This is a genomic window from Pseudomonas sivasensis (assembly GCF_052938085.1).
In genome coordinates, this window is sequence record NZ_CP176442.1 from 3982088 (window position 1) to 4037505 (window position 55418).

Below are 55418 nucleotides of genomic sequence, written 5' to 3' on the forward strand. Positions count from 1 at the left end.
CGGTCTCCAGGTTCATGATGCCGTGGAACGCCGGGTTCACCACGGTGAAGCCGCCGTAGAACACGTTCTTGACGTTACGCAGGGTGATCAGCGAGGAGCGCATTTGCCCATACGCGTCCTTCACATTCATGCCGCGAGCGACGGCTTGCTCCACCTGGGCCTTGGCAAGCAGGCCGTCCTGGGCATAGCGGGTGTTGTCGCTGGGCAGGTAAAACGGCAGTGCCTGGCCACGCTCATCGACGACATCGGCGTTGCGCTTCCAGCCATTGCCGTCGAGGATGCCCTTGCCGACGATGCGGATGTTTTCAAATGACTGATGCTGGCGCGGATCGCGGGGCAACGCGTTGATCAACGAGGCCGGGCGTACGGTGGTGGAATACGGGTATTGGATGTAACCAGCCAACGGGTAATCTTCGGCGCGCTCTGAGCCGAGCAGGGTCGCCCCTTCGGCGATCTCCAGGGTCATGTTGCTCTTGAGGTAGAGCGCACCGCTTTTGTAGGTGCCTTTGGGCAGCAGGACTTTGCAGCCCGGGGTGCAGGCATCAATGGCGCTCTGGATTGCCAGGGTATCGAGTTGATTGCCATCGCCCTTGGCGCCGTACTTTTTCACGTCAAACAGGGCCGCGACCTTCGTGGTGCGTTGCTGCACGGGGGCACTGTCTGCCGACTCCTTGCCGTTGCCATCCACCGAACGCACGGTGAAACGGTAGGCCGTGTCGGGCTTCAGGCCTTGGGCGGTGTAGCTGTGAATGCCGATGCGATGGTGGAAATTGGCCGTGTCCTGGCGGTAAAACTGGTCGATGTAGGGCTTGGCCGGTGACACCTGATCGTTGTTGGCGTTGGCACTGCCCAGCAAGGTGCCGTTGGCGTACACCCGGTAATCCTTGATGCCGGCATGATCAGCGGGTTTTTCCCAGACCAGGATGATGTGCTGGTCGTCATAAGCCAGGGTCGGGACTTGCACTTTCGACGGTGCCTGCAGCGCCCAGGACAGCGAGCTGCAACCCAGGGCGATGAAGGCCAGTGCGCAACGCGCTGAGGATTTTTGCGAGGGTTGATACGGCATGTTGTTCTCCTTGTTTTTGCCGGTATTAACGTTGAGGGCTACATCGGTCGCCCGGACTCTTCGAGGTATTGGCTGCGGTTGATGAAGCTTTCGCGGGGCATTTCGCGCACGTCCATGGACAGTGCTTCGACCTGTGGCAGCAGTTCAACCAGGGCGGCGAGTGTCGCCGAGGCGAGGCTGCGTTGTTGTTCGGCCGTGCGCCCGGCGAAGAGATACAGGGCCACGTGCACGAAGTCGTCTTGAGTGGTACCGCAGCGATAATGGGTGAAGCCGTTGAGGCGCACTTTAATGTCGCCGGGTTTGAACACGCCGAACCCGTCGAGGGCGTCATGCACGGTGGCGAGCAGACGTTGTTCGCCGACGCGCTGGGCCAAGGTCGCGGGGCAGTCGATGATGCAATGGGGCATGGTGGACTCCTTGCAGGCAGACCGGACAGCGGCGCCATCAGGGCGCCGCCGACCAACGTTTTATTGAGCGCCGAGGGACTTGATCAGCACCGCCAGTTGTTCCACTTCATCGGGCAGCAGATCGGTCAGTGGCGCGCGTACCGGGCCGGCGTCGTGGCCAACCAGGCGAGCACCGGCCTTGACGATGCTCACGCCATAGCCTTCACAGCGGTTACGAATCGCCAGGTACGGCAGGAAGAAATCATCGATCAAACGGCCTACGGTGGCGTGGTCGTCGGCGGCCACGGCGCGGTAGAAGTCCATCGCGGTTTTCGGGATGAAGTTGAACACCGCCGAGGAGTACACCGGCACGCCGAGGGCTTTGTAGGCGGCGGCATAGACTTCGGCAGTCGGCAGACCACCGAGGTAGGTCAGGCGGTCGCCCAGGCGACGGCGGATGCTGACCATGGATTCGACTTCACCAATGCCGTCCTTGAAACCAATCAGGTTCGGGCAGCGCTCGGCCAATTGTTCCAGGCTGTCGGCGTTGAGGCGGCACAGGTTGCGGTTGTACACCACCACACCGAAATCCACCGAGTTGCACACCTGCTCAACATGGGCCACCAACCCTTTCTGGCTGGCTTCGGTGAGGTAATGAGGCATCAGCAAGATGCCGGCAGCGCCCAGGCGCTCAGCTTCTTGGGCGTAGGCAATCGCTTGGCGCGTAGGGCCACCGGCACCGGCGAGGATCGGCACCTGGCCTTTGCAAGTGTCCACGGCGGTCTTGATGATCTGCGTGTACTCCTTGGGCTCCAGAGAGAAGAACTCCCCGGTCCCCCCTGCCGCGAACAGCGCACTGGCGCCGTAAGGTGCCAGCCATTCCAGGCGGCGTGCGTAGGTGTCGGCGCGGAAGTCGCCAGCGGCATCAAAGTCGGTAACCGGGAAGGAGAGCAAGCCGGAAGACAGGACTGTTTTTAGTTCTTGTGGCGTCATGTTCACAAACCTTTGTTCGAAATTTGGATGGAATACCTTAAGAGGTAAGTCATCGTACAACTACAAAAATAGTAAAGCTACCCTATAAGTGCCCACCTTGAGAAAATTGCCATTTAACCCCATGAAATAGACACTTATCTGAAAAATCACATCAATCGAGAAAAGCCATGTTGTACGATGACTAAGCGTTTATCCCACACGCCGCCGCTCAGACTCCTGACTGAAGTCGCGGCTGGCCTGCACCAGCATGCGCGTGTAATCGTGCGCCGCTTGATCCTGGCTCAGGGCCTGGCAGTCGAGCAATTCCACGATCTTGCCGTGCTGCATCACCGCCACCCGATCGCACAAGTGAGTGACTACACCCAGGTCATGGGTGACCAGTAGGTAGGTGAGTTTCTCGCGCTGGCGCAGGTCCGCCAGCAGGTTGAGGATCTCGGCCTGGACCGAGACATCCAGCGCCGAGGTCGGCTCATCCAGCAGCAGTACCCGCGGCTCCAGAATCAAAGCGCGCGCGATCGCCACACGCTGGCGCTGGCCGCCGGAGAGCTGGTGCGGATAGCGAAAGCGAAAACTGTCGTTCAGGCCGACCTTGAGCAGGATCTCGTTGATGCGGTCGTCCTTGTCCCCTACCCCATGGATAATCAGCGGCTCGCGCAACGCCGTGTCGATGGTGTGCCGGGGATGCAGGGAGCCGTAGGGGTCCTGGAAGACCATCTGCACTTTGCGAAAATGCTCCTTGGGAATCTTGTGCTGCAGCGGCGCGCCGGCAATGCTCAGCTCGCCGCTCCAATGCCGGTATTGCCCGGCCAGGCAGCGCAGCACGGTGGTCTTGCCCGAGCCGGACTCCCCCACCAGACCGAACGATTCACCGTCGGCGACACTCAGGCTCACATCGTGCAGCACTTGGTTGATGGCAGCGCCTGTGCCGAAGCTCAGGTTCAAGGCGTGCGCTTGGATCATGGGCATGGTCAGGTTCCTTATTGAGTCAGCCAGAGAGGATCGCGCTTGAGCACCGGCAGGTGCACGCGGCGGTTGTCCATGCTCGGCAGCGCGGCCAGCAAGCCACGGGTATAGGGATGTTCGGCGTACTGCAGGTCGCAGGCGGCAAGGGATTCGACGACGCGCCCGGCGTACATCACCAGCACGCGGTCGCAGTAGTTGCGCACCAGGTTGAGGTCGTGACTGACGAAGATCAGCCCCATCTGCTGCTGGTCCACCAACTCTTCCAGCACGTTGAGCACTTGCTGGCGCACCGAGACATCCAGCGCCGAGGTGGGCTCGTCGGCGATGATCACTTCCGGACGGGTGATCACCATCATCGCGATCATGATGCGCTGCCCCATGCCGCCGGAGACTTCATGGGGATACAGGTTATAGACGCGCTGCGGGTCGCGGATATGCACCTGCTCCAGCATTTGCAACACGCGCTCTCGCGCATCGCTGCGGCTGGCCTTGTGGTGGGCCAGGTAGGCTTCGGCGATCTGATCGCCGACCTTGACCACCGGGTTCAGCGAGTACTTGGGGTCTTGCATGATCATCGAGATGCGCTGGCCGCGGATCTTCTGCATGGCTTTTTCACTGGCCGACAACAGGTCGACCTCGCCAAACGCCATGGCCTTGGCGGTGATTTTGGCGCTGGGCGGATGCAGCTTCAGCAGGCTGCGGCCCACGGTGGATTTGCCGGAGCCGGACTCACCGACAATCGCGAGTTTTTCCCGGCCCAAGGTAAAGGACACATCGCGCACGGCGTGGGTTTCTTTCTGGCCACTGACGAAGCGCACGTTAAGCCCTTCGACATTCAGTTTGATGGCGGACATCAGGTGTTCCTCCGATTATTCGCTGCGTGGATCAAGGATGTCCCGCAGGCCATCGCCCAACAGGTTGAAGGCCAGACTGACCAGCATGATCGCTGCCCCTGGAACCGCCACCAGCCACCAGCATTCGAGCATGTAGCGGCGGCCGGTCGAAATCATGGCGCCCCACTCCGGCAGCGGCGCCTGGGCACCCAGGCCGAGAAAGCCCAAAGCGGCAGCGGTGAGGATGATCCCGGCCATGTTCATGGTCAGGCGGATGATCACCGAGGACAGGCACATCGGCACGATATGGCGCAGGATAATCCGCGCCGGCGACGCGCCTTGCAGCTCCACTGCGACGACGAAATCAGCGTTGCGCAGGGACAAGGTTTCGGCCCGCGCCAGCCGCGCAATCGGCGGCCAGGAGGTCAATGCAATCGCCACCACCGCGTGCTCCAGGCCAGGGCCGAGGGCCGCGATAAACGCCAGTGCCAGGACCAGGCTGGGGAAGGAGATGAAGATATCGGTCAGGCGCATGAACACGGTATCGACCGCACCGCCGAAGTAGCCCGACACGGTGCCGATAAACAGCCCGATAGGCCCGACGATCACTGTGACCAGGGCGATGATGTACAGCGTGATCCGCGAGCCGTAGACCAGCCGGCTGAAAATATCCCGGCCATATTCATCGGTGCCGAACCAATGCGCCGAACCCGGTGCCTGCAACGCGCCGGCGAGGTTCTGCACCACCGGATCATGGGTAGCGATCCACGGTGCAAAGGCCGCGACCACCACCAACAGCAGCGCCACCAGCAGGCCCGCCAGGGTCATAGGGTTACGCAGCAGGTGACGCAGCACCCGCAGGCCACTCTTGCAAAAGGCATCAAAGCTGGAGCCTGGCGAGCGGTCCACCGGGCGCTTCGTCGCCGATTCGATGGAAGACAGATTGGCATTCATAAGCATCTTCTCTGTGTGAATTCTGGAAGCACTCAACGCTGCTTGTAGACACCCAGGTAACGGGTGGCCTCAGCATCGTCACCGGTGAAGCCCTTGACGTCGGCAGCGCTGACCACGGTGTCGGTCATCTGCGAAATCATCAGGATCGGCCCCACTTGCTGGTCGTAGAAGGTTTGCGCCTGGTGATACAGGCTGACCCGCTGCGCCGAATCACGCGTCACGCCGGCCTGGTCGATCAGGCTGTTGATCTGCGGGCTGAAGAACGAGGCGCGCCAGCCCTGGAAGTTCGGTAGGCCGGCGTCGTCGCTGTTGTTGGGGTTGTAGGCAAAGGTGCGCAGGCTGAAATACGGGTGCGGGTAACGCTCGGCGCCCCTGGCCACGATGATCTCGAAATTGCGCGCGCGCATCGCGCCGTACACCTGGTTACCCGTGCCGGTGACGATGCTGGCCTTGATCCCGCCTTCGGCCAGGGTCGCTTGCAGGCGCGCAGCGATATCAATGAACGGCGGTTCCGACAGCGTGCGGATGGTGGTGTTGAACCCCTCGGGGTAACCCGCCTCAGTCAGCAGGGCTTTCGCCTTGGCCACGTCCATGTGATAGCCCGGATCCGGCAGGCGTGCTTCCAGACCCAGTTGCATCGGCTGCTGGTTGAGCGTTCCGTAATACGGCATCACTTGTTGGTCCAGGCCCTTGTAGTCGATCAGGTTGCGCACCGCTTCACGCACCTTGGGCTTGGCGAATTCCGGTTGTTTCATGCTCATGGCGACGTAGTACATGGTGCCGCGCGGCAGCGACTGCACTTGGATCTTGTCCGAGCCGTCGATGGCGCGAATGTCCGGCGCGGCCATGCCGTAGGCCAGGTCGAGGTCACCGCGTTCGAGCATCAAGCGCAGGGACTGGGATTCGGTCATGTGCCGCACCACCACGCGCTTAAGCTTCGCCGCGCCGCCCCAGTAGCCGTCGAAACGGGTCAGTAACAGGGAATCGTTGGCGCTCCATTTGGTCAGCACGAAGGGGCCACTGCCCGCCTCGTTCGTGACCAGCCAACCGGCGCCGAGGTCGCCGTTTTTTTCATGGGCCAGGGCGGTCTTGCGGTCCACTACCACAGCGCTCGGGGAGATCGCCAGAGAGTCCACCAGCAGCAGCGGGTCCATGGTCTGCGGCAGGTCGATGACCAGGGTGTGGGCGTCCGTGGCGCGGATCAGCGATTGGATATTCTCAACGCTGTAGCCGTAGGCCTTCCAGGTGGTGGCCAGGCCGAAGTTGAGCTTCATCACGCGGTACAGCGACCACGCCACGTCTTCGGCGGTCAGCGGGTTGCCCGAATGGAATTTCACGTCCTGGCGCAGATGAAACGTTACCTGCTTGCCGTCCTCGCTGATGTCCCAACGTTCGGCCAACTGTGGCAGGTGTTTTTCCGGGTTACCCTGGTCACGCTTGATCAGTGTGTCGTAAAGATTGGCGTTGACGCCGGACGCATCCAGGCCGGGCGCGTTGGCCGGGTCGATGGAAAACAGGTTGACCATGCTCATGCCGACGATCAGTTGATCGGCCGGGGTCTTGGCGTTGGCCAGGGTCATCGGGCCAAGCGCGAGCACAGCGGTCAGCAGGCCAAGGTGCAGTTTCGAAAATGTCATGAAAAATTCCTTCTTCTTATAGTTTTATCGGTACTGCGCGACGCATTAACGGGTGCGCGGATCAAACACCTTGTACAAGGCATCGCTGATCAGGTTGAGCGCGACAAAAATCAAGCCGATCACCAGCACGCAGCCCATCACCGCATTCATGTCGCCAAGCATCAGGCTGCTGGTGAGGTATTGGCCGAACCCCGGCCAGGCGAATACGGTTTCGATCAGCACTGCGCCTTCCAGCAGCGAGCCATAGGCCAGTGCAACGACGGTGAGCAACTGCACGAGGATGTTGCGAAACGCATGCCCCCACACCACTTGGCGACGGGACAAACCCTTGACCCGCGCGGTGATGATGTACTCCTGGGACAACTGCTCAAGCATGAAGCTGCGGGTCATGCGGCTGATGTACGCCACCGAGTTCAGGCCCAAAATCAGCGCCGGCAACACGATATGCCGCAGGGCGCTGGCGAAGGCTTCCCAGTCGCGGGCGAGCGATGTGTCGATCAGCAACAGGCCGGTGACTTCGGGCACCATGCCGTCGTAGGCCAGGTCGATGCGCCCCGCGCCGCCCGCCCAGCCGAGCCAGGCGTAGAACACGAGCAGGCCCATCATGCCCAGCCAGAAAATCGGCGTGGAGTAACCGAACAAGGTGATTACCCGCGCCACATGATCGCCGAGCCGCCCTTGGTTGCTCGCCGCACACACGCCCAGCGGCAAGCCGATCAACACGCCGAACAGAATCGCCAGAGTGGCCAGTTCGATGGTCGCCGGGAACACGCGCAGGATGTCATCCAGCACCGGGTGACCCGTCAGCAACGCGTTGCCGAAATCACCGTGGAGCAGGTCATTGAGGTAAAGGCCGAATTGGGTCCAGATCGGCTTGTCCAGGCCCATCGACCGGTACACCTGGTCGTAGGTGGAGCTGTCGGCATCCGGCCCGACTACCGCCAGCACGGGGTCAAGCGGCATGACCCGGCCGATGATAAAGGTCAGCGCCAACAGGCCGAGCAACGTCACCAACACGGTGCTGGCGCGCCGCAGGGTATTGGAAGCGCGAGCGCCCATGACAGAGGCAGTCATAACAAACATAGTGAGCTCCTGGTAAATCGATCAGCGCTTTTTGTAGACGTCTTTGTAGCGCGTGGTCGCAGCGGTATGGCCCTGGAAGTCGGCCACGTCGGTGTACACCACCACGGTGTCGGTCATCTGCGAGACCGGCAAAATGGCTCCGACCTGTTGATCGACCTGCTCCTGAATCTCGCGGTACTGAGTCAGTTGCTTACCGGCATCCGGCTCGACTTCCGCGCTCTCAATCAACTGGTTCAACTCAGGGCTGTAGAACGACGTGCGCCAGCCCTGGAAGTTGGTGAGCTTGGCTTCATCGCGGTTATCCGGGTTGTACACCAGGGTGCGCAGGCTGGAATGGGGGTGACGCTCCGCCCCGCCACCGCCGCGACCGACGATGATGTCGAACGTGCGCTCGCGCATGGCGCCGTAGATCTGGTTACCGGTGCCGGTGATGATGCTGGCTTCGATGCCGGCCTGGGCCAGGGTCGATTGCAGGTTGGAGGCGATGTTGATAAACGGCGGTTCGGCCAGCACGCGGATGGTGGTCTTGAAGCCGTTCGGGTAACCGGCTTCAGCCAGTAAGGCTTTGGCCTGCTCGACGTTGAGCTTGTAGCCCGGGTCCGGCAGGCGCGCGGCCAGGCCCAATGGCAGCGGCCGCTGGTTGATCACGCCGTAATGGGGCATGACCGTCTGGTTGATCCCCTGGTAATCGATCAGCGAGCGCACGGCCTTGCGCACACGGGCGTCGGCGAACATTGGCTGCTTCACACTCAGGGCCACGTAATACAAGGTGCCGCGTTGCAGGGTCTGGGTGCGTACTTTGTCGCTTTTCTGCAGGGCTTCGATGTCCGGCGCGGACATGCCTTTGGCGATATCCAGGTCACCGCGCTCGATCATCAGTCGCAATGACTGCGACTCGGTCATGTTGCGCATCACGATGCGCTTGAGCTTGGCCGGGCCGCCCCAGTAACCATCGAAGCGCGTCATCAGGATCACGTCGTTGGCACGCCAGTCATTGAGCACGAATGCGCCACTGCCGGCCGCGTGAGTCACCAGCCAGGCGGCGCCCATGTCACTGCCCTTCTGGTGTTCGAGGACTTTTTTGCGGTCGAGGATGAACGCACTGGGCGAGGTCGCCAGGGTGTTGAGCACCAGCAGCGGGTCGGTCGGCCTTGGCAGTTCGATCACGAAAGTGGTGGGGTCCGTGGCGCGCATGTAGCGCTCGACGTTTTCGGCGGTGAAGCCGTAGGCCTTCCAGGTGGAAGCGAGTGCGAGGTTGAGCTTGAGCACCCGGTGCAGCGACCAGGCAACGTCTTCGGCGCTCAAGTCATTGCCGGACTGGAACTTCACCCCGGTGCGCAGGTTAAAGGTCAGGGTCTTGCGGTCCTCACTGACCTGCCAGCGCTCGGCCAGCGCTGGCACCAGTCGGTCTGGTTGGGCGACGTCCTGCACCAGCAACATGTCATACAGGTTGGCGTTGATTTCCGACACATCCAGACCCGTGGCGGCAGCTGGGTCGAGGGACAACAGGTTGATCATGCTCATGCCGACGATCAGTTGATCGGCCGGCGTTTTGGCAAAGCTTGCCGGTACGGCGGTAACGGCCAGCGCGGCGACGAACACCCGCGCCCACAGCGAAGGGAAAATGCTCATAACAAGAGTGCCTTTTTTATATTTATAGGGCTCTTGATCAGCCCGACGCATGCCGGACTGACCGTGTAAACGTCAGAAGCTTTTAAGCGTATTGGTCTCGATGTAGTTGAAATCGATGTCTTCGCCCAGGCCCGGCAAGTCGGACAGGTGCACAAAACCGTCGTTGTCCATCGGGTCCACCAAGCGATTGAGGTAGGCCGGTACTTCGTCGTAATCCAGGTACGGGTGGAGCAGGCCACGCTCGTACCAGGTGCAGTTCTTGATCGCACCGACCACCGCCAGGTTAGCGGCGCCGTTGCCGTGAATTTCGCAGTCCATGCCAAACGATTCGGCCAGGTGCGCGACCTTCAGGCACGGCGCAATACCACCGACGCCCGCGACACCGGCACGCAAGATATCGCACACATCGTGCTTGACCCAACTGGCGCGGGCGAGGTGTTTGCCGGACAGGGTTTCCGGGCCGAGCACCGGAATATCCAGTTGCCCCGCGAGCCAGGCATAGGACTCGGCTGACTCCTCCATCATCGGTTCTTCGAACCAGGCGAAGTCGAGTTTCTCCAGCTCGCGACCGATGTACAGCGCCTCGGTGCGGCTGTACCAGTGGTAACCGTCGAGCATCAACGCGATGTCCGGGCCCACCGCCTCACGCACAGCAGCGCAAGCCTTGACGTCGATGCGCGGGCTTGGCGCGAAGGACACCGGCGGCATCCAGGTGTGCAGCTTGATTGCCTTGTAGCCACGCTGCACCAGGGTCTCGGCAAAGCGGCCGTAGTCTTCGGGGGTTGCGAGGCCGCCGGGCAGTTCGTCGCCACACATGGTCGAGCCGTAGGCCGGCACCTTGTCGCGGAAACCACCGATCAACTTGTGCACTGGCACGCCGAGTTTGCGTCCTGCCCAATCCCACAGAGCCTGCTCAACCAAGGCCAAGGCGCGGTCGGTCAGTTGGCTGGCACTGCCACGCTGCCAATGGGCGAGGTCTTGCCAGATCTTTTCGCGATCAAAGGCGTTCTGCCCCACCAGCACTTTGCGCACAAACCCATCCAACACATAAGGGCGGATCAATTCAGGGGCGCCGAATGCAAAACCCTCATGGCCGTCTTCAGTCTGGATGCGCAGCAAAGCCATCTGCGCCTGGGTGACATCACCGGGGTGAGCATGGCCGGCGCTGTCCACTGCGCGGCGGGTCGGGTAGGAAAATACCTGGACGTTGACTGCTGTGATTCTCATGGACGTCTTAAGCCTTCTTATTGGATTTGAGACAGGAATGTCGTCTGTTGCGACCGATCATAGGTCATCGTACAACGCTTGAAAAGACCCAATAAACTGCCCCGCCATCCACTGCTTTTCACGTAAAACGCCGTAAAACCCCTATTTTTAAAGACAACTAAGGAATAACGAAGATTGCTTTAAAGCCCTATTCGCCGGGGACATATGTTTCAAAGTGTTTCAAAACGATCGATGGGCGGTAGACGAGTCATCTTGTCGTACGATAACGTATATCGGCACCTTAGATGAGAGCCACACGCAACAACGTATTGCCGTAGCAACCGTCAAACGACCCTAACAAAAACAAAAAAGAAGACCGTATGAACACCACCCTACGCACGCTCGTTACTGCCCTGACCTTCAGCCTGCCGCTCTACGTCAGCGCTGACTCTGCCAGCATCAACTACCGCCACCAGTTCACCGAGGAAGACAGCGCCCACGCTGATCGAATCAAGCTCAACTACCGTCTGGACAGTGGCCTGGGATTTGAAGCGGAGATGAAATACCGCACAGCCGGGGACCGTGAAGATGTCGCGTACGACAACATGGTCAACAACGGGCATGAGTTCACCGTCAGCTACAACTACAAGCTCAGCCCGCAATCGACGTTGACCCCCGCGTTCCAGATGGACAGCTCGAAGGACTCGACCACCTACAAGCTGGGCCTCAAGTACAACTACAAGATCAACGACGCCTTCTACGCCGCCACGCGCTATCGCCTGGACACCAAGAAGCTGGACCGCGATCAGGTCAACGAGGATTTGCCCGATCACATCAAGGATGACCAGACCACCCATCGTTTCGAGGGCTGGCTCGGCTACACACCGGCCAGTAAGTGGGCGTACGAATATCAGTTCATCTATTTCAAGACTGACTACATCCGCTACGACAACAAGAAGAGCGATTACGAACAGAACCTGATCGTCAAATACAAGCTCACCAAGGAATGGGCCCCGTTCATGGAGATTGGTGATGTGAAGGTCAACTCCACCTCAGAAGACCGTCAGGCGCGGTGGCGCTTGGGCGTTCAATACAACTTCATGTAAAGCCCCCTCCCCGCGACTTGCCTGGCGAACGCGCATCGCTCGCCAGGCAATCGCTTTGCATTCAGCGCTCAATGGAAGACCTGACCATGACCACACAACCCAAACCCTTCACCCGCATTTTGCTCACCGGCGCCGCCGGCGGCCTGGGGCAGATCCTGCGGGAAACCTTGCAGGCCCATGCCCACATCGTGCGCGCCTCGGACATCAGCGCGATGGCGCCCAGCGCGGGTGAACACGACGAAGTGATCCAGTGCAACCTGGCCGACAAGGCTGCCGTGGCGGCGCTGGTCGACGGCGTTGACGCGATCGTGCATTTGGGCGGGATTTCAGTGGAGCGGCCGTTCGAAGAAATTCTCGACGCCAATATTCGCGGCACCTTCCACATTTACGAGGCGGCGCGACAACAGGGCGTCAAACGGGTTGTGTTCGCCAGCTCCAATCACGTCACCGGTTTTTACCCTCAAGACGTTGAACTGGATGTGCACGCACAGCGCCGCCCGGATGGTTACTACGCGCTTTCCAAGGCGTACGGCGAAGACCTGGCGGCGTTCTACTTTCATCGATACGGGATTGAAACCGTGAGCTTGCGCATCGGCTCGTCATTCCCCGAACCGCGCAACCGGCGGATGCTGCACACCTGGCTGAGTTACGCGGACCTCGATCACCTGGTGGCCCGCGCCCTGCTGGCCAAGGATGTGGGGCACAGTGTGGTGTATGGCGTTTCGGACAATAAGGAGCGCTGGTGGAGCAATCGGCACGCCGAGCACCTGGGCTTTGCGCCGCAGGACAGCTCGGAACCCTTTCGCGCCAAGGTCGAGCAGCAACCGCAACCGTCGGCGGATGAGCCCGGTGGCCGACTTCAGGGCGGCGCGTTCACCGCAGCGGGGCCGTTCGACAATTCAGCGGCGGCGGCTTCATAGGCCCGGCGCATACGCTCGCGACTGTTGGACAAGTGCAGGCGCATCGCGGCGCGAGCGGCGTCTGCGTCACGGCGCAGGATGGCTTTGTAGATATCCTCGTGCTCGCGGCTCAGGCGCTCCAGGTAAGGTTCCTTGTTGGCGTTGGCCAAGCGTTTTGAGTGCAGGCGCGTACGCGGCAGGATGTTGACCCCCAGGTGCAACATGATGTCGGTGAAGTAGCGATTGCCGGTGGCCAGCGCGATCTGCTGGTGAAACTGGAAGTCCGCCGATACCGCGTAGTCGGCACTCACCGCCCGCGAATTCAGCGCGTCCAGCGAGTCGCGCATCACCTGCAATTGCTGGTCGGTGCGACCCAGGCAGGCCAGACCGGCAGCTTCTACTTCCAGACAGATGCGCAACTCCAGCACTGCCAGCACGTCCTGCAAGGTGACGATGGTGTCAGGGTCAATTCGAAATCCGCTGGGGCTGGGAATATCCTTCACAAACGTGCCGACGCCGTGCCGCGTTTCCACCAGGCCAGACGCTTGCAGACGCGAAATGGCCTCGCGCACCACGGTGCGACTCACACCGTGCTCGGCCATCACTTCAGATTCGGTAGGCAGCTTGGTTGCTCGCGGGAGCTCCCCGCTGCAAATGCGCCGGGAAAGCTCGGTGACCAATTCTTCAGCCAGACTGCGGTGCCGGCGGCGAACGGTGGGCTGGACGTTCGGGTTGTCCATCAAGAACAGGTATCTCGGTTGGCGAATGAATGCCCATCATAGCGCATTCAGTTGTACGACAACCTTCCCTTTAGCCCGCCCCGCGTCCCCATAGGCCAAAGCCTGCGCCGTGGACTCAAACACGCACCCGTTACTGTGGGCGATAGCGCTCAGCAGCGCGAGCCTGACGCAGCTCCGACAACAAGCCCTGACGCGCGGACTGAAGACCGTCCCAGCGCGCGGCGTCATGCAGTGGCGGGATGGTCACGAGTTCACGCCGGTCAAAACCGACCAGTGCGGCATCCACCAGTTCACCCACATCCATGACCTCTGGCAGCGTGTTGATGTCGATGCCCGAGCGCTCCCAGATTTCCGTACGGGTGGCTGCCGGCAACACCGCTTGCACATAAACGCCTTTGCCAGAGAGCTCCATGCTCATGCCCTGGGAAAGGAATTGCACGAACGCTTTAGTCGCGCCATACAGAGTCATTCCCAACTCCGGCGCCAGACCAACCACCGAGCCAATATTCACGATTGCCCCCTCGCCGGCCTGCACCAACCTCGGTGCGACTGCGCGAGCGAGTCGCGTCAGCGAGGTGACGTTCAGCGCGATCAGTTGCTCAATGCTCTCGCCCGTCTGCGCCAGGAAATCTCCCGTCTGGGCCGCGCCGGCGTTGTTGATCAGCACACCGATGCGCGTGTCATCGCGCAGGCGCGCTTCGACCACAGCCAAGTCCGCCTCCTGGGTAAGGTCGGCCTGTAGCACGTCGACATCAACACCGTGCTCCTGGCGCAAGCGCGCCGCCAGCGCTTCCAGCCGCGCCTTGTCGCGGGCGACCAGTATCAGGTTGTGGCCGCGCTGGGCGAAGCGATCGGCATAGGTGGCGCCAATGCCGCTGGACGCGCCGGTAATCAGGATAGAAGAAGCGTTCGTCATGACTGTGCTCTCTGGATTAACGATGATTGAGTGTGGCGGGACTTATGATGTCGATCATAATCTTATCCGTCAATGGTTTTGATGTTGATTGACATCAATGTATAGTGAGCACCGAAAACAGTCGTCACCAGCGAGGGTAAAGGTATGAGGGTCAGCAAGGCACAAGTGCAGTTAAACCGCGCGCACATCGTCGAAACGGCCTCCAGATTGTTCCGTGAGCGCGGCTATGACGGTGTCGGCGTGGCAGACCTCATGGCAGAAGCCGGGTTCACCCATGGCGGGTTCTACAAGCATTTCGGGTCCAAAGCCGACTTAATGGCTGAAGCCGCCGCAAACGGGCTGTCCCAATCGCTGACCAACAGCGCCGGGCTGGGCGCCGATGAGTTCTTCAATCGCTACGTATCCAGAGAGCACCGTGATGCCCCCGGCCAGGGTTGCACGATGTCGGCCCTGTGCGGGGACGCGGCGCGTCAATCGCAAACGGTAAAGGCAACGTTCGCCGAAGGCATTGAAAACGCATTGGCCGCCCTTCAGCAGGACGCTGCCGAGCTGGATAAGGACGCTCGGGAACAGATGATCAACCGATTCGCCCATGCGGTCGGCGCCGTGGTGTTATCCCGGGCCTGTCCCGATGACTCGCCATTGGCGGATGAAATTTTGGATGTGTGCCGCAAGGCAATGACCGTGTGAGATGAAAAGCCGCAGAGGGCACTGAAAATTAGCAGAATTGCTCGCCGCCGCCCTTCATGATCGGGCTATGATCGGCAGATATGAACCGGATACCCGATGCATCATGCCCGTAGACCTGCAAGCTCTCTATCCCAAACTTATCCACCTGATGCTGGATACGGTGTTTGTCGTCGACAGTGAAAACCAGATTGTGTTTGTGAGCGATGCCTGCGAGGCATTGCTCGGCTACCGTGCAGAAGAACTGACCGGCACTCTGATCACCCATTACATGCACCCTGAAGACCTGCCACGCACGCGGGCCTCGATTGTCCGGGTGATGAATGGCAAACCCCATGTCGACTTCCGCAACCGCTATATCCGCAAGGACGGCAGTATCGTGCACATCCTGTGGGCAGCTTTCTGGTCCAAGGAGGTGGGCGCACGGATCGGGGTCGCCAGGGACGTGACAGCCCTTACCAAAGCCGAAGAGGAACTACGCTTCCTCGCCCATCATGACCCACTGACAGCGCTGACCAACCGGTCGTTGTTCAATGATCAACTGAACCAGGCCCTGCACGCCGCACAGACTCACAACAGCACCCTGGCGCTGCTGTTTCTGGATATCAATGACTTCAAGGGCATCAACGATGTGCATGGCCATGCCATGGGCGATCGCGTGCTGTGTGTGATTGCTCGACGGTTGGAACGTTGCGTACGCGAGAGTGACTTGGTGGCACGGATGGGCGGTGATGAATTCACCGTACTGCTGACCGATGTGCCGTCGAAGGACGCTATCGCGGAGAGGGTGGCGCAAATCCTCGCGGTCATGGCCGAGCCGTTGAGCGCTGAATTTGACGGGGTACAAATGCCGTCCTGCAGTGTCGGCGTGGCGTGCTATCCGGCGGACGGAGAGGACGCCGATACGCTGCTTAGCCATGCAGACGGTGATATGTACCGGATAAAAAGGCAGCGGTTTGCCACTGAGTGACATCGGTAGTTAGGGTCGTTGTCGCACGCCCTGGCGTGCCCCCGTCGAGTACATCAGTCCGCGGGTATCGTTATCCCCGCTTATTGGCTCACCTCACGCGCAGCTTTGACCCACCCATGCGACCTGTTCTGGTGCCCATCAACCGGAAGGACGAATTCGTTGCACTGAGCCTCAACCGGGAAACCAGGGTTCCAAAGTAAAGCGCATTCCCTCTTTGAATGCCTCCAAGCGCACATTCGCCGAGTTGGCGCAGTCGCTCGGCCATTGCAACGCATTGCTCAACAGCGGCGGCTCCATACAAGCGTCGACGCTGGTAAGACAGAGACGGGATGAAGCTGCGGGTACTCAGCACGTCGCTAACATTGACCCCACATAAAAAAGACACCGAAGCGTCCACTCCCTAAATCACAGGCAAAAAAAGCCACTCACTTGAGTGGCTTTTTAATGCTTGGAGCGGGAAGCGAGACCTGCACTTTGTGATTTAGCCACTGATTTATAAGTATTTTTTATTACGCCAGTGAAAGAGCACTTGGTGTATCGACTTGTTTTTTGTCGATTTAAAACGCGAACGGACGAGCGGTTAAACCGCACCAGAGCAAGGGTTTTTCTCCTACCTAACCGGGCAATCAGGCTGAATCGGCAGGATCAGTTGCAGCGCAATATTATTGCGCTCACCAACACCGAAAGTAATGTCTTGACACCAACTGTAGTGGTCACTATAGAATGCACGCAATATGTAGCGATCGCTAATTAAATGGCTTTCAGTGATGCGCTGGACGGGAAGCATTCCCACAAACTGAATGAGTCGGATAGGCAACGTGATAGACCTGGCCGTACACAGCGTCGTGCAGTGGACCGAGATTATTCGCTCGCTCGGAGTCGTCGGGACTGCGCTGTATGCCGCGATATTTGTGGTGGGCACTGTAGCCTTCGTACCCGCCTCGATGCTCACGGCGCTCGCAGGTTTTTTGTACGGCCCGATGGGCGGAACGCTGCTCATCTCGCCCGCTGGCTTGCTCTCTGCAGCGGTCGCGTTTGCCTTGGGCAGATCGCTTCTGCGCCCTTGGGTCAAACGACGCCTGGCGAACAGCCCCACATCAGCGGCGGTCGACCACGCAATCGAGTCAGGAGGTTTTCGAATTGTTTTCCTCTTGCGCCTGGCGTCCATCGTGCCGTTCGCTCCGCTGAGCTACGGACTCGGAGCCAGCCGAATCGCCCGTCGAGATTTCCTGCTGGCGACTTGGATCGGCCTGCTTCCTGGAACATTTCTGTATGCGTACCTGGGCTCTCTGGCGGCTGATGTCGCACAGATAATCAGTGGCGAGGTAACGACCCATCGATCGACTCAAATGATGACTTGGACGGGTCTGGTCGTTGCATTGATCGCCTTACTGACCATCGCTGGTTATGCACGCAAAGCGATCAACCAAGCCCTTCTTCCACCCTCTTCAAACTAGGAGTTACACCATGAGCAACCCAACTTACGTCGAAGACTACAACGCCATCGTCACGGTGCTGAACCACTACAACGAAGGTGGCAAGCAGGCCAAAAGCAGCCTCATGAAACCTGCCTTCAGCGAGCAGGCCACCATCTTTGGTGTAGATGGCGAAGGCAAGCTGACCGGAGGCCCGATCCAGGGTCTGTTCGACATCATCGACAGCGCCTTCCGTCCCTCACCGGAAGCCAAAGGCGCCATCGTCAACGTCGATATCGTAGGCACCGCTGCCAGCGCACGTATCGATACCAATGACATCTCCGGCTTCTGCTTCACCGATTTCTTCAACCTGCTGAAGGTTGACGGAAAGTGGACCGTCATCAGCAAGATCTACCACACCCACGTTGCTCCTTAACCCAGCCGTTTGAACCGCGCCCTATTGGCGCCAAAACCATGCGAAGGCGTTTGACCATGAGCAAAAACATCAAAGCTGTACCCACCCAGGACTACAACGCCGTTGTCGCCGTGGCCCAGCAATACGCTGACGGCCTGCGTGCCGGCAGCCCGGAAGTGCTGGAGCAGGCCTTCCACAAGGAAGCAGTGATGTACGGCTTCACCAACGGCAAACTGTTGGGCGGCCCGATCAGCAACCTGTTCGACTTCGTCCGTACCAATGGCACGGCCCCGGATATCAGTACCCGCCTGGACGTGCTGGCGATCACCCCAACCACCGCCGTGGTAAGGGTGGATATGGAAAAGGACGCGATCGGTGCCGACTACAACGATTACCTGACACTGATCAAAATCGACGGCACCTGGAAGGTGATCGCCAAGGTTTATCACCAGTTCGAAGGCTGACCCGAGCGGCCTGAACGCAATGCTGTTTCTTAAGGTGATGAATCATGGCAAAAGTTGAATACAACGCCGTTGTAGACGGCGGCGCCGAGCGCGTTTGGGATGTACTCAAGCGCTTCGGCAAGATCAGCCAGTGGCACCCGGCGATCCCGCAGAGCGTCATCGAAGACGGTCAGCCTGACGGACTGGTTGGCTGCATCCGTCGGCTGACGTTGCAGGACGGCGCCATTCTGCGCGAGCAGTTGTTGTCGGTAGACGCGGTGAATCTGCAGTTCTCCTACCGCTTCGTTGAAGCACCACTGCCCGTCGACAACTACGTGTTGACCGTGCGACTGATTCCGCTGACCGGCGAACAGAAAACCGTGATTCTGTGGTCTGCGACCTTCGACACACGCGAGCCTGATCCCCAGGGGCAATGGACCTCGACCATCGAGTCGCTCATTGTCGGCGGTCATGAAAGCCTCCAGGTATACCTGAACCAAACCGCTACAGCGTGAATGTGCCCTACCCCGCTCCAGCAATGGATGCGGGGTTTCATTTTTCTGGAGTGACGATGCACGACCACATTGCCGAAGTGCCGCTTGAAAAGGCCTACCGGCTGATCAACCACGGCCCCACCGTGCTGGTATCTGCTCAACACGAGGAGACTCGAAATGTGATGGCCGCGGCATGGGCCTGTGCATTGGATTTCTCACCCCCCAAAGTCACTGTGGTGCTGGACAAGATCGCCCAAACCCGCGAACTCGTAGAGCTTAGCGGCGTGTTTGTGATTCAGGTTCCGACGGTGGCACAGCTGCAATTGACCTGCGATGTGGGCAGCGTCAGCCTCCAGGAAGATCCACAGAAGCTGGCTCATAGCGGCGTCGAGCGGTTCAGTATCAGCGGCCATGACGTGCCATTCGTGGCCGGCTGCTCGGCCTGGCTTGCGTGCAAACTATTGCCCGAACCTCACAACCAGTCGACCTACGACCTGTTTATCGGTGAAGTCGTCGCTGCCTGGGCCGACACACGGGTATTCAGCGACGGCCATTGGCACTTTGAGCGTGCGCACCCGGACTTTCGTAGCCTGCACTACATCGCAGGCGGCCACTTTTATGCGATCGGAGAAGCGCTAACCCCATCAGTGATCTAGTGCAGTTTCAACCGAGGCACGGTGCCTGGCCCCAACAAGTGGTTACCCAACATCAGTAATCCCGAGGGTACCAGGCCATAGCGCGCGACTTGGGGCATGCGGTACAGCGATGCATAGAACGCCCGCGCCAACCATCCTTCCAGCGTCACACTGCCCGTGAGTTTACCCATCAGGTAACCCACCGCCGAATAGCGTGACAGCGAGACCAGCAAGCCATAGTCCCTGTAGACATAGGTCGGCAGGGCTTTGCCTTCAAACCGGGCTCGCAGGCTCTTCGCCAGCGCCACCGTCAACAATCAAAATGCGAGTGTTATTGAAGGGACTCATTGCTTTTACTTGGGCGGACAGGACGGATCCTGTAGCGCCCAGGCACACGGCGTTGCGGCGGTGCCTGGGCTGGGTGATTTCAACGCTTATGACTTACCAATCCTGGCGGGTCGGCGAAATGATCAGGTCGTTGACGGTGACGTTTTCAGGCTGATTCAGTGCATACACCACTGCGCGCCCAATATCGTCCGGCGAGATAGCGATTTTATTCAGCTCTTGCGCCGCTTTACGGCCTGCCGGGTCGGTGACTTTATCGGCCCAACCGGTGTTGATCACACCCGGGCTGACCGTGTTGACACGGATGCCGTGCTGAACGCCCAGCTCTTTGCGCATCGACTCAGTCATGGCCTGCACGAAGAACTTGGTGGCGCTGTAGATACCCGCAGCAGGCCCGACCTGGTGACCGGCGACCGAATCCATATTCAGGATCTGGCCCGACTTCTGTTTCAGCATGAACGGCAACACCGCTGCGATAGCATGCAGGTAGCCTTTGATGTTCACGTTGATCATCTTTTCCCAATCATCGGTGGCCAGGTCGACCCAGTTGGAAAACAGCATCAAGCCTGCGTTGTTGATCAGGATATCCACCGAACCGAAAGAGTCCTGGGCGAATTGCGCGAGCGCTTTCATATCCTCAGGGTTGGTAACGTCGCTGACGCGACCTACCGCGTCCCCGCCCTTGCCTTTCAACTCGCTGACCATGGCGTCCAGGCCTTGCTGGTCCAGGGCTGCCGCGACGATTCGAACGCCTTTCTCAGCTAAGGCACGTGCCGATGCAGCACCCAGCCCGGACGATGCGCCAGTGATGATCGCGGTTTTATTCTGCAGATAGTTCATGGGCGTTACTCTCGTTGGTGACTGCCCGTCTGTGCGGACAGTTTTTGGGGTTATCGCGGATATAACGGGATCAGTAGTTGCCGACGGGCCAGTCGGTGTAGGCCTTCGCGCCGCCGCCGTAGTACGACTCGCGCGGTGCGATGGTCAGTTCGGCCCCACGACGCAAGCGCTCAACCAGATCCGGGTTGGAGATAAACAGGCGGCCAAACGCTACGGCGTCGATCTTGCCTTGGGCGCGGCGCTCGATAGCCATGTCCAGGTCGTAGTTGTTGTTGCCGATGAATGGCCCGTTGAACTGCGCGCTCAATGCGTCCATGTCCACGCCTTCCGGTACATCACGCGAGGTGGCGGTAGCGCCTTCAACGAAGTGCAGGTAAGCCAGGTCGAATGCGTTCAGTTGCTGGATCAGGTAGCCATACATCGCCATCACGTTGCTGTCGGGCGGCGTGTTGCCGGCGTCAGGCGTGACCGGCGACAGGCGGATGCCAACCCGGTCGTTGCCCCAGATCTTGACGATTGCTTCGGTCACTTCCAGGGTCAGACGCGCACGGTTCTCGATGGAGCCGCCGTACTGGTCGGTGCGATGGTTGGTCGAGTCCCGCAGGAACTGGTCCAGCAGGTAGCTGTTGGCCGAATGAACCTCTACACCATCAAAACCAGCGCGCTTGGCATTCTCGGCAGCACGTTTGTACTGCTCGATGATCCCCGGGATCTCATCGGTTTCAAGCGCCCGTGGCATCGACACCGGAACGAAGCCGTTGGTGGTATAGGTGTCGCCTTCAGCCTTGATCGCGGAAGGCGCGACCGGTGCGGCACCGTCAGGTTGCAGCTCAACACTGGAGAACCGCCCCACATGCCATAGCTGGCTGACGATCTTCCCGCCGGCGGCATGCACGGCGTCCGTGACTTTCTTCCAGCCCGCAACTTGCTCCTCACTCCAGATGCCTGGAGTGGCCGCGTAACCGCGGCCTTGCGCGGAAATATTGGTGGCCTCGGCGACGATCAAGCCCGCGGTGGCGCGTTGAGCGTAATACTCAGCGTGCAGCTCGTTGGGGATGCCATCTTCGGCATAGCGGCTACGGGTCACGGGCGCCATCAAAATACGGTTGGCGAGTTTCATTGCGCCCAGGTTGATGGGGGTGAATAAGTCGGTACGAGTGGCGTTGTCTGTCATGATGGACCTCAGCTAAATAGACCGGTCGTCTAGTAAATTGATAAAAAAATAGCTACGACAAAAGTCGCTTTGCCAGCGTCAGGGATGTTTCAAAGGCGTCGTCGCGCTTGCCGATCTTCATCATCAACGAAGCACCGAGCCAAACCTGATAGAGCGATTGCGCAAGCGTCGCGCTTGGCGCTGTGGACGTGATCGAACCATCTACAAGCCCCTGCTCAATACAGCGCTCAAGCTTTGCGTGGATGGCCTGCGTACCTCGGTCGAGCACCAGGCGCATGCCCTCCGAGAGGTCACAGACCTCGGCGCCCAATTTGACCACCAGGCACTTGTCGGTAGGCAAATCAGAACACTGGGTTTGCGCCCAATACTGGAAGTAACTCAGCAGCCTTTGCGCGGCGGGTGCAGAACCCATCAACAGCGTGTCGACTGTTGCGAGGTAGTCGGAAAAATACTGTTCAAGCAATGCCTGACCAAATTCTTCCTTGGATTTGAAGTAGTGGTAGAACGAACCTTTAGGCACGCTCGCAGCCGCTACCACCTCAGCCAACCCTACGCTGGTGTAGCCTTTGTGAGTCATCAACGTCCTGGCGACATCCAGGATGTGTTGGCGTGTTTCAGAATGATGCTTTTTCATAAGGCAGCCACTCTATTTAAAACTAGACCGGTCGTCTAGTAGATTTTAGAATAGCTTCACGTTCTACGACCAACGGCGAACGAAGACAAATGACAGGGTAAAGCTCATGAACACACCTCCCCCCACGTCAACGTTCAATACCGAGTGCCTTGCGCAATTCAACCTCAATTGCCTGGTGATCTTCGCTGCGCTGTATCAGGAAAAGAGTGTCACCAGGGCGTCCGAGCGCTTGAACATCGGACAGCCCGCGGTCAGCAACAGCCTGTCCAAGCTCAGGCTGATTTTTCAGGATCCACTGTTTTTTCGCCGAAACGCAGAGATGGTGCCCACCGCAGTCGCCGTTGATATTGCGAAGCATGTGATACCGCTATTGAGCGGTATTGGCCACGTGCTTGAGCGATACAACGTTCCGGCTCTTGGGCACGCGTCACGGCCGACCTGAAAGCTCAGAGTTACGCTGCGCAACCGAAAATTTCATTTTGTGTATCATTGGGCAGAACTTTCTTCCAGGCATGCTCGTCTGGCGATACGCCCCCAAGGTGCTGCACTCAATGACCAACTCCACCCCAATCTCTGTTCCACGCGCAAAAGGACGCCCGCGCGCGTTTGATCGAGACCAGGCTCTGCTGCAGGCGCTGGCAGTGTTTTGGAGGCGTGGCTACGAGCCGGCTTCTGTGGCGGAATTGTGTTCAGCCATGAGCATCAGCCCTCCCAGTCTGTATGCGGCGTTCGGCAACAAAGCCAAGTTATTTCTCGAAGCGGTTGCCTACTACGAAGCGACGTTCTGGGATGCCACGTGGGAGCGCATGGACACCGAGCCAGACATCGTGCGCGCCATCAGCGAGTTCTTCCACACCTCAGCGTCGATCCTGACCGAACCCGAGGCGCCCTGTGGCTGCATGGTCGTCCTCGCGGCAGTCAATGTCTCCGACGATGCCGGTGAAGTCACCGCGACCCTCAAGGCCTTGCGCCAGGAAGGCCGTGACTACTTACAGCAGCGCTTGGATCGCGCAGTGGAACAAGGTCAGCTCAAACCGGAAACCAACACTCGCCTGCTCGCCGCGGCCTTGAATACATTGCTCGAAGGCATGTCCCTGCAGGCACATGACGCTGCCACCAGGGAAGATCTGCAAGGCATCGGCGCAACAGCCGTAGCGATGCTGAGCCCTTCCCTGTCAGCTTGACTGGAACCAACTCTGCTAAACCAAACGCTGCACTCAAGCAAGCTGTTCACACGCAGCCTTGATGCGCGCGCATGCCTGCTCCAGCAGCACCGTGGAGGTCGCAAAGGAGATGCGGAAATAACCCTCCAACCCAAACGCACTCCCCGGCACCACCGCCACCTGTGCGGCTTCGAGCAGGTACTGGCAGACATCCACGTCATTAGTCAGCACCACACCTGCAGGCGTTTTGCGCCCGAACAGCCCCGAGCATGAAGGGAAGAGATAAAAAGCGCCCTCCGGACGGCGACACACCAAGCCGGGAGTGGTGTTAAAAGCGTCCAGGCAAAGATCCCTGCGCTGACGAAACACTTCATTGCGCTCAGCCAGAAAATCGATAGGCCCGTCCAGCGCTGCCACGGCAGCCGCCTGGGATATTGCGCAGGGGCTGCTCGTGGTCTGCGATTGAATGGTGGCCATGGCAGCAATTAGAAGTTTAGGACCGCCCGCATAACCAATGCGCCAGCCCGTCATAGAATAGGCCTTTGAAACGCCATTCACGGTCACCACGCGACCATGTAACGCCGGCACCTGCGAAGCCAGCGTGGAAAACACCCAACCGTCGTAACTCAGGTGCTCGTACATATCATCCGTCAACACGTAGACCTGCGGATGCTCCAACAATACGGCGCCCAACCGATCAAGCTCTGCCGCGCTATAACCCGCCCCCGTCGGGTTGCTCGGCGAATTCAAAATCAGCCACTTGGTACGCGGCGTGATGGCTTGCTGGAGTTGCTCGGCGGTGATCTTGAAATGCTGATGGACCGCGCAGGGGATTTCCACGGGCGTGCCCCCCGCCAGGCGCACCATGTCCGGATAGGACACCCAGTAAGGCGCAGGAATGATGACTTCATCTCCGGGGTTAAGGGTGGCCTGCAGCGCGTTGATCAGCACTTGCTTACCGCCGGTGCCGACGCTGATTTCGTCTGTCGCGTAGGTGATGCCGTTTTCACGCTGAAACTTTCGAACGATCGCCGCTTTGAGTTCTGGAGTGCCGTCGACATCGGTGTAGCGGGTCTGGCCTGCATCAATCGCCGCCTTGGCAGCCGCATTGATGTGATCGGGGGTTGGAAAGTCCGGCTCGCCGGTTGACAGGCTGATGATATCGGCCCCATTGCGGCGTAACTCTGCCGCCTTGCGCGTGATTGCCAGCGTTGGCGAGGGTTTAACCGCTTTCAGCAAATTTCCGAGCAATTGCATGGGGCCACTCTTTGAGCTTTTGTTGATAGTGCATCAATGCTAGCGGTCTCCAGCAGACAATTAAAACAATATATATGGATGCGAAAAATCAATTTTATTTGTTTATTCCGGGCTGATTTTTTTGGCCTCTGGCGCCGTTTGAACACAAGGCGCGTGCCCGGGGCCAAATCTCCCAGGCGCTTGACAATTTCTGTAGTGACCAATATAGAATAACCTTCAGCGTGCATTCGCCGAGCGCGTTTTCAGGTTCGCTTGAGCGGGAAATTTTTGAAACATCGCCTGATCTGGAGGAACTATGCACTCAGTTTTTATCGTCGGTGGTTCGGGTAAAGTGGCCCGAAGCCTTGCTCGACAACTGGCAGACCGAGGCCATCAACCACATTCGTTATACCGTCATGCGGAACAGGCCGAGGGACTCGAAGCACTCGGCGCCATCCCCGTTGCCGGTAACTTGCTTGACCTCGACACAGAGGCTCTGGCCAAGCTGATGGCGGGGAGTGATACCGTGGTATTCGCCGCGGGTGCCGGCGGCAAAGGCGGCGCGCAGATGACGGATGCCATCGACGGTCACGGCCTTGAGCTGTCCGTAGCCGCGGCTGAGTTGGCGGGCATCCAGCGCTTTATTCTTGTGTCGGCGTTTCCAGAGGCATCGCGTGGCAAATCGGTTTCCGAGACCTTCGAAAACTACATGGTCGTGAAAAAACGCGCCGACGTGCATTTGGCCGCAAGCGATCTAGACTGGGTCATTCTGCGCCCCGGCACCTTGCTGGACTCACCCGGCAGTGGCAAGGTCCACGCTGGCCTGGCTATCCCCTATGGCGACGTGCCGCGTGACGATGTCGCCGCAGCCTTGTTGCAGATCATCGAACAGCCCGGCGTCAGTCGCGTCATCATCGAACTGACCCAAGGCAGCACACCGGTCAACAAGGCTATCCAGCGTTTTGTGCGGGATAGCACTCAAGCATGAACGAACCCACAACATTCAAGCTGCTACTGGTCGGCGCAAGCGGGCTGGTTGGCAGCCATGTATTGGATCTGGCCCTGTCGGATCCGCGCGTCGGCAAGGTCTACGCGCCAACACGCAAGACTTTGGCGGCGCACCCTAAACTCATCGCCACGCCCATCGATTTTGATCACTTGGACGAACAGGCTGATCGCTGGCAAGCAGATGCAGTGATCTGCGCGCTGGGTACCACGCTTAAAACAGCCGGCTCCAGAGCAGCCTTCGAGCGAGTTGACCACACCTATCCATTGGCAGTGGCCAGGCTCGCACGCGCGCATGGAACGCCGACCTACGTGCTCAATTCGGCTATCGGCGCAGATGCGGGATCTTCGTTTTTCTATAACCAGGTCAAAGGCCGCTTGGAACAGGATCTGGCGAGGGTGGGGTTTGAATCGCTGACGTATGTGCGGCCGGGTGTCATCGGAGGCAAGCGTGAGGAAGTGCGCCATGCCGAGCGTGCACTGATCCGGATGCTCAAGCTTGCATCGCCGCTGTTACCTGAACGCTGGCGTCTCAACCCCCCGGCGCTGATTGCGCGGGCATTGCTTGAGGCCGCGATCAGTCAGGAGCCTGGCATTCATGTGGTGCCATCGAGCAGCATGACCAAGCCTGCCGATCGGCACTAAGCCAACAAGCGTCGGCTCATATCAAGCGCAGCATCAAAAGGCTCGCGTGTTCTGTTGACCTTGACCAACAACGAGGCGCCCAACCACATCTGGTAGAGCGCTTCAGCCAATATTGCTGAGTCAACCGACGCACTTATGGAGCCATCCGCTTTACCCTGCTCAACACAACGAACCATCCGCTCGATGATCAGGGCAGTCCCCTTCTCAAGTACGCCGCGCATGTTTTCGGACAGATCACACACTTCCGCACCCAATTTGACCACCAGGCATTTTTGATCGGTGTGATCAAACGCCTGTGTCTCGGCCCAATAGCGTAGATAGCTCAGCAGACGTTCGGCGCCGCTGCCCTCACTGGCCAACTGCACATCGACACACGTGAGGTACTCTTCAAAGTACTCTTCGAGCAGCGCTTGGCCGAACTCTTCCTTTGATCGAAAGTAGTGATAGAACGACCCTTTAGGTACACCCGCGGCCGCGAGCAGCTCGGTAAGACCAACGGCGGTGTAACCTTTCTGGGTCATCAGCGACCTGGCGACATCGATGATGTGCTGGCGCATGTCATGGGCGGGTTTCTTCATAATGCGGCGCATGCTATCAAAAAAAACGATCCAGCGGCAGGCGCCCGGTGGAGCACCTGCCGTTTGTTCACCCGTAACGGAAGCAATTTTACGCAGCGCTTCAGCGACAAAAATATAAATACATTTCGAAGCAAAACATAATTATTATTTGAGCATGATCAAAGAACTGAAAACACTTATCGCTGTGGCAAGAGAAGGCACATTTGCGGCTGCCGGCAGCAAAATCGGCCTCACCCAAGCCGCCGTCAGCGCCCAGATGCAACGCCTTGAGGCGGAGCTAGGGGTACAGCTATTCGACCGTAAGGGACGCTCGGCTCAGCTCAATCGAATGGGTCACCAGGTTTTGGCGCAGGGTCAGGAACTGGTACGCCAATTTAAAGACCTGGGCTCGACATCGGTGGGTCTTCCTGCGAATGTTTTGATCACCATTGGAGCGATTGCCTCGGTTCAGCGCTCCTTCTTGCCAGAAGCCCTGGCTGAATTTCATCAACGATCTGCGCAATGCAGAACGCGAGTGCTCCCCGGCTTGTCGATGGAGTTGGTGAACCAAGTCGATTCAGGCGAAATCGATATGGCCGCGATAATCCGCCCGCCCTTCTCGCTTCACAGTGATCTGCGCTGGACAACCTTGGCGCGAGAACCTTACCGGCTGATCGTCCCCGCCGATATGCCGGGAGACGATTGGGCTGAATTGATATCGAGCCAACCCTTTATCCGCTATGACCGATCATCCTTCGGCGGACGCCAAGTTGATAGGTTTCTGCGACAAACCCATTTTTCATTACACGAAGTCTGCGAACTCGACGAACTGGATGCAATCGTCAAACTGGTTGCAAACGGCGTTGGAGTCGCCTTGGTGCCAGAAACGGCCACCCGTAAAGAATGGCCTGCCGAGGTACGTGCAATCGACCTGAAACAACGTACATTCCATCGCGATATTGGTTTGGTGCACCGTGCACGCCGCAGTCTAACTGAGCCAGTAAAACTACTGGCTCAACTGATTACCGAGCATGCAGTGAAGAAGAATTAGATAAGTGCTGACGAGTACTTCGTGAAACTCATCTTCAATTTCGAACTCAATTTTCAGCGCTGCTTTGACTAGTTAAGGCGCGTCATGGGTTTGGAAAATCTTGCTAACAACCGTCCACTTGCCTTCTACTTTCAGCAACTGGAAGAAGTCGGTGAAAGAGAGGCCGGACATGCCGTTGGCATCGATACGAGCACTCGCGGCATTACCGACGATTTCAATACGAGTAATCGCGGCTTGCGCGTCGGGAGAGGGACGGAAATCCTTGTCAATTCCCTCGAACAAGATTGGAATCGCGCCGCCTTCCAACTTGCCCTCGGCGCTGACGCTGTACATCGTCGCATGTTCATTGAAAGCGGGTTTCATGATACTGCTCTTGGCCTGCTTGCAACCCTCAATATACGCGTTAAGCACCTCTGTAATAGCTTGATAGTCTTCTACATACGTAGCTTTTCTGACTGTTTTACTACTGATAACTTGTGGGCCACCTGGTGCGTTTTCTGCTTGAGCCATCGCGCCAAAGCTCGAAATCAAGGCCACAAAAAACAACTGCTTAATAGATATAAATTTCATTTAGTCGCTCTTCATAAAGGAGTGCAATTATCGAAATATGCTCAACCGCACAAACGCAGCAGACGCTCCGAAAGTCTGCTGTGCGCAGGCAGCCTCGCAATGAGATGAGGATATGTTTTCAATGACGAAGCCCGCAGTTTCAACGTGACCTGCGGATTCTTTGTTTTTGAAATTACTTGCTCAGGTTGATCTTGAGTTCATGAGATGCCTGCGCAATCGCGCTGCGCGGCGTCGGCAGACGGCTGAAGCCGTTCGACAGACCGAAATCGTGAATCATGCCGTTGTAGCGAACCGTCTTCACAGGCACACCCGCCGCGTCGAGCTTGCGGCCGTACGCTTCAGCTTCATCGCGCAGGACATCGAATTCGGCAGTCTGGATCAGCGTCGGCGGCAAGCCCTTCAACTGTTCGGTCGTGGCCTGCAGTGGAGAGGCGTAAATCTGTTTGCGTACCTCGGCGTCGGGTACGTAATTGTCCCAAAACCACGCCATCATGTCCTTCGTCAGGAAATAGCCGTTGGCAAAGGCCTTGTACGACAGCGTGTCAAAGTTGGAGTCTGTCACTGGGCACAGCAACACTTGCGAGCGCAGTGCGGGTTCACCCTTCTCGTTCGCCATCAGGGCAACTACGGCGGCAATGTTGCCGCCAGCACTGTTGCCGGCTACGGCGAGGCGAGTGCCGTCTACCTTGATCTCTTGCCCGTGTTCGGCGACCCATTTTGTCGCGGCATAGGCTTGCTCCGTAGCGACGCCATATGCCGCCTCTGGCGAGAGGCTGTAGTTGACGAAGACCGCCACCGCACCCGAGCCTACCACCAGGTCACGCACCAGTCGTTCGTGGGTCGGGAAGTCGCCCAACACCCAGCCGCCGCCGTGGAAATACATGAACGCGGGCAGAGTCTTCTGTTGGCTACCGACCGGGCGCACGATGGTCAATTTCAGATCGCTGCCGTTCACGCGTATCGTCTTCTCGCTGACATCAGCTGCCGGCAAGACTACTTGGGGGGCAGCCTGGGCACCCGCCAGCGCCGCACGGGCATCGACCGGCGTCATGGAGTCGAGCGTCGGGACACCTTCAAGCGATTGCAAGAGTTTCGCCGTGTGTGCTCAACTCCCGGGTACGTGGCGGCGGAGGCAGTACCGGGCGCAAGCGTAACGACCGTAAGAGCAAGAGCAGAGGTAAGGGTTTTCATGACGTTTCCATTTTTATGCCTGAGTGCTGGGAAGCCTCAACTGCCACAGACTTAAGGACGACAGAGGTTCAAGGCGCGACGTGGGTGTGAAAGATCTTGCTGACGACCGTCCACTTGCCTTCAACTTTCAACAGATGGAAAAAGTCGGTAAACGAAATGCCGGACATGTCGTTTGCGTCGATGCGCGCGCTCGCCGCGGTACCGACAATCTCAATGCGGACGATAGCTGCCGGTGCATCAGGAGAGGGGCGAAACCCTTCATCGATCCCCTTGAACAGGATAGGAATTGCGCCGCCGGCCAGCTTACCGTCGCCATCGACGCTAAACATGGTCGCTTGCTCATTGAAAGCAGGCTTCATTAGGCTGCTTTTTGCTTGCTTGCAGCCCTCGATGTACTTGTTCAGCACCTCGGTGATGGCTTGGTATTCGTGTATGTAAGTAGGTTTACTCATGGTTTCACGCCTGCTTCATTGGATTGGATTGAGAATTAGGACTGTCCAGCCGCCCGCTTATGACGCGGGCTGATTCACGCTTTGGTATCAAGCCATACAGAGCCGTAACGCGTGTAGGCAGCAGGTATCTCAATGATTTCTTTCAAATCATCTGCTGCAGTGCGCACCCAGAACGGATCACGCAGCATTTGCCGCCCGACAAACACCAGGTCAGCTCGGCCGTTTTGCAGGATTTCTTCGGCTTGACGACCACTCTGGATGACACCCACCGCACCCGTCGCAATATGCAGCTCCTTACGCAGCAACTCAGCGGCCGGTACTTGGTAACCGGGATAGGTCTGCACCTTGATCATCTTGATTCCGCCGGAGCTGCAGTCGATCAGGTCGACACCCTGTTCCTTCATCCAGCGACCGTATTCAAGGAATGACTCGGGTGTGTTTCCGCCTTCGGCGTAATCAGAGCTGGAGATACGAACAAACAGAGGACGATTGCCCCAATGGGTTTTGACTTCCTCCAGCACTTCGCGCAGGAAGCGATAGCGACGCTTGGCATCACCGCCATATTCGTCGTCGCGGGTGTTGGCGAGTGGGGAGAGGAACTCACTCAGCAAATAACCATGCGCGGCATGGATCTCAAGTACATCAAAGCCCGCTTCACTGGCACGTCGTGCAGCATCGCCGTAGAGCTTTACCAAACCCGGAATTTCGTCAGCCGCGAGTGCGCGAGGCACAGGGCTGGTTTCGGTGAACGGAATAGCCGATGGCGCAATGTGAATAAGATTGGGCAAGTCAGCATTGCGTCCTGCATGACCGATCTGAGCACCGACTTTCGCGCCAAAGCTGTGAAGCAATTCAGTGAGCGCCTTCAAGCCAGCGACATGTGCATCGCTCCAGATACCGAGGTCACCGGCACCAATACGGCCATCGGCGTGAACTGCCAGCGTTTCTGGGAAAATCAATGCCGCCTGGCCCAAGGCGCGGGCACCGTAATGCACTCGATGCCATTCAGTAACGAAGCCGTCATCTGCCGCCATGTGCATGCACATGGGCGACATGACGACGCGGTTTTTCAGTTTCATGCCTTTTATTTCATGGGGGGAAAGCAACAAGCTCATCCGGATCATTCCGTAGTGATTGATACGGAATGATGTTAGCGTGCGCACACCATATTCGTAAGTACGCACATTTATGTGCTGTAGGCACATTTTTTATACCAAGGAGATGCCCTGTGAAAAAATGCATTCCCCGGGATGAAGTTGAAGCATTCGCTTGCCCTGTCTCCTTTACGGTCGATGTCATTGGTGGGAAATGGAAATCGCTCATCCTGTTCCACCTGATGTCAGGAACAAAGCGCTTCAACGAGTTGCGCCGACTAATCCCTGATGTGACGCAGCGGATGCTCACCTTGCAACTCAGAGAGCTGGAGACAGATAAGGTTATCCATCGCGAAATCTATCGAGAGGTCCCGCCCAAGGTCGAATATTCCCTAACAGAATTAGGCAACACGCTTGCCCCACTGATCAGCGCAATGCGGGAGTGGGGAGCGGTGCATGAGAGTGCAATCCTGGCATTCAGGCGGGCTGAGATTGATGCAAATTCAGGTGAATCGCTCGCCTAACTTTAGATTTTTGTCAGGCCGGCGAACGCCCCAGCGCAGGATAAATAACTAGCACTGGGGCGTGGGCTCTAGTGGATCTCGATCCACCTTGATGCCCCTCTTACCGAGCGCGTCTGGCCAAATGCTCGTAAGCCAGACGAGCGGATTGACCCACTACTTGGCAATGGACGTCACCCCCCTCCCCCTGGGATCAGATACGGGTTCAGGCACGCCGTGTTCCACCCTGATTGCCTGGATATCACCATTGAAGCCCTGGTTTGCAAGGTTATAGCCTGCGCCTTCAACTTCCGTCGCCAGTTGCCCCGAGATCGGTGCATAGGGTTCCCAGAAAATCGTGTTGGCAGGCAGCAACTGGTGGTGAAAACGCATCGCGCCCACCGAATCTTTCAGCCCAAGGTGGAAGTCATACAGGTTACTGACGACCTGGAAGATGGAGGTAAAAATCCGCGAGCCACCGGGTGTACCGATCACCAAGGCGACCTTGCCGTCCTTCAGGAAAATCGTCGGCGTCATCGAAGACAAGGGCCGCTTTCCGGGTTCGATGGCATTAGTGTCGGTGCCCACGACGCCCATCTGATTGGGCACTCCTGCCAGTGCCGAGAAGTCATCCATCTCATCATTGAGCAAAATGCCGGTTTTTTCCGCGACGACGCCGGAGCCGAAAAAGCCATTGAGCGTGTACGTGTTGGAAACGGCATTGCCCCATTTATCGACGATTGAGAAGTGCGTGGTCTGGGGCTTCTCCGGCGATTCAATATTCAGGCCGGCGACGACCTTATTGGTGTCCGAAGGGATCGATAGATTGACCTGCGACGCTCGGCCCGCCAGGTAGTGTTCGTCGATCAATTCATGCACCGGCACCGTGTAAAAATCCGGATCACCCAGGTACTTTGCCCTATCAGCAAATACCCGCTTTTCGATCTCCGCCACTAAATGCATATAGCGAACGGAGTTAAGCGGCACGCTCTGGAAATCCTCGCGGCGCATCTCTTTCATCTTCAACAGTTGCACCAGCGCGACCCCGCCAGAGCTGGGCGGTGGCGCGGTGACAACCTGGAAGCCATTCCAGTTGGCTTGTATTGGGGTACGCCACACGGATTTGTAATCGGCCAGGTCCTGCGCGCTGATCAAGCCGCCATTGGCACTCATATCGGTCACGATCAGCTCTGCGGTTTTACCAGCGTAAAAGCCTTTCGGCCCCTGCGCGGCGATGCGCTTGAGAACCGCCTCAAGTTCAGGTTGCTTGAAGGTAGTGCCTGCCTGCAGCCTGCCGAAATGTTCAGCGAAGTTGGTTTTACCGGCGAAGCGTTTGGCGTTTTCACTTGCAGCAATACTGGCCAGTGCTTCATCGACGACGAAGCCATGGTGTGCGTAGCCAATGGCGGGCTCGATCAGGTCCGCCCATTTGAGTTTGCCAAAGCGCTTGTGAGCCTCCCACATACCCGCGACAGTGCCGGGTACACCTACCGAGCGGTGTCCGATCACACTGCCTTGCGGCTGGTCGGCAGCAATCACTTTTTTACCCGAGCTGTCGACGAACATATGCCGCGTTGCTTTCAGCGGCGCACGCTCGCGGTAATCGAGAAAATAGGGTTTGCCCTTGTAATAGACGGTCATGAAACCGCCGCCGCCGATATTTCCAGCTTCGGGGTAGGTCACCGCCAGGGAAAAGGCAACGGCAACGGCCGCATCCACGGCATTCCCGCCTTTGGCAAAGATTGCGTTGGCGGTGTCCGCAGCAAATTGGTCAGGTACGGCCACGGCAGAATGCGTCAACGCCGTGCGTGGGCTGGCAACCGCCAGTTGGTAAGTTCCCATAAATAGCAACACTATCCATACTGCGACGCAGCGACGCGTCCGATAGAACACTGATTTCTTGCACATAGCCCACCTGTTTTTTTTATAAATAATGGCAGCACAGTGGCAACTAACAGGGCACGATTCTTTATCTGAACCGAGCACCCCGGCGCCTGAAAAGAATGAACACGCAATAACTTCTTATAGGTTTATCAGCCCAAAAAAGAGCCCTCGACGCGATTAACGTGGAAGGCTCTTGTGTGTCGCTGATTAAGCGTTCTGCTCGACCCTTATTGAGCTTTTTCGCTCCAGGGGCGCTTTCTCCCACTTGGCAATGACCAGGGGTGCAATTGCATTACCCAGCACGTTCAAGGTAGTGGTACCGCTGTCGATGATCCGGAAGATCCCGGCAATCAACGCGACCCCCTCCAGCGGCAGCCCGGCAGACGCCAAGGTGGCCGACAGAATGATGATGGCAAACCCAGGCACACCGGCGGCGCCCTTCGACGTCAGCACCATTGTGACCACCAGCAAAATCTGCTGAGTCAACGACAGATCAATGCCATAGAGTTGGGCAATGAAGATTGTCGCCACACCAAGGAAGATCGAAGCACCGTCCAGGTTAAACGCATAACCCACAGGCACTACGAAGCTGACGATGCGCCGAGGCACGCCATAGGCTTCCAGCTTGGTCATCAACTGTGGCATGACCGCCGCAGAGGCTGCGCTGGAGAAGGCCAAAATCAGCTCATCACGGAAGTACTTGATCAACTTGAAGACGTTTTCGCCGATCAGGTAGCAAATGCCTCCGAGCATCAACAGAGCAAAGGTAATCAGCGCCAGGTACACCACGCCGATCAACTTGAGCAACGGCAGCAACGAGGCAAATCCGAAGGTCGCCACCGTGGCGCCGATCATGCCGAATACACCGATCGGTGCGTAGGCCATGACAAACGACACGACTTTGAACATCGCATCGGAGAAGCCCTGCACCACTGCAATAACCGGTGCGCTTTTCTCTTTAGGCAAGGTGTTCAACGCCATACCCAGCAGCACGGCAAAGAACAGCACCGACAGCAACTTCGCTTCCGACATCGCGACAATCACGTTATCGGGCACGATGTTTTGCAGGATGATCAGCGCGCCTTTCGACGGCTCCATATGCACGGCTGCCGCGTTATGGGCGATCCCTGCAATGTCGGTACCCTTACCCGGCTCAAACAGGTTGGCAAAGCACAAGCCAAGCACGATGGCGAGGCTGGTGATTGCAAAGAAGTAGATCAACGACTTTGCGCCCATGCGCCCAAACGATTTGTTATCACCGCCCCCGGCAATGCCGAGGATCATGCAGCAGAAAACAATCGGCACGACGACCATCTTCATCATCTTGATGAAGATGTCTCCGAGTGGTTTAAGGATTTCGGTACTAACCCATACTTGATTTTCCGGATGGGTATTGAAATACCAACCCACGAGCACGCCAAGCAAAAGCCCGGCAACGATTTGCCAAACTAAGGGGATACGTTTCATGTCTAGCCTTTTTGTTGGAATGAAAGGACTGCTTTAGGCAGTAGCTAGATTCATGAGCTTCCAGCTCATTTATGTTTTCCTGGCGCACTCTTTAGCGTGCGCCAGGTTTTTATTATTTAGCGAACAGCTGGCTCATATCCTTGAACGCCTTGAACTCCAGCGCGTTGCCGCACGGGTCGAATAGGAACATGGTGGCTTGCTCGCCGACCTGGCCTTTAAAGCGAATGTAGGGTTCGATCACAAACTTGGTTGCGCGCGCTTTCAAGCGCTCGGCCAGGGCTTCCCATTGTGCCCACTCCAGGATGATGCCGAAGTGCGGAACCGGTACATCGTGGCCGTCTACCGGGTTGCTGTGCACGCTTTCCTGCGACGCAGTTTTAGGGTGCTCATGGATGACCAGTTGATGGCCGTAGAAATCGAAGTCTACCCACTGGTCGCTTGAACGACCTTCGGAAAGACCGAACACCTCACCGTAGAAGTGACGAGTGGCGGCCAAGTCATACACAGGGATTGCGAGATGGAAAGGAGAAAGACTCATCAGGACTCCGATAACAATTTTTATTGGTTTGTGGTGCCGGGCACCGTGGTCGCTGCCCGACGGCTTTTTTGAAGGTGGATTTATGCTAAAGCGCTACCAACCTAAAAAAAATCAATATAAATTTTTCACAAACACAATTTTATTTTGTTAATCGGATGTCTCTTTTTACTGCTGCCAGCCTGCCTGAATCGCACGGGTTATTTGATCGACAAAGACTCTTGTCTTCGTCGGAACCAGCCGCCCCGGCGGCATCACTGCATAGATTCCGCCCACCTCTGCGCCTTCCCATTGCGCGAGTATTTGCACAAGCGTGCCGTCGCGCACCGCCGCGCCAGCCAGCCAGCCAGCCAGTCAGGCGTCAGAATGATCCCAACGCCCTACACCGCCACCTGTAAAAGCGACTCCGAGCTGTCGGATATCAGCGGGCCCGTCGGCCAAAAAGTTTTTTGCTGGCTGCTATTTTTAAGTACCCAGTCCGGCCAACTGGAGTGGCTGCAGAATCCAAGCTCGCATGCTCGGCCAACGCTTCAAGGGATTGGGGCTGGCCATGGGACGCGATATAGCTGGGAGCGGCGTAAAGGCGGTTACGGAAAGGGGCAATCTGCTTGGCCACCAGCGTGCTGTCGCGCAGCACTCCAACGCGAATCGCGACATCGAAGCTTCCGCCACACCATCCACGTACCTGTCGGCAAACCGCGCATCCACACGTATTTTCGGATGCTGGGCGATAAATGCGGGCAACAGCGGCGCAACCCATCGGCGGCCAAATGTGATGGGCAGTGACACCCTGAGCAAACCCGGGGGCTGGTGGCTTCTTCGGCATCGAACCGAATGCAGATTATCTTTCGTTGAGTCTGGGTAAGGCCGGTATTCGTGCATTGACGACAGGCCTCTTCGAGTCGGCCAAAACCCACAACGTGCATGTGGCCACGGTCACTGTGGCGCGTTCGTCGAACCGGAATCCGAGGAGGCGGTTGGCATTGCAAAGGCGTTCTGGGACCTGCACAACCAGAAAACGTCGAACTGGACCGCAGAAGTCACCTACTCGCGTTAATTCCTGGCGTAGCACCGCACAGCCTTCCAGTGAGCACCGCCAAAAGCCGTGCTCACTTTGCGTTTCAACGCCTGTGTTCTCAACGCTGAAGCCTGGCAGCGCCCGCTGCGATGTTAAATATTGTTAAATCAAAAAATAACTTCACATAATCTGATCATTGGTGGATTATCTATTCAACCCGCATGACACCCTGACAAAAAAACAAAACAGGATGGCAACGATGTTCGACACCTCCCCGAATAAGCTTCCCGCCCCTTACCTGTATCTGGACGATCGCCTGCACCTCTGCGGCGCCCACGTACCCACAGCCTTGCTACGGAGCCTCCATGAATAACAAGAATGTTGGTGTTATCGGCTTAGGCGCGATGGGGCTGGGCATTGCCCGCTCGTTGTTGCGCAGCGGCTTCAACGTGCATGCCTGTGATGTGCGAGAAACCGTCACGCAGCAGTTCGCCAGTGAAGGGGGCGTTGCCTGCAGCTCGCCTGTCCAGATGGCCGCCGCGTGCGATGTGATCATCACCGTCGTGGTCAATGCCGAACAAACCGAGACGGTCCTGTTTGGTGAACATGGCGCCGTCGCCGCCTTGCGCCCTGGCAGCCTGGTGATTGGTTGCGCCACGGTGGCCCCTACCTACGCGGTAGACCTGGGCCAGCGCTTGATCAACGCAGGGTTGCTGTACCTGGATGCACCGATCTCCGGTGGTGCAGCCAAAGCGGCGGCCGGTGAGATGACCATGATGACTTCCGGCCCAGCCGAGGCTTATGCAAAAGCCGATGACGTGCTCACGGGCATGGCCGGCAAGGTCTATCGTCTGGGCGATGCCCATGGCCTGGGCTCAAAGGTAAAGATCATCAACCAACTGCTGGCCGGCGTGCATATCGCCGCTGCCGCAGAAGCCATGGCACTGGGGCTGCGTGAAGGCGTCGAGGCCGATGCACTGTATGAAGTGATCACCCACAGCGCGGGCAATTCCTGGATGTTCGAGAACCGCGTGCCACACATTCTCAAGGCTGATTACACGCCGCTCTCGGCCGTCGATATTTTCGTCAAGGACCTGGGCCTGGTGCTGGATACCGCACGGGCCAGCAAGTTTCCGCTGCCATTGTCAGCCACCGCTCACCAGATGTTCATGCAGGCCTCCAGTGCCGGGTTCGGGCGTGAGGACGATTCGGCGGTGATCAAGATTTTCCCTGGCATTGAGCTCCCGACTGCCAAGACCGAAACCGAATAAGGATTGCCCATGAACCTACCTAGCGCACGCCCGTTGCTGGGCTGCATCGCCGACGACTTCACCGGGGCCACAGACCTGGCCAATATGCTGGTGCGCGGCGGCATGCGTACTGTGCAGAGCATCGGTATCCCCAGCGATGAAGTCGCTGCGACACTGGATGCCGATGCGATCGTGATTGCGCTGAAGTCGCGTACTGTCCCGGCGGCGCAGGCGGTAGCCGACTCCCTGGCCGCCCTTGAATGGCTGCGCGCACAAGGGTGCGAGCAGATTTTCTTCAAGTACTGCTCCACGTTCGACTCGACGGCCGCCGGCAATATCGGCCAGGTCAGCGAGGCCCTGCTCAAGGCGCTGGACAGTGATTTCACCCTGGCCTGCCCGGCGTTTCCGGAAAATGGCCGGACCATTTTCCGCGGTCATTTGTTTGTGCAGGATCAACTGCTCAATGAGTCAGGCATGCAGCACCACCCGCTGACCGCGATGACCGACGCCAACCTGGTCCGCGTACTGCAATCACAAACCACACAAAAGGTTGGCCTGCTGCGCTACGACACCATCGCCCAAGGTGTATCACACGTGCGCGAACGGATTGCAGAGCTGCGCGCCCAAGGCATAGGCATGGCCATCGCGGATGCCCTCAGTGATCAAGACCTGCACACCCTCGGCAGCGCTTGCAGTGATCTGCCGCTGTTAACCGGCGGTTCCGGCCTGGCCTTGGGCCTTCCCGACAACTTCCGCCGGGCCGGCAAACTTCGTGACTTCGATCCAGCCTCCTTACCTACCGTACCCGGTGGCGAGGTGGTGCTGGCAGGGAGCGCGTCGATTGCCACCAACGGCCAAGTCGCCGCGTGGATCGAAGCCGGACGACCGGCGCTGCGCATCGACCCGCTAGCCCTGGCGGCGGGTGAGTCGGTAGTGGCGGATGCCGTGGCGTTTGCCCTGAGCAACCCACACACCGTACTGATCTATGCCACCAGCCCTGCGGATGAACTCAAGGCGGTGCAACAGCAACTGGGCGCCGAGCGCGCAGGCGAATTGGTAGAGAACGCCCTGGGAGAAATTGCCCAAGCCCTACGTCAGGCCGGCGTAAGACGCTTCGTGGTCGCTGGCGGTGAAACCTCTGGCGCCGTAGTCACCGCCCTGGGCGTGCGCCTACTGCAGATTGGCACGCAGATTGACCCTGGTGTTCCCGCGACCCTCAGCAACACTGCCGAACCGCTGGCGCTGGCCCTCAAGTCGGGCAATTTCGGCGGTAGAGACTTTTTCGACAAAGCACTCAAGCAACTGGCAGGAGGTGCGCAATGAGCAACGAAAACGCCTTGCGCGAAGAGATCTGCATCGTAGGTCACAGTCTTTATCAGCGAGGGTACACAGTCGGCAGCGCCGGCAACATCAGCGCGCGCCTGGACGACGGCTGGCTGATCACGCCAACCGATGCGTGCCTGGGCCGCCTTGACCCTGCGTTGATCGCCAAGGTCGACCTTACGGGCAAATGGGTCTCTGGCGACAAACCGTCAAAAACCCTGGCCTTGCATCGCCAGGTTTACGATCGCAACCCTGGCGTCGGTGGTGTGGTGCATACCCATTCCACACATTTGGTGGCCCTGACGCTTGCCGGTGTTTGGCGCCAGGATGACATCCTGCCCCCGCTGACGCCGTACCAGGTGATGAAGGTCGGGCATATCCCGCTGATCAACTATCAACGCCCCGGCGCGCCCGATGTGGCGGACCAGGTCGCGCGCCTCGCCAACAGTGTGCGTGGCGTAATGCTCGAGCGCTTGGGCCCGGTGGTCTGGGAAAGCTCAGTTTCCAAGGCCAGTTACGCCCTCGAAGAACTCGAAGAAACCGCACGCCTGTGGCTGATGAGCAACCCGCGTCCGGCGCCGCTGGATGCTGCAGCGCTGGCCGAGCTTAAAAGCGTTTTCGGCGCGCACTGGTAGGCACCGTTTCCCCCCGCAACACCCTTAACAATAAAAACAACAGGACCTTCCAGCATGACCACTATCAAGTTTCGTGTTGATGTTTGCAGCGACAAAAAACCATCCTGCGTTTTCCATGAAGGGCCGCGCTCATGAGCCCGCTTATCCTGATGGCGACCGCTGGCCTAGGCATCGCCTTGCTGCTGTTCCTAGTGCTCAAATACAAATTCCAGCCGTTCGTGGCGCTGATGTTGGTCAGCATTATGGTGGCCCTGGTGGCGGGAGTTAAACCTGCCGATCTGGTCGCCACCATTGAAGGCGGCATGGGCAAGACCCTCGGCCACATTGCGATCATCATTGCCTTGGGCGCGATGATCGGCCGCATCATTGAGTTGTCGGGCGGTGCCGAGGCGCTGGCCAAGACCCTGATTGAACGCTTCGGTAATCGACGCACGCCCCTTGCCTTGACGATTGCCGGTTTCATTATCGGCGTGCCGGTGTTCTTCGAGGTGGGGGTGATCATCCTCATGCCGCTGGCCTACGGTGTGGCTCGTCGCGCTCGCAAGCCGTTGCTGATGTTCGCGTTGCCGATGTGCGCAGCGCTGCTTACGGTGCATGCATTTCTGCCACCGCACCCAGGTGCGGTCGCCGCCGCCAGCCAACTGGGTGCGGACCTGGGCCGGGTGCTGATGTTCGGGCTGCCGCTGACGGCGTTCCTGTGCTACGTCGGCTATCGCGTGGCGGGGCGCATGACGCGCCGCTTCTACCCGATGTCCGATGATATCCGCGCCGAAGTCTACGGCCCGCACGTCACCAACGACGACCTGCGCGCCTGGCAAGACGGCAAAACCCAAGAGGCGCAACAAGGTGCAGAGACCGTCTCGCACATGGGCCTGGAGGAATCCACCAGCAGTATCCTGGCCAAGCTGCCACCCGCCCCTGCGCCGGGTTTCGGCTTGATCGTCAGTTTGATCCTGTTGCCGATCGTGTTGATTTTGCTGGGTACGCTGGCGACGTCACTGCTGCCTGTCGAATCAACCCTGCGCGGCATCATGACCGTGCTCGGTGCGCCCCTGGTGGCGCTGCTGCTCGACACCTTGCTGTGTGCCTGGCTGCTCGGTTCCCGTCGCGGCTGGAGCCGTACCCAGGTCTCCGATGTAATAGGCTCGGCGCTGCCGGGTGTGGCCATGGTGATTTTGATTGCGGGTGCCGGTGGCGTATTCGGCAAGGTACTGGTGGATACCGGCATCGGCGCGGTGGTCTCCGACCTGCTGCGTACCACCGGGCTGCCGGTGCTGGCCTTGGGCTTTTTGCTGACCATGTTGCTGCGCGCCGTGCAAGGCTCCACCACCGTGGCCCTGGTAACCACCGCAGGTATCATCAGCCCGTTGATCGCCACGCTTAACCTGACGCCCAACCACATGGCCCTGCTGTGCCTGGCTATGGGCGGTGGCGGGCTGGCGATGTCGCACATCAACGACGCCGGCTACTGGATTTTCACCAAGCTGGCCGGCCTCAACGTGGCAGACGGCCTGCGGACCTGGACGGTGATCACCACCCTCCTCGGCACGCTCGGCTTCCTTATCACCCTGTTGATCTGGCCTTTTGTCTGATCGTTTTTCATCAGGAGTTCACATGCCTCGCTTTGCTGCCAACCTAAGCATGCTTTACCCCGAACACGCTTTTCTGGAGCGCTTCGCAGCGGCTGCGGCCGATGGTTTTGATGCCGTGGAGTATCTGTTCCCCTACGAATACAGCGCCCAGGTACTTAAACAGCACCTGAGCGACAACGGCCTGGTCCAAGCCCTGTTCAACGCGCCGCCCGGCGACTGGGCGGCGGGTGAACGCGGCATCGCCACCCTACCGGGCCGCGAAAGCGAATTTCGCGCCGGCTTCGACCGTGCCCTGGAATACGCCGCCGTGCTAGGCAATACCCGCATCCACGTGATGGCCGGCCTGCTGCCCTCGGAGCAGCACCGTGAGCGCCATCACGCGGTGTACCTCGAGAACCTGGCTTACGCCACCGCCCAATCACGTCAGGCTGGCGTGACGGTGTTGCTGGAACCGATCAACACTCGCGACATGCCGGGGTTTTTCCTCAACCGACAGGACCAGGCACACGCGATCTGCAAGGAGGTCGGCGCAAGCAATTTGAAGGTGCAGTTTGACTGCTATCACTGCCAGATCGTCGAAGGTGATTTGGCGGTCAAACTGCTTCGCGACATCAACGGCATTGGCCATATTCAGATTGCCGGCGTACCCGACCGACACGAACCGAACCTGGGTGAATTGAACTACCCCTACCTGTTCGAGCTGATTGACGAGTTGGGCTACGACGGCTGGGTCGGTTGCGAATACCGCCCCAAGAGCGACACCTCGGCAGGGCTGCAATGGTTGCGGGACTGGAAAGCGCGCTAAGTGATCAAGCCCCTGCATACCTTGGTGCGCACGGGCTCCTAAAACAAAAACAATAGGAAATACCCATGCACAGATTCAGTCCACGCCCCGCGGTCGGGCTGTTGTTGTCCCTGGCGTTGATCAGTTCCGCCGTCGGCGCCGCGTCGTTACCGGCCGCGACCGAGGGCGATTGGATCGCCCCGCAGTTCACCTTTCACACCGGTGAAAAACTCGCCAACCTCAAACTGCACTACATCACCCTCGGCAACCCCAAGAACCCCGCCATCCTCTACCTGCATGGCACCTACCGGCCCGGCAGCGATGTGCTGAGCAAGGATTTTGGCGGCGAACTGTTCGGCCCCGGGCAGCCGCTGGACGCCAGCAAGTACTACATCATCTCCACCGACGGCATCGGCGTGGGCCAGTCCAGCAAACCCTCCGACGGCCTGCGCGCAAAGTTTCCCGAGTACAACTACACCGACCTGGTTCAAGCCCAGTATCGATTGGTTACCGAAGGCCTGGGGATCAAGCACCTGCGGCTGATCATCGGCAACTCCATGGGCGGTATGCAAACCTGGATGTGGGGCCAGACCTGGCCGCAGATGATGGACGCGCTGGTGCCCATGGCGTCCCAACCCACCGAGATGTCATCGCGCAACTGGATGATGCGCCGTTTGCTGGTGGAGTCGATCAAGCAAGACCCGGCCTGGAACAACGGTAACTACAGCGCGCAACCGCCGTCCCTGCGCCTGGCAAACGCGATGTTCAGCGTTGGCACCAGCGGCGGCACCCTCGCCTATCAGGCGGCGGCACCGACCCGAGCGCTGGCCGACAAGTTGGTGGATGAGCGCTTGAATGCCGCGCAAACCGCAGACGCCAATGACTTCATCTACCAATGGCAATCCTCCGCCGACTACAACGCAGCCCTCGGTCTGAACAAGATCCAGGCGCCGGTGCTGGTCATCAACTCGGCGGACGATGAGCGCAACCCTCCGGAAACCGGACGGTTGGAAGCGTCGATGAAAGAGCTCAAGCATGCACGGCTGCTGCTCATCCCCGCCAGTGCCGACACCCGTGGCCATGGCACCACGAGCATGGCGAAGTTTTACAGCAAGGAGCTGGGGCAATTCATGCAAGAGACTGAAAAGGCGCGTTAGGCTGGCTGGGGGTCGGACGGCAACATCAATTCGACCCCTTGCTTGCGAATCCCATCCGCCGCCGCAGGCGCCAGTGCGTCATCACTGATGATCACATCGAACTGCTCCAACCCGGCAATTTTGTACATGCTGAACGTGCCGTACTTGGAGCTGCTGGCCACCAGCACCACTTGGGACGCCGATTGCATGGCCACCTGCTTGACCTCCACCTTCAGCGCCGACGGTGTGGTGATGCCGCGTCGCAGGTCCCAGGAGCTGGTCGAGATAAACGCGATATCCGTCACCACCTGACGCAGTGTCGCCACCGCCAGGCCGCCGACACAGGAATGATTGGAATGGTCCAACTGCCCACCGGTATGAATCACCGTCACGTGGGGTGCATCCATCAACGCCTGAACCACGCCGAAGTCATTGGTCACCACCGTCATGCCACTGAGCAGTTTGATATAGGGCACGATCTCCAGGGTGCTGGTGCCGGCATCCAAATAAATAGTCATGTCCGCCAACAGGAGACGGGCCGCGAGTTTGGCCATCGCTTGCTTCTGCGGCAACTCAACCACGGCCTTGACCTGGTGGCTGGGCTCACTGTGAAGCTGGCTGGCAATGCGCACACCGCCCGTCACCGAATACGCCAGGCCTTCCTGCTCAAGCAACGCGATATCGCGGCGCACCGTCATGTGTGAGCAGTCGAACATCTCCATCAACTGGTGAACACTCAGCACATGCTGTTTGCGCAACTGACGCAAGATCAACTCGCGACGCTGTTCAGGAATCATCGGCGCGCCGCTTTCGGCGGCCACGTCCTTCTGGCTTGGCATTCGGTGCTCCAAAGGCTTGGATCGGGTGGCGGTGATTGGCGTACATAGTAGCGAATCCACCCGCCGATCTGTAACTCACTGCACCTAATTCAGCTCGCTGTCCTTGACGTGGGCAATCGGCGCAAGCAACGACGGATCGAAGGGTTCCGGCGCGCGCCCCTCCAGCAACCGTTGTACAAGGTCCGGATTGGCCAAGGCAGCCTTGCCGACAGCGACAATATCTGCGCCAGCCTGCAGGGTTTGTTCAACGCTGCTCAAGTCCTGCACTCCGCCATTCGCAATCAACGCGACACCAGGCGCATAACGGCGAGCCAGCGTTACCAGGCTTGCCTCGTTACCGCTGAAGGCCGGCTGCCAGGCTTGATGCTCCGTCACATGGATGAAGTCGACCCCAGCGTCAGCCAAGCTGCCGAAGATCGTCTGTGCGTCATGTTCCCCACCCGCCCATTTGTGCTGAAAGTCATTGACCTTGCCCTGGGATATACGCACACCAACCGGCGAGTGCCCGACCACCTTCTTCACCGCTGCAATGACCTCAAGCATCAGGCTCAAGCGCTGGCGAACATCACCTCCCCATCGATCTTCGCGTTGATTGGAGTAGCCTGTCATGAACTGATCCAGCAAGTAGCCGTTGGCACCATGGATCTCAACGCCGTCAAAGCCCGCGATTCCAACAGCCCGTTTAGCCGCCTGGGCAAACCCCTCAATGGCATCCGCGATAGCTTCATCGCTCATGGCCTGGGGCACTCGATACGCCCCCTCGCCGTAATAGAACTTCATCTGTTCGCCTTTCGGGCGAATGGCCGAAGGGCCAGCAGATTGCTCAACAAAACGGTTCGCCTGGCTCAATGCGCCGGCGTGCATGATCTGCGCGATTGCTGCGCTCTCATGGCGATGAATCGCCTCGACTACCTCGCGCCAGGCAAGCGCCTGTTCGCTGTCCGTGATACCGGGCTGGTTCAGGTAGCCCTGGGCATACTGCCGATCGGTGTAGATCCCCTCCGTGATGACCAAGCCAAAACCGCCACGGGCAAAACGCTCGTAGTATCGCGCCATCGCAGGTGTGGCATTGCCGCTCTCGCTCGCACTGACGCGTGTCATGGGAGCAAGCGCCATGCGATTGTTCAGCTTAAGAGCGCCCATATCGAATGGAGTTACAATGCGCGAGTTTAGTGCTGTCATGATTTGCCCTCAATTATTCGCCAGCCACGACGATAAGCGTGGCAATCGCCCATTAGAAGCGCACGCTTGCAATAAGGCGCCTTAACGCAAACGGTTATAACCATGCAGATTCCCGAGATAGAGGTGTTCGCTAACGTCGCCATCAGCAGCAGTTTGTCCGAGGCTGCGCGGCGGCTTGGGCTGTCGGCGATGACCGTCTCACGGCGTCTGGCGGCCCTGGAAAAAGAGCTGGGTGTGCGCCTGGTACACCGCACCACACGCTCCGTCGCACTCACGCCGGAAGGCGAAATGTACCTGCCTTACGCAAAGACCATGCTTGAGGCCAACGAAGCTGCGCGGGCCACGTTGAAAACCAGTGCGGGCAGTGCCAGCGGCACATTGAGGGTCACCGCGCCTAGCGTCTTTGGCCAAACCGTCATCATGCCGCTGCTGCCAGCCCTACTGGCTGACCACCCAACCCTCAAGGTCGACCTGACGCTATCGGATAGCATCATCGACATCGCCGGGCTCGGCATTGATGTGGCCATTCGTATCGCCACGCTGCGCGACTCGACATTGGTGGCTACCAACCTTGCGCCCAATCCGCGTGTCGTGTGCGCAAGCCCGGCCTACCTGGCGCAATGGGGCACACCGACGGTGCTGCATGACCTCAATCATCATCGATGCATCGCGTTGCACGGAATGCCCTATTGGCCGTTCACCAACGGCGAGAACGCCGTGGCCATTCGAGCTCAGGGCGCGTTTTCCGCCAACAGTGTCGAGGCGGTGCGCACTGCAAGCAAACAAGGTCTGGGCCTGGCCATGCTGACCTATTGGGATATCCGCAACGAACTTGCTGAAGGCTCACTCGTAAAGGTGAACCTTGAGGATGTGCTGCCCGAGCAACTGTCGATCACGGCGGTGCTACCGACACGTCAACATGTTCCGCACAGAGTGCGCGTGTTCGTTGAGCACCTGGAAAAAGTACTCAACAATACACACAGCGAACCAGACGACCTTCTGCGCCAACACCCCATCACGAATCCAGGTGCACCATGATCAGAGAGTTGAAGACATTTATATGTGTTACGCAGCGGGGCACGTTCGCAGCGGCTGGCCAGCAGGTTGGGCTGACGCAGTCTGCCGTCAGCGCTCAGATCAAAAGCCTTGAGGACAGCTTGGGCGTCAAATTGTTTGACCGTACCGGACGCTCAGCCACGCTCAATTCAGCAGGCCAACGTGCCATTCCCCTGGCCGAGGAAATCCTGCGGCTTTTCGGTCGAATGGGTGCCGCAGACAGCGGCAATGACTTCCACGGCGCACTGCGAATCGGCGCGATCGGCACGGTTCAGACCGGGATCCTGCCGCAGGCGCTGGTGGCTTTGAAGTCACAGGCGCCTTTCATCGAAACCAACCTTGTGCCGGGTGTGTCGTTGAACCTGCTCAGCCAGGTGGACGCTGGCGAGCTGGACCTGGCCATCATGATCAGACCGCCTTTTTCCCTACCCAAGGATCTGCATGCCGAAGTCATCGCGCGCGAGGCTTTCGTATTGATCACGTCCAAAGATGTAGTGGGCGATGACCCGCTGGCGATTCTGGCGGAACAACCTTTTGTGCGGTATGACCGAGGCTCGTTTGGCGGGCGGCTGGTCACCCAGTTTCTCAAGCAGCAAAAAATCCATGTACATCAGGCACTGGAGCTGGATGAACTGGATGCCATTGTCAAAATGGTACGCAGTGGGCTCGGCGTTTCGCTGGTACCCAAGGCGGGTCTATGGCTCGAACATGCGGATGATGTCAGGGTGCTGGAGTTGCGCCAGCTCACGTTTTTCAGGGAGATCGTACTGGTCTCAAAGTATCGGCAAAAACATTCACCGCTGTTCAACATCTTCCGGACCTGCGTCCTTGATGCGGTGTGATGTCTTCCGAATTCATATGAGCAATTGAAAATCAACCGCGGCACCGCAAGCTGTTGAGCGTTTGTACGACCTATCGTGGTGCAGCATGAACAACAATGGTGCAAAAGCCTGCACTACCGACTTACTCATCGAAATAATTCGTGCTCAGGACTCAGAATTTGCGCTTTTCCCCACTGTGTTTCCGGATAAGAATTGATTCAGATCAAAACAAATCAATAGGAAATCACCGTGAGCCTCTCCCCTTTCCATCTGGCAATTCCCGTCTACGATCTGGCCGCCACACGTCACTTCTACGGTGAGGTGTTCGGTCTTTCCGAAGGTCGCTCCAGCGACCAATGGGTAGACTTCGATTTCTACGGCCATCAACTGGTCATCCACGAGCACCCAAAGACAGCGTCGCAGGAAAGCGTCCACAGCAACCCGGTAGACGGCCACGACGTACCGGTTCCGCACTTCGGCATCATCCTCGAGTGGGCGCAATGGGAAGCGCTGGCAGAGCGCTTGAAAGCGCGCGCAACCAAGTTCGTGATCGAACCCTACATCCGCTTCCAGGGCCAAGTCGGCGAGCAGGCCACCATGTTCCTGTTCGACCCATGCGGCAATGCGCTGGAGTTCAAGGCGTTCAAGGATATGAGCCAGCTGTTCGCCAAGTAAGACGTTGTTCAAGCGACCGTCGCCATTAGAGCGACGGCGCACTCTCAAGCCGCGAAGCCTTGCTGTGTTGCGCCGGATACCTGTGAAAGCTCGTGCTTTCTCTGTCTCGCTGCACGCGCGTGGCCGATGCTTAGCCTGCCGCATGAGGATAGAGAACACTATGTCCGACCTCAGTTGCATTTTGGATGAGCCGCCAAGAGCGCCGCTCTCCACCGTGAAATGGCACTTTGAGCCGTGCGGTGATCGCTGCGTAATCCTTATATTTGGCAGCGTATTTTCCATTGACCTCAACCGTCAGGCCGCCTCGGTCGGCAGCCAATTACGCACTCTGGGCGCACACGGTCAACTGCCAGGCGTCACGGATGTTGTCTCTGCGATGGTGACCGTCGGCGTTCATTACTCTCCTGAGTCAATTGCCAGTCTTTTCCCCGGCGTATCGCCTTACGAATCGATCTGCAAACTTGTGACCGAGCGCCTCAAGGACTCGCACAGTGCTGCCGCAACGACAGTCACCCGCCTCGATATTCCCGTGTGCTACGACCCGGAATATGCCCCGGATCTTGAAGACATTGCACAGGCCTGCGGCCTGACCACCAACGAGGTCATCGCCGCTCACTCGGCCGACTGGCTGGATGTACTGATGGTCGGTTTCGCGCCAGGCCATCCTTACATCGGCATGCACGACAGCGCCCTGTCGCTGCCGCGTCGCGCAACACCGCGCACGCTTGTAAAGCAAGGCAGCATCGGCATCGCTAACCGACAAAGTGTGATTTACCCGGCTGATCTCCCCGGCGGCTGGAACCTCATAGGGCGTACACCGCTGCCCATGTTTTCTCCCTTGAGTCAGCCGCCGTGTCTTTTACAGGGCGGCGACCAGATTCGATTTGTACCCATTACCCGCCATGAATTTGATCTGTTGGCTCGGGAGAACACGAAGTGACCATCAAGGTAATCAAACCCGGCATGCTCTCAACCTTCCAGGACACCGGTCGCCATGGGTTCCAGCATTGGGGCGTACCCGTGGCCGGCGTGATGGATGAAGATGCGCATGCCCTGTGCAACTTGCTGGTCGGCAACCCTCGCACCTTCAGCACGTTGGAAATGACCCTGCAGGGCCCGACGCTGCATTTTCAGGCCAAAGCCTTGATTGCACTCGCTGGCGCAGACCTTGGCGCCGAGTTGGATGCGATCCCGCTCAAGCCCGGCGTGGCTGCCCTGGTGTCTCCCGGCAGCACCTTGAGTTTCGGCAAACGGCGACAGGGCGCCCGCAGTTACCTCGCGGTAGGGGGCGGCTTTTTGCTGCACCCGCTGATGAACAGCACCAGCACTTACTCCCGGGGCGGGTTCGGCGGGCTGCGCGGCCGCGCACTTCAAGCCGGGGATTTGATCCCCATCTGCTCATCGTTTGCCAACCCGCCACGCCTCAGCCCCCGCTCCCACTTTGGGCTGTACGAAGCGGTTGCCTGCGAACAGATAAGAGTGATCGCCGGAAGAGAATGGAAAGACTTTTCCGCCGAGTCCCAAGCGCACTTCTTGAACCATGACTACACCTTGAGCGGTGACTCTGACCGCATGGGCTACCGACTCGATGGCACACCGCTGGCGTTGTCTTCGCCCAAAGAACTGCTATCGGAAAGTGTCACGTTCGGCACCGTCCAGGTGCCCCCTAGCGGCAAGCCGCTGATCTTGATGGCCGACCGACAAACGACCGGCGGATATCCACGTATCGCCCAAGTAGCCAGCGTCGATCTGCCACGGCTCGCGCAGTTACTGCCGGGCGATAAGTTGCGATTCTCTCTTATAGATTTGAGCGCCGCCGAAACCTTGCTGCTCACCCGTGCTCGCACGCTCAAAGCGATGGAGGCCTTCAATGCCTGAAATAGATTTCAACAGCGACCTTGGCGAAGGCTTCAGCATTTATCGCGCAGGCGACGATGCAGCGATTCTGCCCCACCTCACCTCAGCCAATATCGCCTGCGGGTTTCACGCTGGGGATTCGCGCTCGATGCGCTCAACGGTGGCGCTGGCCGCACAGCTGGGTGTGGCAATCGGCGCCCATCCAGGCTTTGACGACCTGCAAGGTTTCGGTCGCCGGATGATGACGCTGTCCGAGGATGAAGTGTACGAACTCATCGTTTACCAAGTCAGTGCGTTGCTGGGCTTTACCAAAGCGGCCAAGGTCGAACTGCGCCACGTCAAACCCCATGGTGCGCTTTACAACTTCGCCGCGGTGCACCGCCCCACTGCCGATGCGATCTGCCGGGCAGTAAAAGACATTGATCCGAGCCTGATTCTTTTCGGCTTGTCGGGTAGCACCTTGGTCACTGCCGCCCAAGCCTGTGGTTTAACCGTGGCACAGGAAGTGTTTGCCGATCGCAGCTACCAGGAGGACGGCACACTGACGCCCCGCAGCCAGCCTGGCGCAATGATCGAAAACCTCCACGAGGCCATCGATCAAGTCATGAACATGCTGCATTTAGGCGAAGTGCGCACCACCCAAGGGACCTGGGTACCGGTGACGGCACACACGCTTTGCCTACACGGCGACCAGCCTGGCGCTGCAGCGTTTGCCAGTGCGATCAGGCAAGCCCTGCTCAAAGAAGGCATCACCATTCAAAAACCCGCGCGTGCGCGTATTTGAGTGACACCCACAACGTTTACCCATAATAAAAAGGAAACAACCATGCCTCGTGAATCAACCCCCTCGTTTTAACTGCCGAGCTTAAAACCTCGTCTGAGAGCTGAATAGTCAATGACGGATGCGTCTGGGCGCCTGCATGCCCGGATGAACTGTGCACTGTCGGTTTTCAGTACGTCACTTTCAAGGCAGGAACCTCTGCCACTTAACTCTTTTGGCCAATGGCCAGAGTGGAAGGTATTTATGTCTCGTGTTCTCTCTGAAAATACGCACTCGTCGCACCTCGACGTCGAGGCACACGCCACCAGCGGTACAACGCAGTCAGCCGTCATTGCCAAGCGCGCAGCCATGGCCTCGGCCACCGGCACCGCCGTTGAATACTATGAGTTCAGTATCTACGGCTATATGGCGACCATCATCGCACCTCTGTTCTTTCCGGGTGACAACCCTGCCGCTGCCCTCCTCGCCACACTGGCGGTGTTCGGCATTGCCTTTGTCATCCGCCCGATCGGCGGCGTGCTGCTCGGTCGCCTTGCCGATCGTATCGGTAGACGTCGAGTGCTGCTCAGCACCGTGATCGGGATGGGCACCGCAACTGCACTCATTGGGGTATTACCCACCACCGCACAGATCGGACTGGCCGCCCCTATCCTGCTGGTGCTGTTGCGACTGTCCCAAGGCTTCTTCGCCGGTGGCGAAGTGGTAGGCGCCGCGGCGTTTGTAGCGGAATCTTCTCCTAACGGCAGACGCGGGTTCTTCGGTTCATTCACACCGCTGGGGGTTGCCGTGGGTGGCGCAACCGGGGCGATTGTCTGCGGTATCACCACCGGGCTGCTCAGTGGCGAGCAGTTGCAGGCATGGGGCTGGCGCATCCCGTTTTTCTTGTCCATCCCGCTGGTTATGTTCTCGTTTTATATGCGGCACAACGTTGAAGAAACGCCGGAATTCAAAGCTTTCCTTGAGAAGGAAAAGCCACCGGTAGCGCCGGTCAAAGAGGTATTCAGCAAAAACCTGCCGGCATTGCTGCGGGTCATCGTATTTGCCTCTGCACAGAATGCGGGTTACTTCATCGGGATGGTGTTCATGAACATCTACCTCACGACGTACCTGCACTTCGACAAATCCAAAGTCTACTGGGTGATAGCAGTGATCAGCCTGTGCATGGCAGCGATGATGCCGTTCTGGGGTGGTTTGTCAGACCGAATCGGTCGTAGGAAGGCGCTGAGTATCGGCTTTCTGGGCTACGCGATTCTGGTGATTCCCATGATGATCCTGATGGACAGCGGCAGCCTCTGGATCGCCGCACTGGCCATGTTCGTCGCGACCCTGCCTATGCCGATCGTTCAATCGGTTGGCTACCCGACTTACGCAGAACAATTCCCGACACGTGTGCGCTACACGGCCATGGCGATCAGCATCAACTTGGGCGCCATCCTGGGCGGCGGGATCACCCCCTACGTGGTCACCTCGATTATCACCAAGACCGGCAATTTACTGGTACCGGGCTATTTCATGGCAGGCGCGGCAGTGTGTGCCTTATTAGCGATTCTCACCTTGCGTGAAACCTCCAAGGGCAACCTCCTTAGATAGTTCGACGCCACGTTACGCCCCCAACCCAAGCATAAGGTTGCAGCAGCATGGACATTGAAAAAGTAAAAGAACTGGTCAAGTTGATCGAAGGATCAGGCTTGGCGGAGATTGATTTCAAAGAAGGCAGCAATCGGGTCCGTCTTCGTCGAGACCGTAAACCGGCCGCCGCTCCCCAGGCGGTCGCTCCCTCGCCACTATCCGAGTCGCAGACGGTACAGGTCGAGCCAAAACCCGCCGGCACGTTCATCACGGCACCGATGGTGGGCGTGTTCTACCGCAAGGCCTCGGCGACTTCGGCAGCGTTTGTTGAGATTGGCCAATCCGTGGCAAAAGGCGATGTCCTGTGCATTGTGGAAGCCATGAAAATGATGAACACGGTGGAGGCAACCTGCAGTGGGGTCATTGAGGCAATCATGGTCGAAGACGGTCAGCCCGTTGAATACGACCAGCCCATGTTCAACATTGTTTGAGCGACGCGGAGGTCAGAATGAGTGAAGTCGCAAAACTGCAAAAAGTAGTCATCGCCAACCGTGGTGAAATTGCTTTGCGTATCGTGCGTGCCTGTAAAGAACTGGACATCAAGACCGTCGCTGTTTACTCGACGGCCGATACCGAATTGATGCACGTGAAACTGGCGGACGAAAGCATCTGCATCGGCCCGCCACTGGCCACGAACTCGTACCTGAAAGTCTCGAACATCATCGCCGCGGCTGAAGTGACCGGCGCTGATGGTATCCACCCGGGCTACGGCTTCCTCGCGGAAAACGCCGATTTCGCCGAACAGGTGGAGAAATCCGGGTTTGCTTTCATTGGCCCTAAAGCCGAAACCATTCGCCTGATGGGCGACAAGGTATCGTCCAAGGACGCCATGATCGCAGCCGGCGTACCAACCGTTCCTGGCTCAGACGGCCCACTGCCTGAAGACGAGGAAACCGCTCTGCGCATTGGTCGCGAAGTCGGTTACCCAGTGATCATCAAGGCCGCCGGTGGCGGTGGTGGTCGCGGCATGCGCGTGGTGCACAAGGAAGAAGACCTGATCGAAGCGGCCAAGCAGACCCGTTCCGAAGCGGGTGCCTGGTTCGGCAACCCGATGGTCTACCTGGAAAAGTACCTGACCAACCCACGTCACGTGGAAGTGCAGGTTCTGTCCGACGGCCAAGGCCACGCCATCCACCTGGGCGACCGCGATTGCTCTCTGCAACGTCGTCACCAGAAGGTGTTGGAAGAAGCGCCGGCACCAGGCCTGGATGAAAAGGCTCGCCAGGAAGTTCTGGCTCGCTGCGTCAAGGCGTGCATCGACATCAACTACCGTGGCGCCGGTACCTTCGAGTTCCTCTACGAGAACGGCCGCTTCTACTTCATCGAGATGAACACTCGTGTGCAGGTAGAGCACCCGGTTTCGGAGATGGTCACCGGTATCGACATCGTCAAGGAGATGCTGAGCATCGCCGCTGGCAACGTGCTGTCCTTCACCCAGGACGACGTGAAGATGCATGGCCACTCCCTGGAGTGCCGCATCAACGCCGAAGACCCGAAAACCTTTATCCCAAGCCCTGGCCTGGTCAAGCATTTCCACGCGCCCGGCGGCAACGGCGTACGTGTGGATTCGCACCTGTACAGCGGCTACAAGGTTCCGTCCAACTACGACTCGTTGATCGGCAAGCTGATCACCTGGGGCGCCACCCGCGACGAGGCCATGGCCCGTATGCGTAACGCCCTGGACGAAATCGTGGTCGACGGCATCAAGACCAACATCCCGCTGCATCGGGACCTGGTTCGTGATGAAGGCTTCTGCGAAGGTGGTGTGAACATTCACTATCTGGAACACAAACTGGCGGATCAGCATGGGTGACAAGCCGTCAAAGTTGCTGAGTTCCTGTTAGGAAGTCAGCACCTAATGCTCCTACGGTAACCTGAAGAGGCAAGCCAACATACGATTTCCAGGCGCCCCGTAAAAACGCCGTAAGACATCACTCAAACGTACGGGATTACCCTGGTTTACAGTGGTTTTGCGCAGAAACGAAAAAAGACGCCGAAGCGTCCATTCCATAACTCACAGGCAAAAAAAAGCCACTCTATTGAGTGGCTTTTTCGTAATGCTTGGAGCGGGAAACGAGACTCGAACTCGCGACCCCGACCTTGGCAAGGTCGTGCTCTACCAACTGAGCTATTCCCGCTTGGTGATGCGCATTCTATAGAATCCTGAGCACCCGTCAACCTCTTGATTCAAAAAAGTTTTATTTCTTTTCAACAGTAGTGCGCAGATGTGGCCAGGCAGCGCGCAGATACTGGAGCATTGACCACAGGGTCAGACCAGCGGCGATAAGCAGCAAGGCGTAGCCCAGCAATACCCAAAAGGAGAAATCGGACGGGTTCGCCAGCAGGATGACCAGCGCGAGCATTTGCGCGGCAGTTTTCCATTTCCCCATGTTGGACACGGCTACGTGGGCGCGGGCGCCAATTTCGGCCATCCATTCGCGCAGAGCCGAAACGACGATCTCACGACCGATGATCACCGCGGCCGGCAGGGTCAGCCACAGATTACCGTGCTCTTGCACCAGCAGGACCAGAGCGACAGCCACCATCAGCTTGTCGGCCACGGGGTCCAGGAACGCGCCAAAAGGCGTGCTCTGCTCCAAGCGGCGGGCCAGGTAGCCGTCAAGCCAGTCGGTGGCAGCCGCAAAGGCGAACACCGAACTGGAGGCCAAGTAGCTCCATTCGTACGGCAGATAGAACAACAAAATGAAAATCGGGATAAGCAAGACGCGTAGAACGGTGATCAGATTAGGGATATTCATCGGCACAACTGGCTACGAGGTGGAAAGGCATTCTATTCGCTGTGCAGATTCGCATAAATCAGCTCAGCGAGCTTTTTACTGATACCGGGTGCTTTGGCTATCTCGTCAATGCTGGCACGGGATAGCTCCTGCAAGCCACCAAAATGTTTAAGCAAGTCGCGACGTCGCGTCGGGCCGACCCCGGCCACCCCTTCCAGAGTTGAGGTTCGCCGGGTTTTGCCACGGCGGGCGCGGTGGCCGGTAATGGCGAAACGGTGAGCTTCGT

58 protein-coding genes, 1 tRNA gene and 2 pseudogenes (2 of these 61 running past the window's edge) are annotated in these 55418 nt (G+C 58.4%); 30 read left to right on the forward strand and 31 right to left on the reverse strand.

Going from position 1 to position 55418, the window contains the following annotated elements:
- From ACKZ62_RS18170 to ACKZ62_RS18215, 10 genes are all read right to left on the reverse strand, one after another.
- Positions 1–1066, reverse strand: the 5' portion of a protein-coding gene (locus ACKZ62_RS18170) for a glycosyl hydrolase family 28 protein (RefSeq protein ID WP_447095623.1). 734 nt of this gene lie to the left of the window's left edge; only the first 1066 of its 1800 coding nucleotides appear in the window; it begins with the start codon at positions 1064–1066; the stop codon falls past the left edge of the window.
- Positions 1067–1104: 38 nt separating this feature from the next.
- Complete coding sequence (locus ACKZ62_RS18175; RefSeq protein ID WP_095186419.1) at positions 1105–1473, reverse strand: 5-carboxymethyl-2-hydroxymuconate Delta-isomerase; 369 nt, start codon at positions 1471–1473, stop codon at positions 1105–1107.
- Between the two features lie 60 nt (positions 1474–1533).
- Positions 1534–2445, reverse strand: a complete 912-nt coding sequence (gene kdgD / locus ACKZ62_RS18180) for a 5-dehydro-4-deoxyglucarate dehydratase (protein WP_032885472.1) — start codon at positions 2443–2445, stop codon at positions 1534–1536.
- A gap of 189 nt (positions 2446–2634) precedes the next feature.
- A complete protein-coding gene (locus tag ACKZ62_RS18185) occupies positions 2635–3411 on the reverse strand; it encodes an ABC transporter ATP-binding protein (protein ID WP_032885473.1) in 777 nt (258 codons plus the stop codon).
- A gap of 11 nt (positions 3412–3422) precedes the next feature.
- On the reverse strand, positions 3423–4262 hold the full coding sequence (locus tag ACKZ62_RS18190) for an ABC transporter ATP-binding protein (protein ID WP_032885474.1): 840 nt from the start codon (positions 4260–4262) through the stop codon (positions 3423–3425).
- Between the two features lie 15 nt (positions 4263–4277).
- The gene (locus tag ACKZ62_RS18195) at positions 4278–5195 is read right to left on the reverse strand and encodes an ABC transporter permease (RefSeq protein ID WP_122764069.1); all 918 of its coding nucleotides are present in this window, start codon (positions 5193–5195) and stop codon (positions 4278–4280) included.
- 32 nt (positions 5196–5227) lie between these two features.
- Positions 5228–6832, reverse strand: a complete 1605-nt coding sequence (locus ACKZ62_RS18200) for an ABC transporter substrate-binding protein (protein ID WP_181640593.1) — start codon at positions 6830–6832, stop codon at positions 5228–5230.
- 45 nt (positions 6833–6877) lie between these two features.
- Complete coding sequence (locus ACKZ62_RS18205; protein WP_371260689.1) at positions 6878–7891, reverse strand: ABC transporter permease; 1014 nt, start codon at positions 7889–7891, stop codon at positions 6878–6880.
- A 45-nt stretch (positions 7892–7936) separates the two neighbouring features.
- Positions 7937–9547 carry an ABC transporter substrate-binding protein gene (locus ACKZ62_RS18210; protein WP_032885480.1) on the reverse strand — a complete coding sequence of 537 codons (1611 nt, stop codon included), beginning with the start codon at positions 9545–9547 and terminating at the stop codon, positions 7937–7939.
- A gap of 72 nt (positions 9548–9619) precedes the next feature.
- Positions 9620–10774 (reverse strand): mandelate racemase family protein, encoded by a 1155-nt coding sequence (locus ACKZ62_RS18215; protein WP_447095624.1) that lies wholly within the window; start codon positions 10772–10774, stop codon positions 9620–9622.
- A 359-nt stretch (positions 10775–11133) separates the two neighbouring features.
- On the opposite strand from ACKZ62_RS18215, the gene ACKZ62_RS18220 reads away from it, so the two are divergent.
- Positions 11134–11859, forward strand: a complete 726-nt coding sequence (locus tag ACKZ62_RS18220; RefSeq protein ID WP_032885482.1) for an oligogalacturonate-specific porin KdgM family protein — start codon at positions 11134–11136, stop codon at positions 11857–11859.
- Positions 11860–11945: 86 nt separating this feature from the next.
- Positions 11946–12779, forward strand: a complete 834-nt coding sequence (locus ACKZ62_RS18225; RefSeq protein WP_095186447.1) for an NAD-dependent epimerase/dehydratase family protein — start codon at positions 11946–11948, stop codon at positions 12777–12779.
- On the opposite strand, the gene ACKZ62_RS18230 is transcribed toward ACKZ62_RS18225, so the two are convergent.
- Together ACKZ62_RS18230 and ACKZ62_RS18235 are read right to left on the reverse strand one after the other, a co-directional pair.
- Positions 12719–13498 carry a FadR/GntR family transcriptional regulator gene (locus ACKZ62_RS18230; RefSeq protein ID WP_032885483.1) on the reverse strand — a complete coding sequence of 260 codons (780 nt, stop codon included), beginning with the start codon at positions 13496–13498 and terminating at the stop codon, positions 12719–12721. The two genes, ACKZ62_RS18225 and ACKZ62_RS18230, sit on opposite strands and share 61 nt — an antisense overlap.
- Positions 13499–13628: 130 nt before the next feature.
- A complete protein-coding gene (locus tag ACKZ62_RS18235) occupies positions 13629–14414 on the reverse strand; it encodes an SDR family NAD(P)-dependent oxidoreductase (protein ID WP_447095625.1) in 786 nt (261 codons plus the stop codon).
- 144 nt (positions 14415–14558) lie between these two features.
- Here ACKZ62_RS18235 and ACKZ62_RS18240 point away from each other — a divergent pair, with 144 nt between their 5' ends.
- The 7 genes from ACKZ62_RS18240 to ACKZ62_RS18270 all read left to right on the forward strand — a co-directional run bounded on the left by ACKZ62_RS18240 (position 14559) and on the right by ACKZ62_RS18270 (position 19494).
- The gene (locus tag ACKZ62_RS18240) at positions 14559–15104 is read left to right on the forward strand and encodes a TetR/AcrR family transcriptional regulator (protein ID WP_032885485.1); all 546 of its coding nucleotides are present in this window, start codon (positions 14559–14561) and stop codon (positions 15102–15104) included.
- 103 nt (positions 15105–15207) lie between these two features.
- Positions 15208–16071 carry a sensor domain-containing diguanylate cyclase gene (locus ACKZ62_RS18245; protein WP_032885553.1) on the forward strand — a complete coding sequence of 288 codons (864 nt, stop codon included), beginning with the start codon at positions 15208–15210 and terminating at the stop codon, positions 16069–16071.
- A gap of 818 nt (positions 16072–16889) precedes the next feature.
- Positions 16890–17528 carry a TVP38/TMEM64 family protein gene (locus tag ACKZ62_RS18250; protein ID WP_122764082.1) on the forward strand — a complete coding sequence of 213 codons (639 nt, stop codon included), beginning with the start codon at positions 16890–16892 and terminating at the stop codon, positions 17526–17528.
- Positions 17529–17538: 10 nt separating this feature from the next.
- Positions 17539–17922 carry a nuclear transport factor 2 family protein gene (locus tag ACKZ62_RS18255; protein WP_010656555.1) on the forward strand — a complete coding sequence of 128 codons (384 nt, stop codon included), beginning with the start codon at positions 17539–17541 and terminating at the stop codon, positions 17920–17922.
- Positions 17923–17978: 56 nt separating this feature from the next.
- Complete coding sequence (locus ACKZ62_RS18260; protein WP_032885487.1) at positions 17979–18365, forward strand: nuclear transport factor 2 family protein; 387 nt, start codon at positions 17979–17981, stop codon at positions 18363–18365.
- Between the two features lie 44 nt (positions 18366–18409).
- On the forward strand, positions 18410–18859 hold the full coding sequence (locus tag ACKZ62_RS18265) for an SRPBCC family protein (RefSeq protein WP_122764066.1): 450 nt from the start codon (positions 18410–18412) through the stop codon (positions 18857–18859).
- 56 nt (positions 18860–18915) lie between these two features.
- Positions 18916–19494, forward strand: a complete 579-nt coding sequence (locus tag ACKZ62_RS18270; RefSeq protein ID WP_447095626.1) for a flavin reductase family protein — start codon at positions 18916–18918, stop codon at positions 19492–19494.
- On the opposite strand, the pseudogene ACKZ62_RS18275 reads toward ACKZ62_RS18270, so the two are convergent.
- The 4 genes and pseudogenes from ACKZ62_RS18275 to ACKZ62_RS18290 all read right to left on the reverse strand — a co-directional run.
- Positions 19491–19775: pseudogene (locus ACKZ62_RS18275) on the reverse strand (FAD-dependent oxidoreductase); the annotation flags it as partial. The gene ACKZ62_RS18270 and the pseudogene ACKZ62_RS18275 overlap by 4 nt on opposite strands.
- A gap of 139 nt (positions 19776–19914) precedes the next feature.
- A complete protein-coding gene (locus tag ACKZ62_RS18280; protein ID WP_122764065.1) occupies positions 19915–20658 on the reverse strand; it encodes an SDR family oxidoreductase in 744 nt (247 codons plus the stop codon).
- Positions 20659–20728: 70 nt separating this feature from the next.
- A complete protein-coding gene (locus ACKZ62_RS18285; RefSeq protein WP_122764064.1) occupies positions 20729–21832 on the reverse strand; it encodes an alkene reductase in 1104 nt (367 codons plus the stop codon).
- Positions 21833–21884: 52 nt separating this feature from the next.
- A complete protein-coding gene (locus ACKZ62_RS18290; protein WP_010656561.1) occupies positions 21885–22466 on the reverse strand; it encodes a TetR/AcrR family transcriptional regulator in 582 nt (193 codons plus the stop codon).
- 106 nt (positions 22467–22572) lie between these two features.
- Here ACKZ62_RS18290 and ACKZ62_RS18295 point away from each other — a divergent pair, with 106 nt between their 5' ends.
- Together ACKZ62_RS18295 and ACKZ62_RS18300 are read left to right on the forward strand one after the other, a co-directional pair.
- Complete coding sequence (locus ACKZ62_RS18295) at positions 22573–22908, forward strand: LysR family transcriptional regulator (RefSeq protein ID WP_032885494.1); 336 nt, start codon at positions 22573–22575, stop codon at positions 22906–22908.
- A 109-nt stretch (positions 22909–23017) separates the two neighbouring features.
- Positions 23018–23650 (forward strand): TetR/AcrR family transcriptional regulator, encoded by a 633-nt coding sequence (locus ACKZ62_RS18300; protein WP_122764063.1) that lies wholly within the window; start codon positions 23018–23020, stop codon positions 23648–23650.
- Positions 23651–23683: 33 nt separating this feature from the next.
- Here the strand turns inward: ACKZ62_RS18300 and ACKZ62_RS18305 are convergent, their stop codons facing one another.
- Positions 23684–24886: a pyridoxal phosphate-dependent aminotransferase gene (locus tag ACKZ62_RS18305; RefSeq protein WP_447095627.1), complete on the reverse strand. Its 1203-nt coding sequence runs from the start codon at positions 24884–24886 to the stop codon at positions 23684–23686.
- Between the two features lie 295 nt (positions 24887–25181).
- Here ACKZ62_RS18305 and ACKZ62_RS18310 point away from each other — a divergent pair, with 295 nt between their 5' ends.
- Entirely contained in the window at positions 25182–25853 is a 672-nt protein-coding gene (locus tag ACKZ62_RS18310; RefSeq protein WP_447095628.1) for an SDR family oxidoreductase, read from the forward strand.
- Entirely contained in the window at positions 25850–26515 is a 666-nt protein-coding gene (locus ACKZ62_RS18315) for an NAD-dependent epimerase/dehydratase family protein (RefSeq protein WP_447095629.1), read from the forward strand. The genes ACKZ62_RS18310 and ACKZ62_RS18315 overlap by 4 nt, the downstream gene beginning before the upstream one ends.
- Here ACKZ62_RS18315 and ACKZ62_RS18320 read toward each other — a convergent pair.
- Complete coding sequence (locus tag ACKZ62_RS18320; RefSeq protein WP_163034946.1) at positions 26512–27093, reverse strand: TetR/AcrR family transcriptional regulator; 582 nt, start codon at positions 27091–27093, stop codon at positions 26512–26514. The two genes, ACKZ62_RS18315 and ACKZ62_RS18320, sit on opposite strands and share 4 nt — an antisense overlap.
- 154 nt (positions 27094–27247) lie before the next feature.
- On the opposite strand from ACKZ62_RS18320, the gene ACKZ62_RS18325 reads away from it, so the two are divergent.
- Positions 27248–28123, forward strand: a complete 876-nt coding sequence (locus ACKZ62_RS18325) for a LysR family transcriptional regulator (RefSeq protein ID WP_032885502.1) — start codon at positions 27248–27250, stop codon at positions 28121–28123.
- Positions 28124–28195: 72 nt separating this feature from the next.
- On the opposite strand, the gene ACKZ62_RS18330 is transcribed toward ACKZ62_RS18325, so the two are convergent.
- The 4 genes and pseudogenes from ACKZ62_RS18330 to namA form a co-directional block, all read right to left on the reverse strand.
- A complete protein-coding gene (locus ACKZ62_RS18330) occupies positions 28196–28633 on the reverse strand; it encodes a nuclear transport factor 2 family protein (protein WP_050442815.1) in 438 nt (145 codons plus the stop codon).
- Positions 28634–28865: 232 nt separating this feature from the next.
- A pseudogene (locus ACKZ62_RS18335) lies at positions 28866–29884 on the reverse strand (alpha/beta hydrolase).
- Positions 29885–29952: 68 nt separating this feature from the next.
- The gene (locus tag ACKZ62_RS18340) at positions 29953–30336 is read right to left on the reverse strand and encodes a nuclear transport factor 2 family protein (protein ID WP_122764059.1); all 384 of its coding nucleotides are present in this window, start codon (positions 30334–30336) and stop codon (positions 29953–29955) included.
- A gap of 74 nt (positions 30337–30410) precedes the next feature.
- Positions 30411–31451: an NADPH dehydrogenase NamA gene (gene namA, locus ACKZ62_RS18345; RefSeq protein WP_122764058.1), complete on the reverse strand. Its 1041-nt coding sequence runs from the start codon at positions 31449–31451 to the stop codon at positions 30411–30413.
- 113 nt (positions 31452–31564) lie between these two features.
- Here namA and ACKZ62_RS18350 point away from each other — a divergent pair, with 113 nt between their 5' ends.
- Complete coding sequence (locus ACKZ62_RS18350; protein WP_032885508.1) at positions 31565–31954, forward strand: winged helix-turn-helix transcriptional regulator; 390 nt, start codon at positions 31565–31567, stop codon at positions 31952–31954.
- Between the two features lie 153 nt (positions 31955–32107).
- On the opposite strand, the gene ggt is transcribed toward ACKZ62_RS18350, so the two are convergent.
- The 4 genes from ggt to ACKZ62_RS18370 form a co-directional block, all read right to left on the reverse strand.
- A complete protein-coding gene (ggt, locus tag ACKZ62_RS18355) occupies positions 32108–33772 on the reverse strand; it encodes a gamma-glutamyltransferase (RefSeq protein WP_241089558.1) in 1665 nt (554 codons plus the stop codon).
- Between the two features lie 249 nt (positions 33773–34021).
- Positions 34022–35281: a cation:dicarboxylate symporter family transporter gene (locus ACKZ62_RS18360; protein ID WP_032885511.1), complete on the reverse strand. Its 1260-nt coding sequence runs from the start codon at positions 35279–35281 to the stop codon at positions 34022–34024.
- 112 nt (positions 35282–35393) lie between these two features.
- Positions 35394–35819, reverse strand: a complete 426-nt coding sequence (locus ACKZ62_RS18365; protein ID WP_032885513.1) for a VOC family protein — start codon at positions 35817–35819, stop codon at positions 35394–35396.
- 462 nt (positions 35820–36281) lie between these two features.
- On the reverse strand, positions 36282–36698 hold the full coding sequence (locus ACKZ62_RS18370) for a LysR substrate-binding domain-containing protein (protein ID WP_233897001.1): 417 nt from the start codon (positions 36696–36698) through the stop codon (positions 36282–36284).
- Positions 36699–37145: 447 nt separating this feature from the next.
- Here ACKZ62_RS18370 and ltnD point away from each other — a divergent pair, with 447 nt between their 5' ends.
- From ltnD to ACKZ62_RS18400, 6 genes are all read left to right on the forward strand, one after another.
- Positions 37146–38105: an L-threonate dehydrogenase gene (ltnD, locus tag ACKZ62_RS18375; protein ID WP_256997329.1), complete on the forward strand. Its 960-nt coding sequence runs from the start codon at positions 37146–37148 to the stop codon at positions 38103–38105.
- A gap of 9 nt (positions 38106–38114) precedes the next feature.
- Positions 38115–39407: a 3-oxo-tetronate kinase gene (otnK, locus tag ACKZ62_RS18380; protein WP_032885516.1), complete on the forward strand. Its 1293-nt coding sequence runs from the start codon at positions 38115–38117 to the stop codon at positions 39405–39407.
- Positions 39404–40042, forward strand: coding sequence for a 3-oxo-tetronate 4-phosphate decarboxylase (gene otnC / locus ACKZ62_RS18385; protein ID WP_032885517.1), 639 nt, complete (start codon positions 39404–39406; stop codon positions 40040–40042). Before otnK ends, otnC begins: the two co-directional genes overlap by 4 nt.
- Positions 40043–40173: 131 nt before the next feature.
- Positions 40174–41634: a GntT/GntP/DsdX family permease gene (locus ACKZ62_RS18390; protein ID WP_447095630.1), complete on the forward strand. Its 1461-nt coding sequence runs from the start codon at positions 40174–40176 to the stop codon at positions 41632–41634.
- A 22-nt stretch (positions 41635–41656) separates the two neighbouring features.
- Positions 41657–42439, forward strand: a complete 783-nt coding sequence (gene otnI, locus ACKZ62_RS18395) for a 2-oxo-tetronate isomerase (RefSeq protein ID WP_447095631.1) — start codon at positions 41657–41659, stop codon at positions 42437–42439.
- Positions 42440–42504: 65 nt separating this feature from the next.
- The gene (locus tag ACKZ62_RS18400; protein WP_032885523.1) at positions 42505–43575 is read left to right on the forward strand and encodes an alpha/beta fold hydrolase; all 1071 of its coding nucleotides are present in this window, start codon (positions 42505–42507) and stop codon (positions 43573–43575) included.
- On the opposite strand, the gene ACKZ62_RS18405 is transcribed toward ACKZ62_RS18400, so the two are convergent.
- Positions 43572–44393 (reverse strand): DeoR/GlpR family DNA-binding transcription regulator, encoded by an 822-nt coding sequence (locus ACKZ62_RS18405; RefSeq protein WP_032885529.1) that lies wholly within the window; start codon positions 44391–44393, stop codon positions 43572–43574. The genes ACKZ62_RS18400 and ACKZ62_RS18405 overlap by 4 nt on opposite strands.
- 84 nt (positions 44394–44477) lie before the next feature.
- Positions 44478–45575, reverse strand: coding sequence for an oxidoreductase (locus ACKZ62_RS18410; RefSeq protein WP_447095632.1), 1098 nt, complete (start codon positions 45573–45575; stop codon positions 44478–44480).
- A 102-nt stretch (positions 45576–45677) separates the two neighbouring features.
- Between ACKZ62_RS18410 and ACKZ62_RS18415 the strand changes: the two genes are divergently transcribed.
- The 9 genes from ACKZ62_RS18415 to accC all read left to right on the forward strand — a co-directional run bounded on the left by ACKZ62_RS18415 (position 45678) and on the right by accC (position 54207).
- Positions 45678–46613: a LysR family transcriptional regulator gene (locus ACKZ62_RS18415; protein WP_122764053.1), complete on the forward strand. Its 936-nt coding sequence runs from the start codon at positions 45678–45680 to the stop codon at positions 46611–46613.
- A complete protein-coding gene (locus tag ACKZ62_RS18420; protein WP_032885533.1) occupies positions 46610–47473 on the forward strand; it encodes a LysR family transcriptional regulator in 864 nt (287 codons plus the stop codon). The genes ACKZ62_RS18415 and ACKZ62_RS18420 overlap by 4 nt, the downstream gene beginning before the upstream one ends.
- 228 nt (positions 47474–47701) lie before the next feature.
- The gene (locus tag ACKZ62_RS18425; RefSeq protein ID WP_034105550.1) at positions 47702–48127 is read left to right on the forward strand and encodes a VOC family protein; all 426 of its coding nucleotides are present in this window, start codon (positions 47702–47704) and stop codon (positions 48125–48127) included.
- A 160-nt stretch (positions 48128–48287) separates the two neighbouring features.
- A complete protein-coding gene (locus ACKZ62_RS18430) occupies positions 48288–49067 on the forward strand; it encodes a 5-oxoprolinase subunit B family protein (RefSeq protein WP_122756377.1) in 780 nt (259 codons plus the stop codon).
- Positions 49064–50005: a 5-oxoprolinase subunit C family protein gene (locus tag ACKZ62_RS18435; protein WP_447095633.1), complete on the forward strand. Its 942-nt coding sequence runs from the start codon at positions 49064–49066 to the stop codon at positions 50003–50005. The genes ACKZ62_RS18430 and ACKZ62_RS18435 overlap by 4 nt, the downstream gene beginning before the upstream one ends.
- Complete coding sequence (locus ACKZ62_RS18440; protein ID WP_447095634.1) at positions 49998–50768, forward strand: LamB/YcsF family protein; 771 nt, start codon at positions 49998–50000, stop codon at positions 50766–50768. The genes ACKZ62_RS18435 and ACKZ62_RS18440 overlap by 8 nt, the downstream gene beginning before the upstream one ends.
- Positions 50769–51008: 240 nt before the next feature.
- Positions 51009–52355, forward strand: coding sequence for an MFS transporter (locus ACKZ62_RS18445; protein ID WP_095186404.1), 1347 nt, complete (start codon positions 51009–51011; stop codon positions 52353–52355).
- A gap of 47 nt (positions 52356–52402) precedes the next feature.
- A complete protein-coding gene (gene accB / locus ACKZ62_RS18450) occupies positions 52403–52825 on the forward strand; it encodes an acetyl-CoA carboxylase biotin carboxyl carrier protein (protein ID WP_095186403.1) in 423 nt (140 codons plus the stop codon).
- A 17-nt stretch (positions 52826–52842) separates the two neighbouring features.
- Positions 52843–54207 (forward strand): acetyl-CoA carboxylase biotin carboxylase subunit, encoded by a 1365-nt coding sequence (accC, locus tag ACKZ62_RS18455; RefSeq protein WP_447095635.1) that lies wholly within the window; start codon positions 52843–52845, stop codon positions 54205–54207.
- Between the two features lie 249 nt (positions 54208–54456).
- Here the strand turns inward: accC and ACKZ62_RS18460 are convergent.
- The 3 genes from ACKZ62_RS18460 to uvrC all read right to left on the reverse strand — a co-directional run.
- Positions 54457–54532: transfer RNA gene (locus ACKZ62_RS18460), tRNA-Gly, on the reverse strand.
- Between the two features lie 60 nt (positions 54533–54592).
- Positions 54593–55153, reverse strand: coding sequence for a CDP-diacylglycerol--glycerol-3-phosphate 3-phosphatidyltransferase (gene pgsA / locus ACKZ62_RS18465; protein WP_032886611.1), 561 nt, complete (start codon positions 55151–55153; stop codon positions 54593–54595).
- A 32-nt stretch (positions 55154–55185) separates the two neighbouring features.
- Positions 55186–55418, reverse strand: partial view of an excinuclease ABC subunit UvrC gene (uvrC, locus tag ACKZ62_RS18470; RefSeq protein ID WP_447095636.1) — the 3' end only. 1591 nt of this gene lie beyond the right edge of the window; the window shows 233 of its 1824 coding nt (coding positions 1592–1824); the start codon falls outside the window, past its right edge — the gene reads right to left on this strand; it ends in the stop codon at positions 55186–55188.

Bases quoted from the DNA above. Each gene is read 5' to 3' on its own strand.
- ACKZ62_RS18175 (WP_095186419.1), bottom strand. From the start codon at position 1,473: ATGCCCCATTGCATCATCGACTGCCCCGCGACCTTGGCCCAGCGCGTC.
- kdgD (WP_032885472.1), bottom strand. From the start codon at position 2,445: ATGACGCCACAAGAACTAAAAACAGTCCTGTCTTCCGGCTTGCTCTCC.
- ACKZ62_RS18185 (WP_032885473.1), bottom strand. From the start codon at position 3,411: ATGCCCATGATCCAAGCGCACGCCTTGAACCTGAGCTTCGGCACAGGC.
- ACKZ62_RS18190 (WP_032885474.1), bottom strand. From the start codon at position 4,262: ATGTCCGCCATCAAACTGAATGTCGAAGGGCTTAACGTGCGCTTCGTC.
- ACKZ62_RS18195 (WP_122764069.1), bottom strand. From the start codon at position 5,195: ATGAATGCCAATCTGTCTTCCATCGAATCGGCGACGAAGCGCCCGGTG.
- ACKZ62_RS18200 (WP_181640593.1), bottom strand. From the start codon at position 6,832: ATGACATTTTCGAAACTGCACCTTGGCCTGCTGACCGCTGTGCTCGCG.
- ACKZ62_RS18205 (WP_371260689.1), bottom strand. From the start codon at position 7,891: ATGGGCGCTCGCGCTTCCAATACCCTGCGGCGCGCCAGCACCGTGTTG.
- ACKZ62_RS18210 (WP_032885480.1), bottom strand. From the start codon at position 9,547: ATGAGCATTTTCCCTTCGCTGTGGGCGCGGGTGTTCGTCGCCGCGCTG.
- ACKZ62_RS18215 (WP_447095624.1), bottom strand. From the start codon at position 10,774: ATGAGAATCACAGCAGTCAACGTCCAGGTATTTTCCTACCCGACCCGC.
- ACKZ62_RS18220 (WP_032885482.1), top strand. From the start codon at position 11,134: ATGAACACCACCCTACGCACGCTCGTTACTGCCCTGACCTTCAGCCTG.
- ACKZ62_RS18225 (WP_095186447.1), top strand. From the start codon at position 11,946: ATGACCACACAACCCAAACCCTTCACCCGCATTTTGCTCACCGGCGCC.
- ACKZ62_RS18230 (WP_032885483.1), bottom strand. From the start codon at position 13,498: ATGGACAACCCGAACGTCCAGCCCACCGTTCGCCGCCGGCACCGCAGT.
- ACKZ62_RS18235 (WP_447095625.1), bottom strand. From the start codon at position 14,414: ATGACGAACGCTTCTTCTATCCTGATTACCGGCGCGTCCAGCGGCATT.
- ACKZ62_RS18240 (WP_032885485.1), top strand. From the start codon at position 14,559: ATGAGGGTCAGCAAGGCACAAGTGCAGTTAAACCGCGCGCACATCGTC.
- ACKZ62_RS18245 (WP_032885553.1), top strand. From the start codon at position 15,208: ATGCCCGTAGACCTGCAAGCTCTCTATCCCAAACTTATCCACCTGATG.
- ACKZ62_RS18255 (WP_010656555.1), top strand. From the start codon at position 17,539: ATGAGCAACCCAACTTACGTCGAAGACTACAACGCCATCGTCACGGTG.
- ACKZ62_RS18260 (WP_032885487.1), top strand. From the start codon at position 17,979: ATGAGCAAAAACATCAAAGCTGTACCCACCCAGGACTACAACGCCGTT.
- ACKZ62_RS18265 (WP_122764066.1), top strand. From the start codon at position 18,410: ATGGCAAAAGTTGAATACAACGCCGTTGTAGACGGCGGCGCCGAGCGC.
- ACKZ62_RS18270 (WP_447095626.1), top strand. From the start codon at position 18,916: ATGCACGACCACATTGCCGAAGTGCCGCTTGAAAAGGCCTACCGGCTG.
- ACKZ62_RS18280 (WP_122764065.1), bottom strand. From the start codon at position 20,658: ATGAACTATCTGCAGAATAAAACCGCGATCATCACTGGCGCATCGTCC.
- ACKZ62_RS18285 (WP_122764064.1), bottom strand. From the start codon at position 21,832: ATGACAGACAACGCCACTCGTACCGACTTATTCACCCCCATCAACCTG.
- ACKZ62_RS18290 (WP_010656561.1), bottom strand. From the start codon at position 22,466: ATGAAAAAGCATCATTCTGAAACACGCCAACACATCCTGGATGTCGCC.
- ACKZ62_RS18295 (WP_032885494.1), top strand. From the start codon at position 22,573: ATGAACACACCTCCCCCCACGTCAACGTTCAATACCGAGTGCCTTGCG.
- ACKZ62_RS18300 (WP_122764063.1), top strand. From the start codon at position 23,018: ATGACCAACTCCACCCCAATCTCTGTTCCACGCGCAAAAGGACGCCCG.
- ACKZ62_RS18305 (WP_447095627.1), bottom strand. From the start codon at position 24,886: ATGCAATTGCTCGGAAATTTGCTGAAAGCGGTTAAACCCTCGCCAACG.
- ACKZ62_RS18310 (WP_447095628.1), top strand. From the start codon at position 25,182: ATGCACTCAGTTTTTATCGTCGGTGGTTCGGGTAAAGTGGCCCGAAGC.
- ACKZ62_RS18315 (WP_447095629.1), top strand. From the start codon at position 25,850: ATGAACGAACCCACAACATTCAAGCTGCTACTGGTCGGCGCAAGCGGG.
- ACKZ62_RS18320 (WP_163034946.1), bottom strand. From the start codon at position 27,093: ATGAAGAAACCCGCCCATGACATGCGCCAGCACATCATCGATGTCGCC.
- ACKZ62_RS18325 (WP_032885502.1), top strand. From the start codon at position 27,248: ATGATCAAAGAACTGAAAACACTTATCGCTGTGGCAAGAGAAGGCACA.
- ACKZ62_RS18330 (WP_050442815.1), bottom strand. From the start codon at position 28,633: ATGGCTCAAGCAGAAAACGCACCAGGTGGCCCACAAGTTATCAGTAGT.
- ACKZ62_RS18340 (WP_122764059.1), bottom strand. From the start codon at position 30,336: ATGAGTAAACCTACTTACATACACGAATACCAAGCCATCACCGAGGTG.
- namA (WP_122764058.1), bottom strand. From the start codon at position 31,451: ATGAGCTTGTTGCTTTCCCCCCATGAAATAAAAGGCATGAAACTGAAA.
- ggt (WP_241089558.1), bottom strand. From the start codon at position 33,772: ATGGGAACTTACCAACTGGCGGTTGCCAGCCCACGCACGGCGTTGACG.
- ACKZ62_RS18360 (WP_032885511.1), bottom strand. From the start codon at position 35,281: ATGAAACGTATCCCCTTAGTTTGGCAAATCGTTGCCGGGCTTTTGCTT.
- ACKZ62_RS18365 (WP_032885513.1), bottom strand. From the start codon at position 35,819: ATGAGTCTTTCTCCTTTCCATCTCGCAATCCCTGTGTATGACTTGGCC.
- ACKZ62_RS18370 (WP_233897001.1), bottom strand. From the start codon at position 36,698: ATGCACGAATACCGGCCTTACCCAGACTCAACGAAAGATAATCTGCAT.
- otnK (WP_032885516.1), top strand. From the start codon at position 38,115: ATGAACCTACCTAGCGCACGCCCGTTGCTGGGCTGCATCGCCGACGAC.
- otnC (WP_032885517.1), top strand. From the start codon at position 39,404: ATGAGCAACGAAAACGCCTTGCGCGAAGAGATCTGCATCGTAGGTCAC.
- ACKZ62_RS18390 (WP_447095630.1), top strand. From the start codon at position 40,174: ATGAGCCCGCTTATCCTGATGGCGACCGCTGGCCTAGGCATCGCCTTG.
- otnI (WP_447095631.1), top strand. From the start codon at position 41,657: ATGCCTCGCTTTGCTGCCAACCTAAGCATGCTTTACCCCGAACACGCT.
- ACKZ62_RS18400 (WP_032885523.1), top strand. From the start codon at position 42,505: ATGCACAGATTCAGTCCACGCCCCGCGGTCGGGCTGTTGTTGTCCCTG.
- ACKZ62_RS18405 (WP_032885529.1), bottom strand. From the start codon at position 44,393: ATGCCAAGCCAGAAGGACGTGGCCGCCGAAAGCGGCGCGCCGATGATT.
- ACKZ62_RS18410 (WP_447095632.1), bottom strand. From the start codon at position 45,575: ATGACAGCACTAAACTCGCGCATTGTAACTCCATTCGATATGGGCGCT.
- ACKZ62_RS18415 (WP_122764053.1), top strand. From the start codon at position 45,678: ATGCAGATTCCCGAGATAGAGGTGTTCGCTAACGTCGCCATCAGCAGC.
- ACKZ62_RS18420 (WP_032885533.1), top strand. From the start codon at position 46,610: ATGATCAGAGAGTTGAAGACATTTATATGTGTTACGCAGCGGGGCACG.
- ACKZ62_RS18430 (WP_122756377.1), top strand. From the start codon at position 48,288: ATGTCCGACCTCAGTTGCATTTTGGATGAGCCGCCAAGAGCGCCGCTC.
- ACKZ62_RS18440 (WP_447095634.1), top strand. From the start codon at position 49,998: ATGCCTGAAATAGATTTCAACAGCGACCTTGGCGAAGGCTTCAGCATT.
- ACKZ62_RS18445 (WP_095186404.1), top strand. From the start codon at position 51,009: ATGTCTCGTGTTCTCTCTGAAAATACGCACTCGTCGCACCTCGACGTC.
- accB (WP_095186403.1), top strand. From the start codon at position 52,403: ATGGACATTGAAAAAGTAAAAGAACTGGTCAAGTTGATCGAAGGATCA.
- accC (WP_447095635.1), top strand. From the start codon at position 52,843: ATGAGTGAAGTCGCAAAACTGCAAAAAGTAGTCATCGCCAACCGTGGT.
- pgsA (WP_032886611.1), bottom strand. From the start codon at position 55,153: ATGAATATCCCTAATCTGATCACCGTTCTACGCGTCTTGCTTATCCCG.